Here is a 49849-nt window from a genome sequence, read left to right as displayed (position 1 = left end):
CTGCCGACGGTCGTGGTCTCCTCCGACCACGGGATCCGCAAACCCGATCCCGCCCTCTTCCACGCCGCCCTCGCCCAGCTCGGCGCCCCCACGGGCTCCTCCAGAACCGCGGCTCCATGACGGCGGCCGAACTCGCCGCCGAGCTGGAGGTGTCGGAGCGGACCGTCACCCGTGATGCCCTCGCCCTCTCGGAGGCGGGGGTTCCGGTGTTTTCGGAGCGGGGCAGGACCGGCGGGTACCGGCTGGTCGGCGGGTACCGCACGCGGCTGACCGGGCTCGCGAAGGACGAGGCGGAGGCGCTGTTCCTCTCCGGACTGCCGGGCGCGCTGCGGGACATGGGGCTCCAGGACGCGGCCTCGGCGGCGCGCCTGAAGGTGTCGGCGGCGCTGCTGCCCTCGCTGGCGGACGCGCCGGGTTCGGCGGCCCGCCGCTTCCACCTGGACGCGCCGGGCTGGTACCAGGAGCCGGAGACGCCGGAGCTGCTGCCGGCGGTGGCGGAGGCGGTCTGGGACGATCGCCGGCTGTCGGCGCGCTACCGGCGGCGGGACGGCACGGAGGTCGAGCGGGAGCTGGAGCCGTACGGGCTCGTGCTGAAGGCGGGCGTCTGGTACGTGTGCGCCCGCGCGGCGGGCTCGTACCGCACCTACCGGGTGGACCGGTTCACGGCGGTGGCGGTCGGCGAGGAGCGGTTCGACCGCGATCCGGGGTTCGCGCTGGACGCCTTCTGGGCGGAGCGGTCGGCGGAGTTCGCGCGCTCGCTGCTGCGGGCCGAGGTCGGACTGCGGCTGACGGAGGCGGGGGCGCGCCGGCTGCCGCACGTGACGGACCGGGCGGCGGCCCAGGAGGCGCTGGCGGGCGCGGTGCCGGACGGGGAGGGCCGGGTGGCGGTGACGCTCCGGGTGGAGAACGAGGAGGTCGCCTTCGGCCAGTTGTTCGGGCTCGGCCCGGAGGCGGAGGTGGTGGCCCCCGCCTCCCTGCGCGAGCGGTTCGCCGAGGCGGCCCGCGCGACGGCCGAGCGGTACCGGTGAGGACGACCGGTGAAAGGTGACCGGTGCGGGCTGCCTACCGGTAGTCCTCGACCTTGGTGTCGGGGTCGGTCTCCTTGGCGAGGATGAAGCCCCAGGAGTCGGGCCGGGAGCCGTCGGCGTCGGTGAAGCCGTACTCCCTGGCGAGCAGGCCGCTGTCGAGCGACCGTCCGTTCCAGCGGGCGCGGTCGGGGTCGGCGGCGAGGGCGGCGACGCCCCGCCCGACGTAGACCGGGGACTCGGAGACGGCGAAGTCGGCGAGCTGCTCCGTCGCGTCCCGCCAGTTCTCCTCGGTGACGCCGAAGTGGGCGAGCATCTGCTCGGAGCGGAGCCAGCCGGGGCTGACGGAGACGGCCGTTCCGCCGGAGCCGGCCAGTTCCTTCGCGAGGCCGAAGGCCATCCGGAGGGGGGCGTTCTTGGCGAGGTCGTAGAAGAGGTTCTCGCGGTAGTGGGTGCCGTTGTAGGCGGTGGTGCCGTCGGTGACCTCGACGACGAGGCCGCCGGGATGCCGGTTGAGCAGCGGCAGCGCGGCGTGCGAGGTGATGAGGTGGGTCCGCACGCCGAGTTCGAGCATCCGCAGGCCGTCGGTGAGGTCGATGTCCCACGTCTTCTTGCCGAAGGTGTCGATGAGGAGGTGCTCGCCGCCCCAGACGTCGTTGACGAGGACGTCGAGCCGGCCGCGCTCGCGGTCGATCCGGTCGACGAGGGCGCGGACCTGCCCGGGCTCCAGGTGGTCGGTGGGGACGGCGATCCCCTCGCCGCCGGCGGCGGTCACCAGCTCGGCGGTCTCCTCGATGGTCTCGGTGGCGCGGCCGACCTCGCTGACCTTGTCGCGGGTGGTGCGGCCGGTGACGTAGACGGTGGCGCCGGCGGCGCCGAGCTGGACGGCGATGGCCCGCCCGGCGCCCCGGGTGGCTCCGGCCACCAGGCAGATCCGTCCGTGCAGCGGCTTGGTGTCGGTGGTGCTGTCGGTCGTCATGTCCCTCAGGCTGGCAGGAATACCCGACATCTTCTGTCCGGATGGAATCCGGGGTTTCCGGGTGCGTCGCCGTCGCGGAGACAGGATGCTGGTGCCGTGATGGACGAGACCGAGTTCTGGGAGATCATCGACGCCACCCGTGAGGAAGCCGGGGGCGACTCCGACGAGCAGGCCGATCTGCTCGTGGAACGGCTGACCCGGCTGGATCCGGAGACGGTCCTCGACTACGCGCGCCACTTCGAGGCCCGCTTCAACCGCGCCTACCACTGGGACGTGTGGGGCGCGGCGGCGGTCCTGCTCGACGGCCGGGGGGAGCGCGAGGAGGGGTTCGACGCCTTCCGCTGCTGGCTGATCGGCCAGGGCCGGGAGGTGTACGAGGGCGGTGTGGCGGATCCGGACGAGCTGGCCGAGCTGCTCGACGACTTCGATCCGGAGCTGGACGGGGACGGCGAGGAGCTGGGCTTCGCGGCGGACGAGTCCTACGAGACGCTGACCGGGACGGAGACCCCGGACCTGGGGCTCGTGATGCCGGCCGGGGAGCCGGAGGGCGTCCCCCTGGACCTGTCCGACGAGGCGGCGCTCGCGGAGCGGCTGCCCCGGCTGTGGGAGCGGTTCGGGCCGTCGTGACGGCGGGCCCCCGCCGGCGAGGAGGCCGGCGGGGGCCCGGTGCGGGCGGCGGCGGACGTCAGAAGTGGGTTCCGCCGTCGATGCGGACCTCGGTGCCGGTGATGAACCGGCCGTCCTCGCTGGCGAGCATCGCGACGACGCCGGCGACGGTCTCGGGCCCGGCGAAGCCCTGGCCGAGGGCGGGGGCGAGCTTCATGAAGAGCGACATGTCGGCGTCGGCCGGGAGGCCGGGGCCCATGGACTGCTTGCTGGCACCGGAGCCGTCGGTCATGCCGGAGGAGATGGAGCCGGGCTGGACGGCGGTGAAGCGGATGCCCCGCTTGGCGTACTCGGCGGCGAGGGCGTGGGTCATGGACTGGATGCCGCCCTTGCTGGCCGCGTAGGCCGCCATGTAGGGGTGGGCGAACATCGCGGAGGTGGAGGAGAAGTTCACGACGGCGGAGTCGTGGCCCTCCAGGAGCGCCGGTATCGCCTCGCGGATCATGAGGAAGGTGCCGGTCAGGTTGATCCGGATCACCTGCTCGAAGGCGTCCAGGCCGGTCTCGTGGGTGTGCGAGGAGCGGAGCACGCCGGCCGCGTTGACCAGCACGTCCAGGCCGCCGAGGGCCTCGACGGCGGCGGCGACGCCGGCCCGGACGGACGCCTCGTCGGCGACGTCCACGACGACCGTGGTGAGGCGGTCCGCGGCCTCCCCCGCCTTGGCGGCGGTGTCCTTGAGGCCGTCCTCGCTGATGTCGGCGGCGACGACCCGGCCGCCCTCGGCGAGCATGCGCAGGACGGTGGCCTGGCCGATGCCGGAGCCGCCGCCGGTGACGAGCGAGCGACGGTTTTCGAAACGGGTGAGCTGGTTCATGGCGGCGACCTCTCGATGTCAAGCTTTTCGACGTGCATGCCACCGTACGCCCAAGTGGCACGTTTTGCCACACCTGCACTTCATGCACTCCCCCTGGGTGCGGGCGTACTCTCGTACGGTGACCGACCGACCCGAACCGACGCCCGCGCCGCCCACCCTGACCCAGCGCCGCAAGGCCGCCACCCAGCTGGACATCGCCCGCGCGGCGGCCGAGCTGTTCAGCGAGCACGGTCCCGACGGCACCACCGCCGAGTCCATCGCCCAGCGGGCCGGGGTCGCCCTGCGCACCTTCTACCGCTACTTCCGCTCCAAGCAGGACGCCGTCGCCCCGCTCCTGGCGGGCGGCGCCGACCGCTGGCGGGACGCGCTCGCCGCCACCGGCCCCGGCACCCCCCTGGCGCAGGCCCTGGAGGGCTCCGTCGCCGACTCCCTCACCCCCGTGGACGAGGCCGGGGTCGAGGGGCTGCGCTGGACCCGCGGGCTGCTGCGCGCCTCGGCGGAGGACCCGGCGCTGCGGGCCGTCTGGTACCGGGTCAACCAGGAGTCGGAGGAGCGGCTGCGCGAGGTCCTGGCCGTCCTCGCCGGACCGGAGGCCGACCCGCTGGAGGTGCGCCTGGCGGCCGCGGCGGCCACCGACGCGATCCGTATCGCCCTGGAGAGCTGGGCCGAGTCCGACGCCCCCGTCGAGGGACCCGGCTCCCCCGCCGCCCTCGCCCTGCGCTGCCTGCGCGAGCTGATGGGCGGGGTGGCCCTCTGGAACGGGGACCGGGCTTAGCTGAGCGACCGGCCCATCAGGACGTCGTCGACGGGGGCGCCGTCGAGGAGGAACTCGCCGGGCAGGACGCCCTCCACCGCGAAGCCCTCGGCCTCGTAGAGCGCGCGGGCCGGGACGTTGTGGCCGAGGACCCGCAGGGTGATCCGGGTGGCGCCGTCGGCGCGGGCCTTCGCCAGGGCGGCGCGCAGCAGGGCGCGGCCCACCCCCTGGCCCCGGACGGCGCCGGCGACGGCGAGGCCCTGGATCTGGCGGACGTGGGCGTTGCAGGCGAGCGGGGTCGGCCGGCCCAGCCGCACGTAGCCGAGGAGGACGCCGCCGCGCTCGGCCACCAGGTGGTCCTCGGGCCGGTGGCGCTCGTCGAAGAAGGGCGGGTACGGCTCCGAGGGCGCGGGCAGCACCGCGTGGAGCGGGGACCAGGTCTCCCGGTCGAGCAGGCCCAGCGGCTCGGCGTCGCCCGGGAGGGCGGCTCGGATCACGACGGTCTCCGGCTCGGTCATACCCGCCACTCTGCCACGTCCGGGCCCCACCCGGCAGGATGGGCGCATGCAGCCTTCCGCCACCCGCAAGCGCGTCGCCGTCACCGGAGCCTCCGGGCTCATCGGCGCCGCCCTCGTCCGCTCCCTCCGCGCCGACGGGCACGACGTCCTCCGGCTGGTGCGCCGGCCCGCCCGGACCGCCGACGAGGTCGAGTGGGACCCGAAGCGGCTGTACGTGGACGGCGCCGGGCTCGTCGGCGTGGACGCGGTCGTGCACCTGGCGGGCGCGGGCGTCGGCGAGCGCCGGTGGAACGAGGCGTACAAGAAGGAGATCCGGGACAGCCGGGTGCTCGGCACCACCGCGATCGCGCGGACCCTCGCCGGGCTCGCCGAGCCGCCGGAGACGCTGGTGTGCGGCACCGCCCTCGGCTTCTACGGCGACACCGGCAGCCGCGCGGTGGACGAGAGCGCCCCGGCCGGCACCGGCTTCCTGCCCTCGGTGTGCGTGGAGTGGGAGGCCGCGGCGGCGCCCGCGGAGGAGGCCGGGATCCGGGTGACGTACGCCCGCACCGGACTGGTGGTGGCCCGTCAGGGCGGCGCCTGGGGGCGGCTCTTCCCCGTCTTCCGGGCCGGGCTCGGCGGGCGGATGGGCGACGGCCGCCAGTACTGGTCCTTCATCTCGCTCCACGACGAGGTCGCCGCGCTGCGGCACCTGATGGACACCCCCTCGCTGTCCGGTCCGGTGAACCTGACGGCGCCCGAACCGGTCACCAACCGCGAGGTGACCGCGGCGATGGGCCGGGTGCTGCGCCGCCCCACCCCCTTCCCGGTCCCCGCGCCCGCCCTGCGGCTGGCCCTCGGGGACTTCGCGGCGGACGTCCTCGGCAGTCAGCGGGTGGTCCCGGGGCGGCTGCTCTCCTCCGGCTTCGCCTTCGCCTTCCCCACCATCGACGCCTCGATCCGGGCCGCCGCGGCCCGTTGAGCCGGTCCCCGCGCTCCCTGCGCTCCCCCGTGCTGCGGCAAGCCCGCCGCGCGCGGGCCCGCCGCCGTGGGAGCGCTGCCTAGCCTCGTTGCCCACCAGTCGACACGGATCGCGAACTCGGGCATTCCGGGGGCCGGTTGGGGGCATAGGCCCCCAACAGGCGGCGCAGACCTGGGGAGGGGCACGTGCTCAGTACCGCACGCAGCGCACAGCAGGCACAGCACGCGGACGACGCCACGGAGGTCGCCTCCGTGCCGGAGGCCACGGACGGCACGGCACCCGCGGCCGTCCCCGGGCCCCGGCGGGCGGCGTACGCCGGGGGCTCCGGCCTCGGGGACGTGGACGTCGTCGTCGTGGGCGCCGGCGTCGCCGGGCTCGCGGCGGCCCGGCGGCTGACCGGGGCGGGGCTCTCGGTCGCCGTCCTGGAGGCCGAGCCGGCCATCGGCGGACGGCACGCCACCGGCACGGCCGACGGCTTCCGGCTCGACCGGGTGGGCCGGCTGCTCACCCTCTCGCCGGAGGAGCTGCGGGCCCTGCCGGGCCTCGACGGGGTGGTGCCGCGCCCCTTCGCGCCCGGCGTGATCGTCCACTCCGACGGGCGGTACGCGCGCTGGGGCGCCCCGCACCCGCGCCGCTCCGGCGCGCACCGGGGCGTGGGGGGAGCGTTCACCATGGCGCGCGCCCTCGCGAGCGCCCCCCGGCATCCGGCTGCCTCGCTGGACCAGGCCCGGCTCGGCGCCTCGCTGGTGCGGCTCGCGGCGACCCCGACGCAGCGGCTGCTCGCCCGGCCGGAGCGGACCGCGCGGGAGGCGCTGTCGGGCCGGCTGCCCGCGCGGACCGTGCAGGGGGTGGTGCGGCCGCTGGTCGCGGCGCTGCTCGCCGATCCGGACCTGGCGGTGTCGAGCCGGCGGGCGGACCTGGCGCTGCGGGCCTTCGCGCGGGGCCGGATCTCGGTGCCGGAGGGCGGGGCGGCGGCGGTCCCGGAGCGGCTGGCGGCGGAGCTGCCGCCGGGCACGGTCCGGACCGGGGTCCGGGTCACGGAGGTGTCGGCGGCGCGGGTGACGACGGCGGAGCACGGCACGGTCGGCTGCCGGGCGGTGGTCCTCGCGACGGGGGCGCGGACGGCGGCGGAGTTGCTGCCGGGCCTGCGGGTCCCGGCGTACCACGCGGTGACGGTGCTGCACCACACGGCGCCGGCGGCGCCGACGGCGGACCCGGCGCTCCTGGTGGAGGCGGACCCGGGCGGGCCGGTGGCGCACACGGCGGTGATGAGCGCGGTGGACCCGACGCGGGCGCCGGCGGGCCGGGCGCTGATCACCTCGACGGTCCTCGGGACGCCGCCCGACGACACCGAGCGGCGGGTCCGCAAGCACCTGGCGGCGCTCTACGGCACGTCGACGGACGAGTGGGAGCTGCTGGCCCTGCACCACACCCGGGACGCGGTCCTGGCCACGCCCCCGGGGCACGACCCGTGCCGCTCGGTGCGGCTCCTCGCGGGGCTGTACGTGTGCGGCGACCACCGGGGCGCGGGGACCCTGCGCTCCACGCTGGCCTCCGCGGAGCGGGCCGCCGGCGCCGTCCTGGCCGACCTGGGCCTGCGCCCGGCGGTGTGGGAGGGGACGGAGGAGGAGGCGGCCTGAGGCCGGGTCCGGCTCAGCCGAGGGCGGCCACCCGGTCGCGGTAGGTGCGGACGGGCGGGGCGTCCCGGTAGGGCTCCAGGCGGCGCTCGAAGTCGCGGACGTACTCGATCGCGCGGGCGGAGCGCATCTCGGCGGCCTGCTGGGCGGCCTCGGCGCCGAGCGCGCACGCCTGGTCCAGCTCGCCGAGGGCGAGCCGGGCGGTGGCGAGGACGACCCGGCAGAAGAGGCGGCTGCGGGCGTAGCCGGGGGCGCGGAGCTGGAGGGCCCGCTCGGCGTGCTGGGCGGCGGGGCGGTACTGCTGGAGGTCGCGGTGGCAGTGGCCCAGCTCGTCGGCGAGCTGGGCCTCGTCGAAGGGGCGGGCCCAGTGCGGGACCTCGTCGCCGGGCCGGGCGGCCTCCAGGGCCCGCTCGGCACGGACGAGGGAGGCGCTGCACGCCCGGGCCTCGCCGAGGACGGCGTGGCCGCGGGCCTCGACGGCGTGCAGCATCGCCTGGACGACGGGCGGCGCGGCGGGCCCGACGCCCTGCTGGGCGACCCGGGCGAGCTGCACGGCCTCGCGCCCGTGGCCGAGGTAGACGGCCTGACAGCTCATGGTGAGGAGCACGTACGAGCCGTAGGCCCGGTCCCCGGCGGCCTGGGCGAGGCGCAGCGCCTGGACGAAGTAGCGCTGGGCGAGGCCGTGGGCGGCGATGTCGTACGAGGTCCAGCCGGCGAGCCGGGTGAGGTCGGCGGCGGCGGCGAAGAGGCGCCGGCCGGTGGCCTCGCCGTAGGTGCCGCGGAGCATGGGCTCGGCCTCGTGCTCCAGGTAGCGGACGAGGGCCTGGCGGGCGTGGCCGCCGCCGTAGGCGTGGTCGAGGGTGCGGAAGAGGTCGCCGACGGAGCGGAGGGCGGCGATGTCGCCGGCGGTGACGCGCTGGCCGGGGCCGCGTTCGGTGCCGCGCTGGCGGGGGACGGAGTACCGGCCCTGGAGCGGGACGCGGGGGTCGGGGCGGGCCGGGGCGCCGGGGCGGACCACCGGCACGGGGGCGGGTTCGCCGCGGGCGACCCGGTCGTCGGCGCGGCCGATGAGCCAGTCCCGGCTGGGCACGACGAGGCCGGCCGGGGTGAAGGCGATCTTGCGGAGTTCGGCGTGGCTGCCGGAGTCCTTGCGCCAGAGCCCGCTGACGATGTCCACGGCCTCCTCCGGGGTGGCGGCGAACTCCAGGCCCGCGTAGACGGGCGCGCAGGCGTCGAGGCCGAGGTCCTGGGCGGAGAGCCGGCGGCCGAGCCGGCGGGTGAAGACCTCGGCGATGAGGGCGGGGGTGGTGCCGCGCGGCTGCTGGCCGCGGAGCCAGCGGGTCACGGACGTCTTGTCGTACCGCAGGTCGAGTCCGTGTTCCAGGCCGAGCTGGTCCACCCTTCTGGCGAGTCCCGCGTTGGAGAACCCGGCTTCGGCGATGAGCGCGGCGAGCTGGCGGTTCGGGACGCGCTGCGGTGGTCGTTCCGTCATCGGCTGTGCGGTCTCCTGCCTTCCGGGCGCAGGTGGCAGCCCGTTTCGACCCTCATGGAACGGCGTGAATGTAGCGGTCATCCCGGCCCGTACCAGCAGCTACGCCCCACATTCATCCGATCGTGTGAGGAACCGGAACCCTCGTTGTCGTCCCGCGGTGACAAAGCCCCGCTCCACCTGCCCGAAGGGTTCGCACCGTGTCGCCGTACAGTGGCATGGGCGCGTAAAACGCAGGGTGCCGGGCCGGCTCCCGCCCCGGGACGATCCCCGGAAGCCGGCCGCGGACACCCAGGAGGAGGCATGGCCGTGAGTGAGCTGCAATTCGTCCGCCTGGGCTTCGGCGAGAACGCCGTCGAGTACCAGGCGGCCTGGGACAAGCAGCGCGAGGTGCACGCCGCGCGGTTCGCCGACGAGACCGGCGACACCTGTCTGCTCCTGGAGCACCCGCCGGTCTACACGGCCGGCCGGCGCACGGCCGAGAACGAGCGGCCGCTCGACGGGACACCGGTCGTCGACGTCGACCGCGGCGGCAAGATCACCTGGCACGGCCCCGGCCAGCTCGTCGGCTACCCGATCCTCAAGCTGCCCCGCCCGGTGGACGTGGTCGCGCACGTGCGCCGCCTGGAGGAGGCGCTGATCCGCACCGCCGCCGAGTTCGGCGTGGCGACCACCCGGGTCGAGGGGCGCAGCGGCGTCTGGGTCCTCGGCGACCCGGTCGAGCGGCGGCCGGCCCTCGGCGGGCTCTCGCTGGACTTCGACCCGCGGCTGACCGACGAGGAGTTCGACCCGCGCCTGAACGGCCCCGAGTACGCCCCGTCCAACGCCGGCCAGCGCCGCGAGGACCGCAAGCTCGCCGCCATCGGCATCCGGGTCGCCAAGGGCGTCACCATGCACGGCTTCTCCTTCAACGTGAACCCGGACAACGCCTGGTTCGACCGGATCATCCCCTGCGGCATCCGCGACGCGGGCGTCACCTCGCTCGCCAACGAGCTGGGCCGTGACGTCACCGTCGAGGAGGTCCTCCCGGTGGTGGAGCGGCACCTGCGGGACGTGCTGGAGAACGCGGAACCCAAGCCGCGGGAGATCGCGCGCGAGACGGAACGGGCCCCGGCCTAGGAATGCCGAGCTCTGGCCACGGGTTGGCCAGACGTAGCAAGGCATGGAAGCAACGGGCGTACCCTGGTGGGCGCCGAAGAATCGAAGCTACAGGAGCCGATGTGTCCGCAGTCGCCCCCGACGGACGCAAGATGCTGCGCCTGGAGGTCCGGAACGCCCAGACCCCCATCGAGCGCAAGCCCGAGTGGATCAAGACCCGCGCGAAGATGGGTCCGGAGTACACCAAGATGCAGAGCCTCGTGAAGAGCGAGGGCCTGCACACGGTCTGCCAGGAGGCGGGCTGTCCCAACATCTTCGAGTGCTGGGAGGACCGCGAGGCGACCTTCCTCATCGGCGGTGACCAGTGCACCCGGCGCTGCGACTTCTGCCAGATCGACACCGGCAAGCCGGAGGCCCTCGACCGGGACGAGCCGCGCCGCGTGGGCGAGTCCGTCGTCACGATGGACCTGAACTACGCCACCATCACCGGCGTCGCCCGCGACGACCTGGAGGACGGCGGCGCCTGGCTGTACGCCGAGACCGTGCGCCAGATCCACCAGCAGACCGCGGAGCGCGCCGCCGGCCGCACCAAGGTCGAGCTGCTCGCCCCCGACTTCAACGCGGTGCCGGAGCTCCTGGCGGAGGTCTTCGCCTCCCGCCCCGAGGTCTTCGCGCACAACGTGGAGACGGTGCCGCGGATCTTCAAGCGGATCCGCCCCGGCTTCCGCTACGAGCGCTCGCTGGACGTCATCCGGCAGGCCCGTGACTACGGCCTGGTCACGAAGTCGAACCTGATCCTCGGCATGGGCGAGACCCGCGAGGAGGTCAGCGAGGCGCTGCGGCAGCTGCACGACGCCGGTTGCGAACTCATCACGATCACGCAGTACCTGCGCCCCTCCGTCCGGCACCACCCCGTGGAGCGCTGGGTGAAGCCGCAGGAGTTCGTGGAGCTGAAGGAGGAGGCCGACGAGATCGGCTTCTCCGGCGTGATGTCGGGCCCGCTGGTCCGGTCGTCGTACCGCGCGGGCCGTCTGTACCAGCAGGCGATGGAGCTGCGCAGCCGAGCCGGAGCGTAGGTCGTGGGTCCGCCCGAGGAACGAGGGCGGACACGCGGCCGGAGCGGTGGCGAGGCGGAGCGCGACCGAGGGCTCCGAGAAGCGCGGCACGGCGGTGGAGGCCGCGCAGGCGGTGTGACGCCGGTGTGAATCCCCGCACAGGTCGTTACCTGTCGGTAGTGCGTATCGGAGAGCGGCCCGTACGGCCCCGCAGTTCAGCGGGCCGTGCGGGCCGCTCCGCCGTCCGGGGGGACCGCATCGGCGTTTCATCAGTGTTTGACCGTCGGGTCATGCCCTGGTAACACCGTTCTGTGAGCATGGTTCCACGCACCGCCACCATCCGCTCGCTCCCCCACCTCGTCTCATCCGCGATCGAGAGAGGACCCCTCATGCCGGCCGCAGCGTCGTCGCATGTCCGCCTCCGTGCCCTCCCGTCCGTCACCGGCACCCTCCGGGCCGTCGAGGCGCTGCTCCTCGGCGGCGGGCAGCGCACCGCCCGCCGCAACGCCTGGACCTCCGTCCTGGAGGACCGCCGCCGCGCCAAGGACCGCATGGAGGCCCAGCATGTCCTGGAGGCCGCGTCGGGCCGGACGTCCCGGGCCACGTAGACTTCAAGGCATGGCGAGGAAGGCAAACACGGGCGGCGCTGACGCCGCGAACCCCGGGCGACTGAAGCAGATCGCCCTCACGTACAAGATGACCCGGAAGGCCGATCCCAAGGTCGGGCTCGTCGTCGCCGGCGTGGGCATCGTCGTACTCGGCGTCCTCCTCGGTATCGGCTTCCTGATCGGCCACCCGGTCTACCTGGGCATCCTGGGCTTCGTCCTGGCGCTCCTGGCGATGGCGATCGTCTTCGGGCGGCGCGCCGAGCGGGCGGCCTTCGGGCAGATGGAGGGCCAGCCGGGCGCCGCCGCGGCGGTGCTGCAGAACATCGGGCGCGGCTGGACCGTGACCCCGGCGGTCGCGATGAACCGCAACCAGGACGTCGTGCACCGCGCGGTCGGCCGCCAGGGCATCGTCCTGGTCGGCGAGGGCAACCCGAACCGGCTGAAGCCCCTCCTCGCGGCCGAGAAGAAGAAGATGGCCCGCATCCTGGTCGACGTGCCGGTGACGGACATCGTCGTCGGCAACGACGAGGAGCAGGGCCAGGTCCCGCTCAAGAAGGTCCGCACCAAGATGCTGAAGCTGCCCCGGCTGCTCAGCGGCCCCCAGGTGACGGCCGCCAACGACCGGCTGCGGGCGATGGGCGACCTCATGAGCAACATGCCGCTGCCGAAGGGCCCGATGCCCAAGGGCATGAAGATGCCGCGCGGCGGAAAGATGCGCTGACGCGCACGCGCGCGTCCACGGACGAGAAGGGCGGTGCCCCGGACCTCGCGGGTCCGGGGCACCGCCCTTCGGCGTACCGGGTCGGCGGGCCGGGTCAGACCCGGATCTGGACGGCGCCGGAGAAGCGGTCGTGGAGGCCGCGGCCGTCCCGGTCCCAGACGAGCGCGGGGATCGCCAGGCAGGTGAGGGCCGCGCGGAGCACGGCCCGGGGCAGCGAGAGCCGGCCGCCGTGGACCGAGACGACCCGCAGCCGGAAGAGGAGCTTGCCCGGGGTGGCGCCGACGGTGCCGACGGTCAGGGCGTTCAGGACGAACAGGATGAGCAGGGCCCAGTTGCTGGTCGTCTGGCCGTAGCCGTCGGTGAGGAGACCGTATGCGATCAGCAGGCACAGGCCCCAGTCCACGGCGAGCGCGCCGAGCCGCGCCCCGGGACGGGCGATGGAGCCGGGTCCCTCCTCGGGGAGGCCCAGCTGCTGCCCCCGGTAGCCGAAGTCCACGCCTGCTTGCTCCGCCGCGGCACGGGGGCCGGAGAGCCACGATCCGAGTGCTTGCCTGTTGTCCACCCGACCACCGTACTGCGCCCGTTTTCGATCACTTCGGTCCGGGTGCGGATGGGGCGCGGCCCGCGCCGGCTGCCGCCGGGTCGGTTAACTTCGACGAAACAAATGGGTCATGCTTGAGAAATCCCGCCTGCCTATGGTCGGGTCCGAGCGTGCGCCACCGCACTGGTGCATCACCGAGCTGCAACCCCGCCCCTCCCCGGGCCGGGAGTAGGAGGAGTTGGATGTCCAAGCACGGGTTCCAGAACGCCGACGAGGTCGCGAAGTTCATCAAGGACGAGGACGTCAAGATGGTCGACGTCCGCTTCTGCGACCTTCCCGGCGTGATGCAGCACTTCTCGATCCCGGCGACGGCCTTCGACCCGTCCGAGGAGCTGGCCTTCGACGGCTCGTCGATCCGCGGCTTCCAGGCCATCCACGAGTCCGACATGGCGCTGCGCGCGGACCTCTCCACGGCCCGCCTGGACCCGTTCCGCCGCGACAAGACGCTCAACATCAACTTCTTCATCCACGACCCGATCACGGGCGAGGCCTACAGCCGCGACCCGCGGAACATCGCGAAGAAGGCGGAGGCGTACCTGGCCTCCACCGGCATCGCCGACACCGCGTACTTCGGCCCGGAGGCGGAGTTCTACGTCTTCGACTCGGTCCGCTTCGAGACCTCCGCGAACCAGGGCTTCTACCACATCGACTCCGAGGCCGGCGCCTGGAACACCGGCAAGGAGGAGGACAACCGGGGCTACAAGGTCCGCTACAAGGGCGGCTACTTCCCGGCCCCGCCGGTCGACCACTTCGCCGACCTGCGCGCCGAGATGTCCCTGGAGCTGGAGAAGGTCGGCCTCCAGGTCGAGCGCCAGCACCACGAGGTCGGCACCGCCGGTCAGGCCGAGATCAACTACAAGTTCAACACGCTGCTCGCCTCGGCCGACGACCTGATGCTGTTCAAGTACATCATCAAGAACGTCGCCTGGCGGAACGGCAAGACCGCGACCTTCATGCCGAAGCCGATCTTCGGCGACAACGGCTCGGGCATGCACGTCCACCAGTCGCTGTGGTCGAACGGCGCCCCGCTCTTCTACGACGAGGCCGGCTACGCGGGCCTGTCGGACACCGCCCGCTACTACATCGGCGGCATCCTCAAGCACGCCCCGTCGCTGCTCGCCTTCACCAACCCGACGGTGAACTCCTACCACCGCCTGGTCCCGGGCTTCGAGGCGCCGGTCAACCTGGTCTACTCGCAGCGCAACCGCTCCGCCGCCATGCGCATCCCGATCACGGGCTCGAACCCGAAGGCCAAGCGCGTCGAGTTCCGCGCGCCGGACCCGTCCTCGAACCCGTACCTCGCCTTCTCCGCGCTGCTCCTCGCGGGCCTCGACGGCGTCAAGAACAAGATCGAGCCCATGGAGCCGATCGACAAGGACCTCTACGAGCTCGCCCCCGAGGAGCACGCGAGCGTCCCGCAGGTCCCGACCAACCTGGAGGCCGTCCTCAAGGCCCTGGAGGAGGACAACGAGTACCTCCAGGCCGGCGGCGTCTTCACCTCCGACCTGATCGAGACCTGGATCGACTACAAGCGCACCCACGAGATCGCCCCGATCCAGCTCCGCCCGCACCCGCACGAGTTCGAGCTCTACTTCGACCTCTAAGCCGCGAGGCGCGCCGAAGCACCGCTGAGGGCCGCCGCTCCCGGGACTCCCGGGGGCGGCGGCCCTCGCCGTGTCCGGTGGGGTCAGCGGCTGTAGCGGATGAGGGCGCGGACCATGCGGCAGGTGGTGTCCGAGGGCGGGTGGATGCCTATGCGCTCGGCCATGGTGCGGATCACGGCGTTGGTGGCCTTCGACGGGACGTAGACGCCGGCGTCGAGCAGGGCGATCGTGAGGCGCATGGCCTTGAGGCGGCGGTTGTGGGTGACGTACCACTCACGCGGGCGGCCCGCCGGGAGGGGCTTCTTCTGGAGCGGGGTGAAGGGTTCGATGGACGGCCTGCGGATCACGGCTGCTGCCATGGGCTACCTCCTGGCGAACGGTGGCGGGGGCCCTCCCCGGGGCCCTTGCCTTCAGCTCCTATTTTAGGCGCCGGCACTGACAATCGAGCCTGGTCGGGCGGGGTCCGGGGGTACTTTGGGGCCATGGAGATCTGGATCAATCCCGCCTGTTCCAAGTGCCGGAGCGCACTCACCCTGCTCGACGCCGAGGGGGCCGACTACACCGTCCGGAAGTACCTGGAGGACGTGCCCTCCGCGGAGGAGATCCGGGCCGTGCTCGACCGGCTGGGGCTCGAACCGTGGGACATCACGCGCACCGGGGAGGCCGTCGCCAAGGAGCTGGGCGTGAAGGAGTGGGGGCGGGAGCCGGGTGACCGGAAGCGGTGGATCGAGGCGCTGTCCGCCCACCCGAAGCTGATCCAGCGGCCCATCATCACCGCCGACGACGGGACGGCCGTGGTGGCGCGGTCCGAGGAGGCCGTGCGGGACGCCCTCGGACGCGGCTAGCCGGGGCCCCTGCGCCGCGCCCGAGGACGGGCCCGGGGCCGGGGCGTCGTGGCCCGGCCCCGCTCCGGTGCCGGGTCCGTCAGGCCGTCGTCGCGCGGGCTTCCGCCTCCGTGAGGAGTTCGGTGAGGCGGAGGGCGAAGGAGGCGTCGCAGGGGTGGGGGTCCCCGGTGCGGGCGGCCGTGAGGAGGGCGTCGACGGCGCAGGCGTACGCCTCCACCGCGCCGTTCCAGGACGGGAGGCCGGCGCGGCCCGCCGTGCCGTGCAGGGTGATCGACGCGCCCGCCGCCGCGGGCGGGGCGCTCAGGGACAGGGTCGCGGTGCTGCTCGCGCCCGAGGCGTGGCGGAGGACCAGGTGGTGGGTGTCCTCCGGGCCCCGCGCCGCCGTCATCGACGTCACGTCGCCGAGGACCGGCAGGAGGACCGAGAGGACGTGCGGGCCCACGTCCCACAGGCCGCCCTTCTCGCGCCGCCACGGGGAGGCCGCGTAGGGGCTGTCGGAGCCGGCGGCGTAGAGGGAGCCGAGCCAGCGGGCCTCGGCCACGTACCAGCCGCCCGCCGCCCGCTGCTCCTCGATCCAGCGGGCCGTCTCCGGGGCGAAGCGCAGGGTGCAGAAGACGACCGAGGCCACGCCCGCCTTCTCCGCCGCCGCCACGACCTCGCGGGCCGCCGTGACCGTCGTGGCCAGCGGCTTGTCGAGGAGCAGGTGGCAGCCGGCCCGGGCCGCGCGGGCGGCGACGGTGGCCTGGACGTCCGGCGGGAGCGCCACCGCCACGGCGTCGCACTCCGCCAGGAGGACGTCCAGGTCCTCGTACGCGCGCGTGCCGGAGGCCGCGGCCAGTTCAGCGGCGGCCTCCGGGCGCCGGCCCCACACCCCGGCGAACTCGACCCCCTCGTGGGCGGCGAGCGCCGGGGCGTGGGTGCGGGCGGCCCAGGGGCCGGTGCCGACGAGTCCGATGCGGGGACGCGGGTGCGCGGGGAGGATCGCCATGGCCCCAGTCTGCCCGGCCGGGCCCGGTGCCTTCACCCGATATCCGGTGGCACCGCTCCCCCGGGCCGGTGTTAACGTGCCCCGGTGCCGGCCGCGGGACTTCGGCGCGACTTCCGGAACCTGCCTGAAGCAACGTATTCGCTGTTCGCGCCCCCTCTCCCCGGCCGGCACGCCGACGCGCGAGAAGGGGGACGCCGTGTCCGAGCTGGTCGCCGCCGAGGACGTGCTGCTCTTCGTCAACGCGGCCGTGACCGCCACCGGGCAGCGGGAGTTCCGTTCCTCGGCCGAGGAGCAGCGGCTGTCGCTCGCCTTCCTCCACGAGTACGTCCGGGTCAACTACCGTCCCCTGTACGCGGCCTGCCTCGCGCTCGACATCAACGACCACAACGCCGCCCTCGTCGCCGAGCAGCTGCTGCGGACCCCGGGCGAGGCCGGGGAGGGGGAGGGGCGGCTGATCGCGGCCCGGCTGGCGCGGATGGCGCCGCAGCGGGTCTACCGGCTCTTCCGCGCACTGCGCGCCGCCGGCGTGAACAACCGGCGCACCCGCGCGATCGTGCGCGAGTGGCTGGCCGCCCGGCCCGACCCGGCCCTGGACGCCGTGAAGTACCGGGCCGGGGTGAAGTCCGCGCTGCGGCACGCGCACGTGCCGGCCGCCGACGCCGAGACCGGCGACTTCCTCTTCGCGCCGGGGCGCCGGGTCCGGTACGCGCACCCGCTGCTGGAGGCGTACCGGCGGGCCGGGTACGAGGAGGAGGCGCTCTACCGGCTGCCGTTCAGCGTCGCCGAGGGGTTCGCGGCGCGGCACGGCGTGGACCGGGAGGTGTTCCTGGAGCGGATCGCGCCCCGGATGACCCGGCTGGAGCGGCTGCGGACCCGGCGGGCCTCCGGCCGGGCCGTCGACCTGACCGTGATGCCGCTGACGAGGACGGCGCTCTACGTGCTCTCCCTGCCGCTCGCGGAGCGGGCGGAGCGGCGGGAGGAGCTCACCGGGGCGCTGCGGGCGGCGGCCCGGCGCGCGGCCGGGCCGTACGCGGGGAGCTGGGGGCGGGTCGCGGCCGTCCTCGACGACAGCTTCTCCTCGTCGGGGTCCGCGGTGAAGCGGCGTCGGCCGCTGGCGGTGGCGCTCGGCGGCCACTTCCTCCTGGAGGCGCTGGCGGCCCCGGGGGCGTACACCGGGCTGTGGACCTCGGGCGGTACGGATCCGCTGCTCGTCCGGCCGTACGGGCCCACCCCGCTGGGGCTGCGGATCCTCGACGCGCTCGACGGCGGGCCGGAGCGGCTCGTGGTCGTCTCGGACGGCTGGGACAACGCCCCGCCGGGGCTGGCGGGCGAGGTGCTGCGGGTGTGGCGCTCGCGGCTCGACCCGGAGCGGCGGACGGCCGCGGTCCACGTCAACCCCGTATACGACGCCGGGGGGTTCGACGTGCGCCGGCTGGGCCCCTCGGTACCGACGGTCGGCATCCGGGACGCGGAGGACCTGCCGGCCCTGGTGGAGATCGCGCGGTTCGCCGAGGGCCGGACCGGGCTGACCGAGCTGCGCGCCTATCTGGACCGGCGGGTGGCGGACTTCCTCGCGGAGCACGAGAAGGGGGCGGGCGCGTGACGCGGATCGATCCGACCGGGCTCGACACCCGGCCCGCGCAGGTGTGGGGCGGGATCCGGCTCGTCCCGCTGGTGCGGGCCGAGCCGGTCGAGGGGCTGCGGCTGCACCGGGAGGTGTACGACCGGTCCGACGGCCGGGTCGACGTCGGCGACGGCACCGTCTACACCTCGTACGTGCCGCACGGCTTCGTCGCGGACTGGTCGGGGACGGACCGGGAGGAGGCGGCGTACGGGACGCGGCTCGGCGACGGACCGCCGGCCGCCGTGCCCGTCCGCGCCCCGCACCACCGGCTCGCCAAGCGGCGGCGCGGCGAGCGGCGGCTGCGGTTCCTCCCGCTCCACCTCGCCCTGGACGGATATCTGGCGCTGCACTTCGGCGGGCCGTCCGTGCTGTGGGAGGAGTGGTCGCGGCAGGCGCTGCGGCGCGGGCTGTCGCCGCGCGCGGAGGCGGCGTACGACGGGTGGGACGTGCCGGGGCTCGCGGAGGCGCTGCGGGTCTTCGAGCTGCACCCGGGCCAGTGCGGGGTGATGGTGTACGCGGCGGACGCGCTGGCCGGGGCCTTCGTGGTGCCGCACCCGGAGGACTACCGGCTGCTGCACCCGACGCTGGTGGAGGACCTGTACGGGGAGCTGGTCCACCAGTACGCGCACTACGGCGGCCCGGTGCCCGAGTTCACGGCCCGGATCCGGGACGGCGCCGGCGGGATCCGGGGCCTCGCGGACCTGCGGGCGGCGGCGCGGGAGCAGGAGCGGCGCTGGGCCCGGGCGCACGACGGGCTGATGGCGCGGGACCTCCTGGAGACGCCGTACGCCTTCGAGCGGGTCCACCGGATGGGGTCGTTCGCGCTGTACCGGTTCCTGCCGCCGTTCGCGCGGGACGGCCGGGAGCAGCACATCGGCGAGCTGATCGCCGACCACAAGGGGCGGACGGCCTACCTGAAGACCTTCCGGCTCTCGGACGCGCAGGTCAGGCGGGGGTACCTGCTGCGCAGGCTCGCCGCCCACGACTGGCACCTCGGGCGGACGGCCGAGGAGCTGGGGGTCTCCCCCGAGGAGCTGGTCCGGCGGATCACGGCGGCGGGTTTCGGCCCGCTGCTCGACGCGAACGGGCTCGCACGGGCGGCGCGGGCCGCCGGGGAAGGCTGAGTAACACGGGGTTCACAAACGGGCAACCGAAGGGAAATCCCGTGTTGCGAAGCTGCGGTCACACGAAAGGCGCTCACGACGGCGGGCCGGGACACCGGTCGGGCGTCCGACGCCGCCCCGCAGCTTCTCGCAGCGCCGCGAGCCGCCGCGGATCCCCGCAGCAGCACGCCACGCCCTAAGGATGACCCCCGTGACCTTCAAGGCTGAGTACATCTGGATCGACGGCACCGAGCCGACCGCGAAGCTTCGCTCGAAGACGAAGATCATCGCGGGCGAGGGGCTGCCGCTGGCGGAGCTGCCGATCTGGGGCTTCGACGGCTCCAGCACCAACCAGGCCGAGGGCCACGCCTCGGACCGCGTCCTCAAGCCGGTCTTCTCCTGCCCGGACCCGATCCGCGGCGGCAACGACGTCCTGGTGCTGTGCGAGGTCCTCAACACGGACATGACGCCGCACGCGTCCAACACCCGCGCCGCGCTGGCCGAGGTCGCCGCCAAGTACGCCTCCCAGGAGCCGATCTTCGGCATCGAGCAGGAGTACACCTTCTTCGAGGGCACCCGTCCGCTGGGCTTCCCGGTCAACGGCTTCCCGGCCCCGCAGGGCGGTTACTACTGCGGCGTCGGCGTGGACGAGATCCACGGCCGTCCGATCGTCGAGGCGCACCTGGAGAACTGCCTCAAGGCGGGTCTGGGGATCTCCGGCATCAACGCCGAGGTCATGCCCGGCCAGTGGGAGTTCCAGGTCGGCCCGCTGGCCCCGCTGGAGGTCTCCGACCAGCTGTGGATCGCCCGCTGGCTGCTCTACCGCACGGCCGAGGACTTCAACGTCGCCGCGACGCTGGACCCGAAGCCGGTGAAGGGCGACTGGAACGGCGCCGGCGCGCACACCAACTTCTCCACCAAGGCGATGCGCGAGGGCTACGACGCCATCATCACCGCCTGCGAGTCGCTGGGCGAGGGCTCGAAGCCGCTCGACCACGTCAAGAACTACGGCGCCGGCATCGACGAGCGCCTGACCGGTCTGCACGAGACCGCCCCGTGGGACCGGTACTCCTACGGCGTCTCCGACCGCGGCGCCTCGGTCCGCATCCCGTGGCAGGTCGAGCAGGACCAGAAGGGCTACATCGAGGACCGGCGTCCGAACGCGAACGTCGACCCGTACGTGGTGACCCGCCTCCTGGTGGACACCTGCTGCGAGGCCCTGGAGAAGGCCGGCCAGGTCTGATCCCCCCGGCTCCCGTGAGAGGGGCGCCCGCCGTTCCGTACGGTGGGCGCCCCTTTTCGCCATGGGGCCCTTTTCGCCATGGGGCCGGACGGCGGGCGAATCGACGCCCCGGGGCTGCTCGGAGCCATTCCCTTCTGCTTCAATAGGGATATGGCCGCCATGACGAAGGACACCGCGACGGGTCGCCCCGTCCTGGAGCCCTTCTGGCCTTCCCGCCAGCACCACGACTTCGACCGGTGCTGTCGGCGCGTGAGGAACGCGTCGGCCCTCTAAAGCCCCGACCGGAGACGTGTCCGGTCCCCCGGCCTCCGGCCGACGCGCATGACGTTCGACGCCCGTCCGTCCCTTCGCGCGAAAGAGCCGATGCCCCATGGCCCCCACCCAGGCCGCCACCCCGTTCGTCCCCGCCGCCCGTCCCCGTCTGCGCGCCGTCGCGCCCGACGAGGCGACCGGGCTCGCCCAGGTCGCCGACCTCCTGCCGCCGGGCGCCACGCTGCTGCCGGCTCCCCCGCACGCCCTGCCCGCGCTGCCGGGCCGGCCGCCGATGGTCGGCTACCTGGTGCTGCTCCCCGCCGACCGGCAGCCGCCGGTCCCCGCGGCGGCCGAGCCCGGGCCCGGGGCCGCCGCGGGGCCGGTCGGCATCGACGGCGAGCGGCGGATCGCCACCGTCGACGGGCGGGAACTCGACCTGACGTACCTGGAGTTCGAGCTGCTGGCCCACCTCGTGGCCCATCCGTACCGGGTCCACACCCGCGACCAGCTGGTGCGGACGGTGTGGGGGTACGGGCACGTGGGCGACGGGCGCACCGTGGACGTCCACGTGGCCCGGCTGCGCCGCAAGCTGGGCGCCGAGCACCGCCACACGATCCGGACCGTGCGGCGGGTCGGCTACAAGTACCTGCCCTGACCGGCGTCTAGGAGGCGGCGGTCCGCTTCCTCCTCGCCCTGGAGGCCAGGGCGAGGAGGGCCTCGGCGGCGAGCAGCACCAGCAGGCCGATGCCGAGCAGCGGGACGAACCAGCCGACGAGCGCGGCCGCCGCGGCGAGCGGCAGCAGCAGCGTGACCGGCACCTTCCGCCAGGCGCCCCGGCCCACCGGGCGGCGCGGGCGGCGCAGCCACCACATGCGGTAGCCCCAGAGGATCATCAGGATCAGGGCGAGGGCGAGGGCCGCGAGCGCCAGCTGGTTGAACAGGCCCAGGAAGACGCCGGTGTGGGCGTCGATGCCGATCCGGGTCAGCTTCGCGAGGAGCGGGTACGCGGCGAAGTCGAGCCGGTCGAGGACGGTGCCGTCGGCCGGGTCCAGGGCGACCGAGTCCAGCTCGACCGGGAACTGCTTGTCGGTCTCCTTCACCACGTAACCGCTGCCCTCGGCGGGCAGCGTGACGGCTATCGAGGGGCTGTCGATCCCGGCGGCGCGGGCGGCGGCGACGGCCCGGTCGAGACCGATGTCGGCGGTGGGCGCCGGGGCGGGGTCGGCCGGCTGGTGGCCGGGGCCGTGGCCCGCGTGCTCGCCGCCCGCGCCGCCGGTGCCGCCCTCGATGCCGGCCGACAGGGTGGGGGTGGCGCCGCCGAGGCCGTCCTGGAGGGCGCCGATGTTCTCGCCGGCGTACCGCGACCAGGTCAGGCCGGTGGCGGAGAGCAGCAGCAGGCCGAGGGCCGCCCAGAGGCCGACCGAGCCGTGCCAGGAGAGGGTGCGGCGGCGGGACTTCGGGCCGCCCTCGGGGAGCAGGAGCGCCCGCCGCTTCGTACGGCGCCGGGCGAACCAGAGGACCAGGCCGCCGAGGACCAGCACCCACAGCCAGCTCGCGGCGAGCTCGCTGTAGACCCGGCCCGGTTCGCCGAGGTGGAGGTCGCGGTGGAGGCCGTCGATCCAGGTGCGCAGCGGCAGGGCGCCGCTGCTGCCGTAGCTGGGCAGCTGCCCGCGGACGTCACCGGTGTACGGGTCGACGAAGACGGCGAGCGAGGTGCCCTCGGGGGCGTCGGGGTCGGCCATCAGGACGCGGGTGGTCGTGCCCGGTGCGGCGGCGGGCCAGACGGCGGTGACGGTGCCGTCCGGGTTCGCCCGGCGGGCGGCGTCGGTCTGGCGGTCCAGCGGGAGGACGGCGTCGCCGGCCGGGACCTCCAGCTCGTGCGCGTACACCACCTTCTCGGCCTGGAAGGAGAGGGCGTAGAGCAGGCCGCTGAGGGCGGCGACGAGCAGGAAGGGGGCGACGAGGAGGCCGGCGGTGAAGTGGAGCCGCAGGAGGAGGGGGCGCAGGGCGCTCCGGGCGCCGGGGCGGTGCGGGGCGGTGGCCGGTGGCGCGGTGGCCGGTGCGGGTGCCTCGGCGGTGCCGGGGCGTGCGGGATCGTCGATGGTCATGACTGTCCTCGGAGTCTCGTGAGGGTCTGCCGTCGGGCAGGGGGAAGCGGCCCCCGGCGTCAGACGAGCGGACCGAGGACCGTGGCGCGGGGGACGGGCGGCCGGGGCGGGCCGCGCCGGGAGAGGACGTGCGCGAGGACGACGACGTGCGGGCGCCGGGCGTTCCGGCGGGGCCGCCGGACCGGGCGGCGCGGGTCGGCGGGGACGGCGGCGGGGCCGAGCGGGACGGCGAGGAGGTGCCGGAGCGGGGTGAGCGCGGCCTCGGCCAGCGCGAAGAAGGCGGCCTCGCCGCGCGCCAGCCACACCCCGCAGACCAGCGCGGCCAGGAGGTGGACGGCGAGCATCCCGGGACCGCCGTCGGCGACGGGGGTGAGGAGGGCGGCGAGGCCGTCGGGGGCGGCGTCGGCGGGGGCGTGGGTGACGGCACCGCCGTGGGCCGTGTGGGCCGTGTGGGAAGCGTGGACCGGGGCGGCCGGGGCGTGGGCGCCGGTCAGGGAGAAGGCCAGGTGGAGGACGCCCTGGGCGGCGAGGGTGCCGCCCGCGCAGGCGACGGGGCCGCGTCGGCGGCCGGCCGCGCACCAGGCGACGCCGGCCGTGGCGGCGAGGGCGACGAGGAGGGTGAGCGGGTCGAGGGAGTGCGCAGACATGGACGAATGCCCCACCGCCGCCAGTACGACGCACACGACCGCGAACAGGGCGGCTCGCAGGGCGCGCAGCGGCGACCGGGGACTCGTCATCGGGGCCATGCTGTCACCCGCCGGCGGAGCGGGACAGACCGCCTCCCGGTGGTACGGAACGGACTACTTTCGGCCCGCGCCACCGGCCCGCGCTCCTCGGCCCGCACCCCGATCCGCTTCCCCGTTGCGCGGTTCTCCTCCGGTCCGCGCCCCCGGTCCGCACCCCGGGGCGGCCCCCGCCCCTCTCCCCCGGCCCGTGGGCGTCGCCCCGGGCTCGTGGTGCCGAGCGGGGCGGGGGCGCATACGGTCGGGGGAGAACCGCGCAACGGGAGGAGCCGACCCCATGCCCGCGATCCCCGCCACCTCCGTCGCCAACCTCCGGGACCTCGGCGGCCTCCCGCTGGGCGACGGCCGTTCCGTGCGGGCCGGGCTGGTGCTGCGGTCGGCGCAGCTCGACCGGCTGGACCCGGAGGAGGCCGCGGTGTCCGGGCTGAAGATCCGTACCGTCGTCGACCTGCGGACCGCCGCCGAGCGGGCCGACCGGCCCGACCTGCTCCCGGACGGTGCACGGGCGCTCGTCGCGGACGTGCTCGCCGACCACCTGGCGACGAGCGGGCTGCCGCCGGCCGCCCGGCTGAAGACCCTCCTCACCGACCCGGCCCTCGCCGAGCGGCACCTGGGCGGCGGCCGGATCCTGGAGGCGATGCGCCGCACCTACCGCGCCTTCGTCGGCAGCGACTCCGCCCGCGCCTCCTACCGCGCCCTCCTCACCGAGCTGGGCACGCCCGGCGCGGGGCCGCTGCTCTTCCACTGCACGGCCGGGAAGGACCGCACCGGCTGGGCGGCGACGGTGGTGCTCTCGCTGCTCGGCGCGGACGAGGCGACCGTCCGGGAGGAGTACCTGTCGGTCAACCCGGCGGTCCGGCAGGCGTTCGCGCCGATGATCGAGGGGTTCGTCACCCAGGGCGGCGACCCCGACCTCGTGCTCGCGATGATCGGGGTGCTCCCCGAGTACCTGGACGCGGCGCTGGAGGAGGTGGCGGAGCGGCACGGCTCGATGGAGGCGTACGTACGGGACGGGCTCGGCGTCCCCGACGAGCTGGCCGACCTGGTCCGGGAGCGGTTGACGGTGTACGCGGCCTGAGAGCGGCTCCGGGGGGCGCTCCGCACGGATCTCCCCCACGGATCCCCCACGGGTCCCCCGGGGGCCCCGCCGGGTCCCCGTCGCGGTCCCCTCCGGGGTGACCATCGGAAGAATCGCTCGTTCTGCTGAACGTGAGCACCCAGGATCTCGTCCCGTCGCCCGTGGGCCCCGTCGACGTCGAGCAGGCCGAGGCCGCGCTCGTCGAGCGCTATCCGCGCCTCGTGCGCATCGCCTATCTGGTCCTGCCGCCGACGATGGGCCGCAACCGGCGGGTGCTGACCGCCCACGCGCTCGTGCAGCGGGCGCTGCCCCGCAAGCGGGTGCCGGGGCCGGCCGTGCCGGAGCCCCGCCGGCCCGAGGACGCGGTGGACCCGGGGTACGCCTACGTACGGGGCGAGGTGCTGCGGCAGGCCCTGGTGGCCGGGCTGCCGCTGCGGCGGCTCGCGGTGCCGCGCCGCGCCCAACTGCCGCCGCTGCTGCCGCAGGTGTGGGGGCTGCGGCTGTTCCCCCGGGCCGGCGGGGCGGACGAACTCGCCCTGGACCAGCTCCTCTCCCGGCTCTCCGGCCCGGCACGGGCGGCGTACGTGCTGCGCGGCCTGGAGCGCCAGGGCGACGCGGAGGTCCTCCGGGTCCTCGCCTCCGCGGGCGCCGGGGACCCGGAGGCCGCCCTCGCCGAACTGGCCGCCCTGGAGGACGGGGCGGAGAGCGCTCCGGAGGACGGGGCCCCGGCCCCCGCCGGGCCGCCCCGGCCCCCGCGCGCCGGCGAGCGCCCCGAGCGGGTGACGGAACAGGCCGGGCCCGGCCGGAGCCGGAGCACCGGCGGGGCCGGTACGCCGGAGGCACGCACCGAGGCGCCGGCCGGCGGCGCGCCCGATGACGGCGCGGACGACCGCGGACCCCACGGCGACGCGGCGCGCGGCGGAAGCGGCGGCGGTCCCGCCGGTCCCCGGCTCAGCGGGGCCTCGCTGCTCGAATCCGCGGAGTTCGACCCCTGCACCCTGCAGGCGCGGCCGGGGGACCTGCTGCGGCGGCGGCAGCACGGGCGGGCCGCGCTCGTCGGGCTGGCCGCGCTGCTGGTGTGCGGGGCGCTGCTCGGCCTGCCCGGGGACGGCTGGGGCAGAAACGGTGCTGCTGCGCCCAGTTACGCCCGCAACCCCGCCGCCGAGGCCGCGCTCGACCCGGCGAAGGTGAAGCGGGTGACCCCGGCCGTGTGGCCCGGGGCCGTGCGCCGGGACTTCTCGGTGTGGCCCGCGCGCGGGGAGCTCGCCGGGGACCGGGCGCTGCTGCGGCGGGCGCTCGCCGTGTGGGCGCGGCCCGGTGGCGCGGTGGAGTCCTCGGCGACGCCGGGCACCCCGGTCGGGCCGCCGATGGGGCCGCCCCAACTGCTCTTCGCGGGGCGGGTGGACGCGGCCCGGGTGGTGCTCTTCCACGACGGGCTGCGGATCGTGCGGTACGCCGAGCCGGTGGAGGGCACCGCGGGCGCGGCCCTCGACTTCGCCCGCACCGACGCCGCCGAGGGCCCCGGCGCCGCCGCCGTCGTCGTGACCCGGTCGGACGGCAACGTGCGCTATCTGACCGCCCCGTGGGTGGCCGGCGCCTCCGTGCGGGACCTGCTGATGCCCGGCAAGGAGCCGTGGGCGCTCGGGCGGGACGCGCGCGGGGTGACCGACGCCGTGCCCAGTCCGGCGCGCGCGAAGGGGTGCGAGCGGTGGAACGCCCTCCAGCTGGAGGACGGCTCCGGCAGCCGGCTGCTCGGCGACCTCGGGGAGCTGGCGCCCGCCCTGCTGCTGTGGGGTCCCCCCGACGCGCCCGTGGACGCGACCGGCCGCGAGGCGCGGGCGGTCTGGGCGCGGACGGCGTGCCGGCTGACGGCGTCCCTCGGGCAGGGCGTGCGGTCGGTGCGGGCCTGGCGGTTCGCCCGGCAGACGCTGCCGGAGGGCGCGGGGCGGGCGGCCTGGGTGTGCACCCGGACGGAGACCTGGCGGGGCACCGGCACCCGGGTCCTCGCGCAGTTCCTGCCGCCGGACCGGAAGGCGCCGGCCGCGCTCGCGGCCCGCGCGGAGAACTCCCCGGCCTGCGGGGCGCGGGAGCCGAGGGTGCTGGCCGGGGCGCTGTGGCAGGCGCCGGGCGGCGGCTGGTACGTGCTGGCGGCGGGCGGCCCGGACGTGGCCTCCGTGGAGGTGCGGGGCGGGGTGGCCGCCCGCGCGGAGGGCCCGGTCCTCGCCGCGGCGGCGGAGGCGGGCGCCCGCGCCGAACTGAGCGCCACCCTGGAGGACGGCCGCCGCATGCCCGCGCTGCGCTGACCCGGCCCGCCGGGGGCCGGGTGGGGCGAGGGCGCCGGCGGCCCGGCCCGGAGCGCGGCCGTCCGGCCGGGCCGAAAAAGGCCGTGCACGGCTCTGTCCACCGTGCTTACTCCTCAGTACATTGACGGCATGTCTAATACGCAGCCTGCACCGGTGGCGTCGGAACACGTCGAGCTCAAGGCCCGCAAGGTCGCCTTCGACTGGCAGGAGACCCCGCTCCACTGGGTTCCCGGCGACCCCTTCACCACGCACACGATCAACGTGCTGCACCTGCTGCTCCCGGCCGGAGAGCGGTGGTTCGTGCACGTCTACCAGCAGGCGCTGCCGTACATCACCGACGACCGGCTGCGCGAGGACGTCATCGGCTTCATCGGGCAGGAGGCCGTGCACTCGCAGGCGCACGACGACGTGCTGCCGCACCTGCGCCGGCAGGGGCTCGACCCGACCCCGTACACCGCGCAGGTCGACTGGTTCTTCGAGAAGCTGCTCGGCGACCGGACGCTGCCGCCGGGCCGGCCCCGCCGCTGGTGGCTCATGGAGCGGGTCGCGCTGATCGCCGCGATCGAGCACTACACCGCCTTCCTCGGCGACTGGGTGCTGAACGCCGAGGAGCTGGACCGGCGGGGCGCCGACCCGATGATGATGGACCTGCTGCGCTGGCACGGCGCCGAGGAGGTCGAGCACCGGGCGGTCGCCTTCGAGCTCTTCATGCACCTCGACGGCGGCTACCGGCGCCGCGCCCGCACCTGGGCGCTCGCCTTCGCCGCGCTGGTCTTCCTCTGGCAGCGCGGGGTCCGCTTCTTCCTGGAGAACGACCCGAGCCTGCTCGACCCCAAGGCGTCCTGGGCGGACTTCTACCGCAGGGGCCGCGAGGGCGTGCTGCCGGCCACCCCGGACGTGCTGCGCTCCATACCCCGCTATCTGAGCCGCTCCTACCACCCCTCCCAGGAGGGCGACACCGCACAGGCCGTGGCCTACCTCGCCTCCTCCCCCGGCGCCAACGGAGGCCGCTGATGCCCCGCCTCACCACCGTCGCCCTGGTCGCGGGCGCCGCGCTGCTCGTCCGCCGCGCGGTCCGCGCCCGGATGACAAGTGCACCGCTCTGGCCGATGCCCTCCCTGGAGACCCCGGTCTCCGGGTACGGGCGCGGGGCCACCGTCCCGCGCCGGGTGCTCGTCACCGGCCGGTCCGTCCCCGCCGAGGGCGTGGTCGAACTGCGCCTGGAGGGCGAGCGGCTGCCCGCCTGGGAGCCCGGCGCCCACCTCGACCTCGTGCTGCCCTCGGGCCAGGTCCGGCAGTACTCGCTCTGCGGCGACCCGGCGCAGGCGGACGTCTACCGGATCGCGACCCGGCTCATCGGGGAGGAGCAGGGCGGCCGGGGCGGCTCCCGCGAGGTGCACGAACAGCTCCACGAGGGCGTCGAGATCGAGATCCGGGGCCCCCGCAACCGCTTCCCGCTCGTCGCCGCCCCCGCGTACGTCTTCGTCGCCGGCGGCATCGGCGTCACCCCGGTCCTGCCGATGGTGCGGGCCGCGGAGGCGGCGGGCGCGGACTGGCGGCTGGTCTACTGCGGCCGGTCCCGCGCCACCATGCCGTACCTGGCGGAGCTCGTACGGCTCGGCGGGGACCGCGTGACGGTGGTCGCGGAGGACGAGGCCGGGTACCCGGACCTGTCGTTCCTCTCCTCCGTACCGGCCGAGACGCAGGTCTACTGCTGCGGGCCCGACGGGCTGATGGACGCCGTGACCGCCGCGATGCCGGAGGGCCGGGCGCCGCGCCTGGAGCGCTTCTCGGCGCTCGCCCCGGCCGAGGGCACCCCCTTCGAGGTCGAACTCCGGCGCTCGGGGCGGACGGTGGCCGTCGCCGCCGGCCAGTCGGTGCTGGCGGCGGTGCGGGAGGAGGTGCCCGGCCTCATGTACTCCTGCACGCAGGGCTTCTGCGGCACCTGCGTGCAGACGGTCCTGGAGGGCGAGGTCGACCACCGGGACGAGCTCCTCACCGAGGCCGAGCGGGCCGGCTCGATGCTGATCTGCGTCTCCCGCTGCGCCGGGAAGAAGCTCGTCCTGGACCTGTAGCCGCTACGGCAGGACCAGCCAGTCGAGGGCGAGGGCGGCCGCGAGGCCGCCCACCAGGAGCCAGGTGCCGAGCCGGGTGCGGCCGTTGCGGGCCAGTTCGATGACGATCCCGCAGAGGATCATCGCGAGGCCGTAGACGCCGACGACGAGCACGGAGGTGCGGCTCGCCAGGCGGACCACCAGGACCACGCCCATCACCACCAGCAGGACCGAGGCGGCCGCCACGCGCAGCCGCCTCGCCTGCCGGGGGGTCATGCCGTCGCCGGGCTCCCGGTCCTCCTCCGCGTCCTCCGTGTCCTCCACCTCCGCCGCCTCTTCCTCCGCCGCCTCGGAGGGCTCGGCGGAGGGTTCGGCGGACTCGTCGGTCACGGGGCCCTCGGCGGCCGGGGTGTCCTGGTCGGAAGCGCTCATGGACGAGGAGCGTAACGGACCCCGTTAGGCTGTTCGTATGACCACCGGTGTGCGGCGCAGGATGGGCGTCGAGGAGCGCAAGCAGCAGCTGATCGGGGTGGCCCTCGAACTCTTCAGCAGCCGCTCCCCCGACGAGGTGTCCATCGACGAGATCGCCGCCGCCGCGGGCATCTCCCGGCCGCTGGTCTACCACTACTTCCCCGGCAAGCAGAGCCTGTACGAGGCGGCGCTGCGGCGGGCGGCCGACGAGCTGGCGGCCCGCTTCCTGGAGCCGCCGCAGGGGCCGCTGGGGGCGCGGCTGCTGCGGGTGATGGGCCGGTTCTTCGACTTCGTCGACGACCACGGGCCGGGTTTCGCGGCGCTGATGCGGGGCGGCCCCGCGGTGGGATCGTCGACGACGAACGCGATGATCGACGAGGTGCGGCAGGCCGCGTACGAGCAGATCCTGGCCCACCTCGGGGTGACGGAACCCTCGCCGCGGCTCGAACTGGTCGTGCGGTCCTGGGTGTCGCTGGCGGAGTCGACGGCGCTGCTGTGGCTGGACGGGCGGCGGGTGCCGCGCGCGGAGCTGGAGCGGAAGCTGGTGCACGACTTCGCGGCGCTGACGGCGGTGAGCGCCGTCTACGACGAGCAGGCGGCGAAGGTCCTGGCCGCGATCCTGGCCGAGGAGCCGGTGGACGGGCCGTTCGCGGAGCTGGTGGGCCGGCTGCTCGAACTGGCCCCGGCCCCGGCCGTGCCGGCTCAGCCCGCCCGGTAGGACGCGTCGAGGTCGCGGATCTCGACCGAGAGGCGCACCCGGTCGGTCGTCTTGAGGTGGCGGGAGAGCAGGGGCAGCGCGGCCTTCGAGAGGCGGCTCTTGGTCTCGTCGTACTGTCCCCAGGGCAGGGCGATGTGGGCGTGCACCACGGCCCGGTCGACGGATCCGTCGCCGGTGACGGTCTCCTCGACCTCCCGGAAGCGGGTCGCGCAGGCGGCGAGCGGGGCGCCGGTGACCTCCGCGACGAGCGCGTGCAGGGCGAGCGCGAGACCGCGCCGGTCCAGGGGCGCGGAGTAGTCGACGGTGATCTGCGGCATGACGGTCTCTCCTGCTGGTACGGGATGTCGGGCCACAGCTTCACGGCACGGGCCCCGGCCGCACAAGGGGCGACCGGGGCCCGCGTCCCGGGCAGGTCCGTCAGCCGGTGGCCTTGAAGACCGCGACCGTGCGGGCCGGGACCGTGAAGGTGCCCGAACCGGCCTCGTAGGAGGCGGACTTGACGGTGGTGTCGGAGCCGTTCGCCTGGACGGGGTGGAGGGCGTAGCCCTTCCCGGCCAGCGCGGCGACCTTCTGCGTCCGGCCCTGCGGGGTGGCGTTGAAGACGACCACGAGGTCGCCGAGGCGCATGGTGATCACGCCCGGGGTCTCGTCCGTCCCGGAGAGCGGGAAGGAGAGCCGCTCCTGCACCTGGCCGGCCGTGGCGAGCGAGAAGACCGGTTCGGTGGTGCGGATCCTCTGGAGGTCCCGGTAGGCGGCGGAGGTGCCGTCGATCTCGGCGCAGCCGACCGTCAGGTCCGGGTTGGTGAGGAGCGGCTTGCCGAAGCCCCACTTGGCCTTGTTGTCGGCGGCGGGGGGCAGGCCCCGGCCGAAGCCGTTGCCGTCGCGGCAGTCCCACTGGATGGAGTTGTACCAGTCGCCGCTGTCGTACGAGTTGCGGTCGAGGGACTTGGAGCGGAGCAGGTCCGAGCCGGCCTGGGAGAGCGCCGGGCCCTGCGAGAGGGTGGCGGTCGCCATGGCGAGGACCTGCATGCGGGCCCGGTCCGCCGGGGACGTGCCGGCGGGCAGCTTGAAGGCGAGGGCGTCGTACAGGGTCTCGTTGTCGTGGGCGTCCGCGTAGGCGAGGGCGTCGCCGGGGGCGGCGGCGTAGCCGGCCGGGGCGCCGTTGTAGTCGACCTCGGAGCCCTTGACGGTGCGGCCCGAGGTGTCGGTGAAGGTGTAGCCGGCGAGGTTGCCGGTGAGGCCGACCTTGATGAGGTCCTGGTAGTGCAGGAGGCGGGCCTTCTGCTGCTCCGGGGTTCCGTTGGCGGCCGACGCGTTGGGGTCGGTGTAGAGGCCGGAGGCGAAGCCCTGGACGCCGGGGTCCTCGTCGAAGGGGCCGCCGCCGCGGACGGCGTCGCGGGCCCGGTCGGAGAAGGTGGCGATCCCGGTGCCGGCCATGTTCTTCTGGGTGGCCTGGACGAAGCGGGCGTCGTCGGCGATCTCGCCGAAGTTCCAGCCCTCGCCGTAGAGGACGATGGCCTTGCCGTCGACGCCGTCCTTCTCGACGGTGAGCGCGTCCAGGGCGGCCCGGACGGCCAGCATGTTCTCCTTCGGGTGGTGGCCCATGAGGTCGAAGCGGAAGCCGTCGACCTTGTACTGCTTGGCCCAGGTGACGACCGAGTCGACGACGAGCTTGCCCATCATGGCGTTCTCGGGCGCGGTGTTGGCGCAGCAGGTGGAGGTGGCGACGGAGCCGTCGGCCTGGAGCCGCTGGTAGTAGCCGGGGACGATCCTGTCGAGGACGGACTTGTCGGACTGTCCGGCGGCGACGGTGTGGTTGTAGACGACGTCCATGACGGTGCGCAGGCCCTGCCCGTTGAGGGCCTGGACCATCTGCCGGAACTCGACGGTGCGGCGGGTGCCGTCCGGGTCGGTGGAGTAGGAGCCCTCGGGGACCGTGTAGTGCAGCGGGTCGTAGCCCCAGTTGTAGGCGTCCTTCGCGGCGGCCTCGGCCACGCACGCCTGCTGCTCCTCGGAGTCGGGGGCGTAGACCTTCAGGTCGCAGGCGGGTTCCTTCTGGTCGGACTTCTTCTCGGGGATGGTGCCGATGTCGAAGGCCGGGAGGAGGTGGACGTAGCCGGTGCCGGAGTCGGCGAGGGCCTTGAGGTGCTGCGAGCCCTTGCTGTTCCTGTCGGTGAAGGCGAGGTAGGTGCCCTTGTGGTCCGCCTTCGCCGTCGGGTCGGCGATCGAGAAGTCGCGGACGTGGAGTTCCTGGATCTGGGCGTCGCGCAGCGGCACGGCGGCCGGCTTCTTCAGGGTCTTCCAGCCGGCGGGGGCGAGCTTCGGGTCGGCGAGGTCGACGACGAGGCTGCGGGCGGAGTCGGCGGTGAGGGCGGTCGCGTACGGGTCGGTGACGCGGTTCTCGACGAGCTTGCCGACGCTGGGCGCCCAGACCGTGACGACGTACCGGTAGGGCTTGCCGTTCCAGCTCTTCGGGCCGGTGGCCCGCCAGACGCCGGAGGCGTCGTCGCGGCGCATGGGCACGGTCCGGCCGTCGATCTCCAGGGCGACGGTCCGCGCGGTCGGCGCCCAGAGGGAGAGGGTGGGGCGGCCGTGGCGGAAGACGGGGCCGAGGTCGGCCTGCACGGCCTTCGCGGCGTACAGGTCGTCGAGGACGCCGGCGGTCTGGACGCCGGTGGCAGCGAGCAGGGCGCCGTTGGCGGCGCGCTGGGTGGCGATGAGCTGGCCGCGCAGGGAGGCGCGGACCCGGTCGGCGTCGCGCGGGTCGACGGTGAAGGCCGGGTAGTCCTTGAGGTGCGGGAACTTCGCCTTCTGCGCGTCGGTGAGGCCGCCCGCGTTCAGCCGGAGCCACTGCCCCTCGCTGCTGAGGGCGCCGTCGGTGACGGTGATGCCGCCCTCGGGGGCGTAGACGAGCTGCTGGCTGGTGGAGTCGTTCGCCTTCACCTTCCAGACGACGGTGTTCCGGTCGATCCACTGGGCCTCGGCCTTGCCGAGGTCGAGGGCGGGCGCGCCGCCGGAGGCCGGCAGCAGGTGCTTGGGCTGTCCGGCGAGGAGCCAGACCTCGTGGCCGGTGCCGGCGAGGTCGAGGGACTGGTCGGTGGGCAGGTCCTTCTCGTCGCCCTTGTGGAGGATGTACGAGAGCGAGGTGGCGCCCTCGGCCAGCGGCACCTCGTAGACGGCGCCGTAGGCGTCGACGCGGGTGGGCAGCAGGGGCTTGGACCAGTCGGTGGGCTGGGCGGCGCCGGTCCACAGGTGGAGGCCCCAGCCGTCGTAGTTCCCGTCCGGGCGCTGGTAGTGGATGACGGCCTTGGTCTTGTCCGGGGCGGTGGGTGCCGGGTTCGTGTCGGACTGGCCGTCCTGGCCCTGGGTGATCCAGACCTCGCCGGTGCGGCCGAGCGCGATGGTGCGCTGCGGGCCGTCGGCGGCGCCGGCCTTCTCGACGGTGTACGCGAGCGAGGAGGTGCCCTCGGGGACCTTCACCCAGGCGAAGGCGCCGTGGGCGTCGCGGCCGGTGAAGGCGGCTTCCTGGCCGGCGGCTTTGAGGGTCCAGCCGTCGTAGTCCCCGTCCTCGCGCTTGTAGTGGACGATCGCGTACGGGCGCTCGACGGCGACCGGCTTCTCGGGCGCCGGGGGCGCGCCGGCGGTGGTGGCGGCGGTGGCGCTCGCGGTGCGTCCGGCGGTGTCGACGACGACGGCTTTGTAGCGGATCGGGGTGCCGGCGGGCGCGGTGACGTGCTGGGTGACCTTGTAGGGGGCGTGGTCGGCGGTGCCGAGGGTCTGCCAGCGTCCGTTGCCGACCTGGGCGGCGAAGACGACGCGGCTGAGGGCGTCGCCGGTGACGCCGGCGCTGAGCTCGACGGTGCCGGTGGCGCCGGCGGCCGGGGCCTTGAGGGTGACGGACGGCTTCGCGGTGACGGCCGGGAGCGGCGCGTCGGCCTTGAGGACCAGGGTGGAGAGGGCCGGGACGGTGACGGTGACCTTGCCGTCCTCCGCCGTGACGGCGCTCTGACCCCCGTACAGGACGTGGAAGGCGGCGGAGTCGACCGGGACGCTCACGGTCTTCGGCTCGGTGGCGCTGTTGGCGGCGACCAGGTACTCGACGCGCTGCTTCGCGTCGGTGCGGGAGGCGGCGTAGACGGAGCCCTCGGTGAGGCGGGTGCGCTGGACGCCGTCACGGAGGGCGGGGTGCGCCTTGGTCAGCCGGGACAGGGCGGCGATCGACCGGTAGACGGGGTGCGCGGTGTCGTACGCGTCGGAGGCGTGGGTGCGGTCGGTGCCGAGCTGGTCGTCGTCGAGGTAGTCGGCGACGCCGGTGCCGAAGAGGGGCTGGCGGGCGTCCTTGTCGCCGCCGGCGCCGGTGAAGCCCTGCTCGTCGCCGGAGTAGATCACCGGGTTGCCCCGGGAGAGGAACATCAGCTCGTTGGCGAGGGTGGCACGGCGGAGGAGTTCGGCGTCGGAGGCGTGCGGGTTGTCCTGCTTGAGGAAGGTCCCGAAGCGGCCCATGTCGTGGTTGCCGAGGAAGGTGACCTGCTCGTAGGCGTTGGCGTGCCGGGCAGTGTACTTGTGGTCGTCGCCGAAGACCCTGGCGAGGCGGTCGGCGCCGGCGCCCTGGGAGGCGAAGGCGCGGGCGGCGTCCTGGAAGGGGAAGTCGAGGGTGGCGTCGAGCCGGCCGCGGGTGACGTAGGGGCTGGTGACGGCGGTGTCGGCGGAGTAGACCTCGCCGAACATGAAGAAGTCCTCGCGGCCCCGCTTCTTCGCGTAGGCGTCCAGGGCGGTGGCCCACTGGGTCCAGAAGTCCAGGTCGACGTGTTTGACGGTGTCGATGCGGAAGCCGTCGATGTCGAAGTCGCGGACCCACGTCTCGTAGATCCGCTTCATGCCCTCGACGACCTCGGGGCGCTCGGTCCACAGGTCGTCGAGGCCGACGAAGTCGCCGTACTCGGCGGACTCGCCCTGCCAGGTGGAGTCGCCGCGGTTGTGATACATCGTGGGGTCGTTGAGCCAGGCCGGGACCTTGTCGCCGGTCCGCTCGACGGGGGTGTACGGGAAGGAGTCGGCGTCCACCTTCCCGATCGCGATGCGGTCGTCGAAGGGGCGGCCGTCCTTGTCGAGGTACGGGTAGGCGCCCTTGGGGCGGTAGCCGTACTTCTTCTCGGCGTAGTCGACGGTGTCGGCGGTGTGGTTGGTGATGACGTCGAAGAAGACCTTCATGCCCTTGGCGTGGGCGGCGGCGATCAGCTTCTTCAGGTCGTCGTTGGTGCCGAAGTGCGGGTCGACCTGGGTGAAGTCGGTGATCCAGTAGCCGTGGTAGCCGGCCGAGGCGTCCTTGCCCTCGCCCTGCACGGGCCGGTTCTTGAAGATGGGCGCCATCCAGATGGCGGTGGTGCCGAGGCCCTTGATGTAGTCCAGGCGCTGGGTGAGGCCCTTGAGGTCGCCGCCCTGGTAGAAGCCCTTGTCGGTGGGGTCGAAGCCGGTGGCGGTGCGGCTGCCGGTGAGGCCGCCCCGGTCGTTGGAGGCGTCGCCGTTGGCGAACCGGTCGGGCAGCACGAAGTAGAACTGCTCGCGGGTGAGGTCCTGGCGGGCCGGTTCGGCGGCGAGCACCCGGTCGGAGGGCGGGGCCGGCGGGCGGGGCGCGGCGGTCGCGGGCAGGGCCGGGACGAGGGCGGCGACGAGGGCCGCGGCGAGCGCCACGGCCGTTCTCTTGGGTATCACGGGGGCTCCCTGGAGGTACGGGAAGAGGGGGCCGCCCCGGTCGGGGCGGCCCTGCGGAGGGAGGGGGCTCAGCTGCGGAAGGTGTCGTTCAGGACGACCTGGCCGGAGGCGGGGACGGTCGCGGTGCGGTTGGCGCCGGACTCCCAGGTGACGTTGCCGGCGGCGTCCTTGCGGACGTACTTGTACTCGAAGGTGGTGCCGGCGGGCAGGTTCACGGCCAGCTTCCACACGGGGTAGGCGGCCGGGTCGAGCTTGGGGGCGGCGGCGGGGGCCCAGTTGCCGAGCTCGGCGCGGTTGCCGACGACGTGGATGTTCTGGCCCGGCACCGTGGTGGCGGTGACGTTGAAGGAGGCGCCGGTGGTGGTGGCGGGCGGCGGGGTGGTGCCGGAGCCGCAGTTCTTGGCCCCGGTGTGGAGGGCGAGGGCGGTGTTCGCGCCGAGGGTGGCGGTGAACTGTCCGGAGGCGTTGACCGTGACCGGGTTGTTCGACTGCACGTCGCAGTAGGTGCCGGCCGGGAGGGAGGTCTGGAAGGTGCGGGTGAGGGCGGAGGACTCGTGGTTGATCGCCACGTACGCCTTGGAGCCGCGGCCGAACGCGATCGCGTTGTTGCCGTTGTCCCACCAGTTCGAGACGGCCTCGCCGCGGGCGGTGTTGCGGAAGGCGACCATGGAGGAGATCTCGCGCCAGGCGTGCTGGCACTTCCAGCCGTCCGCGTAACAGGCGTTCACCCGGCCGCCGTTGGGCGGTCCCGCGTCCTTGTCGGTCCACTCGTAGCCGGAGTGGACGTCCGGGGAGCCGTAGGGCCAGGCCAGCATGAAGACGGAGGCGAGGGTGTAGTTCGCGCCGTCCTTGTAGGTCAGGGTGTCGCCCTGGCGCTCGGTGTCGTGGTTGTCGACGAAGACGCCGGACTGGCCCGACGGCATGTGGCCCCAGGACTCGCCGAAGTTCTTCAGGTAGGCGAGCTTCTCGTTCTGGAGGACCCGCTTGAGGTCGCGGGCGTAGCGGAACTCCTGGACGTCGCCGCTGCCGAGGTACTCGCTCGGGGAGACGGCCTCGCCGGCGCCGTGGATGGCCTCCAGCTTCCAGTAGGCGTTCGGGTTCGTCAGCTTGGCCTTGATGGCGGCGAGGTCGGCGGCCGGCATGTGCTTGGCGGCGTCGACGCGGAAGCCGTCGACGCCGAGCGACAGGAGGTCGTTGAGGTAGCCGGCTATCTTCCCGCGGACGTACTCCTCGCCGGTGTCGAGGTCGGGCAGGCCGACGAGTTCGCAGTTCTGGACGTTGCCCCGGTCCTGGTAGTTCGAGATGGTGGCGCGGCAGTCGTCCATGTCGGCGCCGGAGTAGAGCCCGGGGTAGTCGTACTTGGAGAACGCGGTCCCGGCCGTTCCCGTGCCGGAGCTGTTCGCCATGTGGTTGATGACCGAGTCCGCGACCACCTTCACGCCGGCGGCGTGACAGGTGTCGATCATGTTCTTGAAGGCGGCGCGGTCCCCGAGCCGGCCGCCGATCTTGTAGCTGACGGGCTGGTACGAGGTCCACCACTGGGCGCCCTGGATGTGCTCCTGGGGCGGGGAGACCTGCACGTAGCCGTAGCCGGCGGGGCCGAGGCGGTCGGTGCACTCCCGGGCCACCGAGGCGAAGTTCCACTCGAACATCACGGCGGTGACGTCCTTGGTCCCCGGCGGCGCGGCCTGCGCCGGGGCGTTCGCCGTGACGGCCGCAGCGGCTCCCGCCACGAGGGCGAGTGCAGCGGCCACGGTCCTTCTTGCCATGCTTCCTCCTGTACGACGTCCCTGTCGTGTGAGAGCTGTTCGCAAGAAGTTGCCGAAATTCTCAGCAACTGTTTTCAGCCGCGACCGTAGGGGCGTACAGGCGTGCGGTCAATACTTCCGGCACGCCCTCCGCAAGGGATTGCGCAAGGAGTTACGGCGCCGCGCACGGCGGCTGCGCGGTGGAGCCGCGGACGACCAGCTCGGGCTGGAAGACGAACTCGGTGCGCTGCACCGGACTGCCCTCGATCTCCTCCAGGAGCGCGCCGACGGCCGCCGTCGCCATGGCCTGCACGGGCTGGCGCACGGTGGTCAGCGGCGGGTCGGTGAAGGCGATCAGCGGGGAGTCGTCGAAGCCGACGACGGAGACGTCCCGGGGCACGTCGAGGCCCCGGGCGCGGGCCGCCCGGACGACGCCGAGCGCCATCAGGTCGGAGCCGCAGACGATCCCGGTGCAGCCCTCGTCGAGCAGGATCTCGGCGGCCGCGTGACCGCCCTCGACGCCGAACAGGGTGGGCCGCACGAAACGTTCGGCCTCCGCCCGCTCCACGCCGAGCACCTCGTACAGCTCGGCGGCGAAGCCCTCCGCCTTGCGGCGCGAGGGCACGTAGCGGGTGGGTCCGGTGGCGAGGCCGATCCGCTCGTGGCCGAGCTCGGCGAGGTGCCGCACGGCCATCCGGGCGGCGGCCCGGTCGTCCGGGGAGACGAAGGTGGCGTCGATCCGCTCGTGGTAGCCGTTGATGAGGACGTACGGCACGCCCCGCTCGGTCAGCCGGGCGTACCGGGCCGGGTCGGCGGAGGCGTCCGCGTGCAGCCCGGAGAGGAAGACGATGCCGGCCACCCCGCGCTCCACGAGCTGGTCGACCAGCTCGTCCTCGGTGGCGCCGCCGGGCATCTGGGTGCAGAGCACCGGCGTGTAGCCGTGCCCGGCCAGCACCTGCTCGACGACCTGCGCGAAGGCCGGGAAGATCGGGTTGGTCAGCTCGGGCACCACGAGCCCGACGAGGCCCGCGCTGCGGCGTTTGAGCCGGACCGGACGCTCGTAGCCGAGCACGTCGAGCGCCGCGAGCACCTTGTGCCGGGTCGCGCCGGCCACCCCCGCCTTGCCGTTGAGGACCCGGCTGACGGTGGCCTCGCTGACGCCGGACTGGGCCGCGATGTCCGCGAGCCGCGGGGCGCCGTTGCCGGTGCCCCGCGGCGGGGGGATCGTCACACCGCCCACCAGACGGTGGTGTCGGCCGGCACCTCTGCGGCGTCGTCCACGATCCTGACGTCCTCGTTGGAGAGGAGATACCGGCCGGGCAGCGGGACGGAGATGGCCCGGCCGGTGGTGTTGGCGGTGCAGACGAAGCCGCCGCGGCGGAAGGAGAGCACACCCTCGGGTGCCTCCAGCCACTCGACGGAGTCGCCCGCACCGAGTTCGGGGCGCTCGCGGCGGACGGCGAGCGCGCTGCGGTACAGCTCCAGGGTGGAGCCGGGGTCGCCGGCCTGCGCCTCGACGCTCAGGGCGCCCCAGGTCGCGGGCTGCGGCAGCCAGGAGCCGCCGTCGCCGAAGCCGTACGAGGAGCCCTCGACGGTCCACGGGATCGGCACCCGGCAGCCGTCGCGGAAGCCGTCCTGGCCGGTGGCGCGGAAGAAGGACGGGTCCTGGCGCACCTCGTCGGGCAGGTCGGTGACGTCCGGCAGGCCCAGCTCCTCGCCCTGGTACACGTACGCGGAACCGGGCAGCGCCAGCATCAGCAGGGTCGCGGCGCGGGCCCGGCGCAGGCCCAGCTCGCGGTCGCCGGGGGTGCGCAGCTGGGTGCCGAGGCCCGCCGGGTTGGCGAAGCGGGTGGCGTGCCGGGTGACGTCGTGGTTGGAGAGCACCCAGGTGGTGGGGGCGCCGACCGGGCGCATCGCCTCCAGCGAGGCATCGATGACGGTGCGCAGCTCGGCCGCGTCCCAGTGGGTGCCCAGGTACTGGAAGTTGAACGCCTGGTGCATCTCGTCGGGGCGCACGTAGTTGGCGGTGCGCTCGACGGTCGGGGTCCACGCCTCGGCGACGAGGATCCGCTCCCCGTCGTACTCGGCGAGGATCTGCCGCCAGGAGCGGTAGACCTCGTGGACGCCGTCCTGGTCGAAGAAGGGCATGACGTCGTTGCCGAGCAGCTTCAGCTGGTCGTGGGCGCCGATGTCGGGCAGGCCGGCGGCCTTGACCAGGCCGTGGGCGACGTCGACGCGGAAGCCGTCGACGCCCATGTCGAGCCAGAAGCGCAGGATGGAGCGGAACTCGTCGCGGACCGCGGGGTGTTCCCAGTTGAAGTCGGGCTGCTCGGGCGCGAAGAGGTGCAGGTACCACTCGCCGTCCTCGACCCGGGTCCAGGCGGGGCCGCCGAAGATGGACTCCCAGTCGTTGGGCGGGAGCTCGCCGTTCTCGCCCTTGCCGGGGCGGAAGTGGTAGCGCTCGCGCAGCGGGGAGCCGGGGCCCTCCCGGAGGGCGCGCTGGAACCACTCGTGCTGGTCCGAGGAGTGGTTGGGGACCAGGTCCACGATGATGCGCAGGCCCAGCTCGTGGGCCTCGCGGATCAGGGCGTCGGCGTCGAGCAGCGTGCCGAACATGGGGTCGATGGCCCGGTAGTCGGCGACGTCGTACCCGGCGTCGGCCTGCGGGGAGGCGTAGAAGGGGGAGAGCCAGACGGCGTCGACGCCGAGCTCCTTGAGGTACGGCAGCCGGCTGCGGATGCCCACCAGGTCGCCCATGCCGTCGCCGTTGCCGTCGGCGAAGCTGCGCGGGTAGACCTGGTAGATCACCGCGTCTCTCCACCAGCCCGTGTCGGTGCCGGTGGTGGGGGCGGCGGCGGGGGCGGCGAGGTGCTGGGTCATGTCTTCCCTGGGAGGTAAGGAGGGGCGTACGGGTTCGGCGCTCAGGGCCGTCAGCCCTTCACCGCGCCGGCGGACATGCCGGTGACGAGGTGGCGCTGGGCGAAGAGGAACACCAGGGCGGCGGGGATGGCGATGAGGACGGAGGCCGCCGTCATCGGGCCCCACTGGGCCCCGTACTGGTTGACGAACTTCTGCAGGCCGCCGGCGAGCGTCAGGTTCTCGTCGCCGACCATGAAGGCGGAGGCGTAGGCGACCTCGCCCCAGGCGGTGATGAAGGAGTAGAAGGCGGTCACCGCGATGCCCGGCTTGGCGAGCGGCAGGATCAGCCGCCAGAAGGTGCCGAAGGGGGTGAGCCCGTCGACGTACCCCGACTCGTCGATCTCGCGCGGGATGCCGTCGAAGAAGCCCTTCATCATCCAGGCGCAGAACGGGACGGCGATGGTCAGGTAGGTGATGACCAGGCCGGCCGCCTGGTTGAGCAGGCCGAGCGACGCCATGATGTTGTAGATCGGCACGATGAGGACGGCGACCGGGAACATCTGGGTGACGAGCAGGGTCCACATCAGGCCGCGCTTGCCGGGGAAGCGGAAGCGGCTGACCGCGTAGCCGGTGGTGGCGGAGATGAAGACGCCGATGAGCGTGGTGAGCGCGGCGACGAGGAGCGAGTTCCCGAACCAGGTGAGGAACGGGGTGTCCCTCAGCAGGTTCGTGTAGTTCTCGAACGTCGTCTCCTTGAAGAAGTCCGTGGTGGTCGCGTACTTCGCGGGCTTGAGCGAGGTCAGCAGGACCCACAGCACCGGGAAGACGGCGATCACGGAGGCGACGATCAGGGTGAGGTGCAGCGCCACCGAGGCGAGCGGCGAGCGGCGGCCCCGGATCGGGGTGTTCATGACCTGGGGGGCGGGGCGCTGGGCCGTGGGGGTCGTGGTGGTCACCAGACTTCTCCCTGCTTGCGGAGGACGCGCTGGTAGATCGCGGCGAAGATCATCAGGAGCACCAGGATGAGGACGCCCCACGTGGACGACTGGGCGAAGTCGCGCGGGCTGATCTCGAAGGAGAACTTGTACGCCTGGGTGACGAGGATCTGGGTGGCCTCGCCGGGTCCGCCCCGGGTGAGCAGGAAGATCACCGGGAACATGTTGAAGGTCCAGATGGTGGAGAGCAGCAGGACCGTGGTGGAGACGGAGCGCAGGCCGGGCATGGTGATGTTCCGGAAGCGCTGCCAGGCGTTGGCGCCGTCCATCTCGGCGGCCTCGTAGAGCTCGCCGGGGATGGACTGGAGGCCGCCGAGGAGGGCGACCATCATGAAGGGGACGCCGAGCCAGACGTTGACGGCGATGACGGCGAACTTGGCCATCAGCGGGTCGTTGAGCCACGGGACGGCGTCGAGGCCGACCCCGGAGAGGATCTGGTTGAGCAGGCCGCGGCGCTCGTCGTAGAGGAAGCGCCAGGCGAAGACCGAGACGAAGCCGGGGACCGCCCAGGGCAGGATCAGCATCATCCGGTAGACGGAGCGGCCGGCGATCTTGCGGTTGAGGACGTTGGCGAGGGCCAGGCCGAGGGCGAAGGTGACCGCCACGCAGGAGACGGTCCAGACGATCGTCCACCCGAGGGTGCCGAGGAACTGGCTGCCCGTGATCGCGTCGGTGTAGTTGTCCAGGCCGATGAACTCGTAGGTGGCCGGGATCTCGTTGACGCCGATCGTCCGCGCGACGTTGCGCTCGTTGGCGTCGGTGAACGACAGGTAGATGCCGCGGACCAGCGGATAACCGATGATCACGCCGATCACGATCACCACCGGGGCGACCATCGCCCAGGCGTACCAGTGGGTGGAGAGGGAGCGCTTCGCCGCCCGTCGCGGGGAACCAGTTCCGCGGCTCCGGCCGCGGGCGACGTGCTCGCCCGCGGCCTTCGCCACCGACTGGCTGGGGGTGTCCACAGCCATCAGCCGGCCTGCCTTCCTTCTTACTTCCAGTCCTTCAGGAGCTTGCGGTAGGCGTCGCCGACGGCCTTGGCGCCGGCCTCCGGCGTGGTCTGACCGGTGAGGACCTTGGTGTACTCGACCTTGACCGGCTCGAAGAGGCTGCCGCCCTCGGGGATCCACGGGCGCTCGACGGCCTTCTCGACGATCGGCTTGAAGAACGCGATCATCTCGTTCCCGGCGACGCCCTGCTGGAGGTACGTGGACTGCCGGGTCGGGAGGAGGCTGAGCTCCTGGGCGATCTTGGCCTGGCTCTCGGCCGAGGTCATGTACTCGGCGAAGGCGTAGGAGGCGTCCAGGTTCTTGGAGCCGGCGTAGACGGCGAGGTTGTGGCCGCCCTGCGGGGCGCCCTGGCCGGCGGAGCCCGCCGGGACGGGGGCGATGCCGAGGTTGGCCTTGTCGGCGAACTCCTTGCCGGCGTAGGTGTCGGCCACGGCCCACGGGCCGTTGATCATCATGGCGACCTTGCCGTCCTTGAAGGCGGCCTGCATGTTGTCCCAGCCGTTGGTCGCGTCGGTGATCGCGGCCTTGGAGTCGACGAGGTCCTTGACGGTCTTGAAGGCCTTGACGCCGGACTCGTCGTCGATCGTGATCTTCTTGTCGGCGGCGTCGACCATGTCGCCGCCCTCGCCGTACAGGAAGGAGAGGAACCAGTACGGGTCGTCGCCGCGGAGGTACAGGCCGGTCTTGCCGGTCTTCTCCTTGATCTTGGCGGAGACGGTCTTCAGCTCGTCGATGGTCTTCGGGACCTGGACGCCGGCGTCCTTGAAGATCTTCTTGTTGTAGAAGATGCCCATGGAGTCGATGACCTGCGGCACGGCGTAGGTCTTGCCGTTGTACTTGGTGGAGGCGGCGGCCTGCTCCAGGAAGTCGCCCTGGTCCTTCAGCGCGGCGGTGCCGTCCAGCGGGGCGAGGTAGCCGAGGTCGGCGAACTCGGGGGTCCAGGCGACCTCGGAGCGGATCACGTCGGGAGCGCCGGAGCCGGACTGGGCGGCGTTCTTGAACTTGTTCTGCGCCTCGCCGAAGGGCACGTTCACGTACTTGACGGTGACCTTCGGGTGCTTCTTGGTGAAGTCCTCGGCGAGCTTCTTGAAGACCTTGTCCTCGGAGCCGACCGTGGAGGTGTCCCACCAGGTCACGGTGCCGGAGAGCTCGCCCGAGCCCTTCGAGGCGCCGTTGGAACCGCTGTCGCTACCGCCGCACGCCGCCAGGGTGACGCCCAGGGCCGCGACCAGCGCGGTGGCCGCTATGCCACGCCGCATGTGAACTCCTTCAACATGATCCCGGGGTGACGAGGGGCTGGAACCTTCCTCATTGCGACCGCTCCCTCGCGGCGCTCCGGGTTGCCAGGAACGTAACAGGGATGAAAACGCGCCGAAAGAGCTTGCGTGAAATTTCTGCAAGGACCGGCGATCGTTACATCCGCGTGTCCTGAAGGTTGCCGTCGGGGCGCTTGACAGCGGCGCGGAGGGGCCACTTCCGCCCTTTCGCCCGGATCATCCGGGCCGGCGCGGCTCCGGAGGTGCCCTCTCCGGACTGCGGAATCGTTTCCTCCGCTCGACTCGGCCCCCGCGCCCCACCGCAAGACCTGCAAGACCTTGCGAACCGCCTTGCGGTGAGCGGAGGCCGCCCGGCCGGTGGGCAATACGCGCTGTGACCGGTACAGTCCACTCTCATGACCGCGCGGCTTGCCGACATCGCAGCCCAGGCGGGGGTCAGTGAAGCCACAGTCAGCCGCGTGCTCAACGGCAAGCCCGGTGTGGCCACGGCCACCCGCGAATCCGTGCTTGCCGCGCTCGACGTGCTCGGTTACGAGCGCCCGGTACGGCTGCGCCAGCGCAGCGCCGGCCTGGTCGGGCTGATCACCCCCGAACTGGACAACCCCATCTTCCCGGCCCTCGCGCAGGTCATCGGGCAGGCCCTGACCCGCCAGGGCTACACCCCGGTGCTCGCCACCCAGACCCCCGGCGGGTCCACCGAGGACGAGCTCACCGACATGCTGGTGGAGCGCGGGGTGGCCGGCATCATCTTCGTCTCCGGTCTGCACGCGGACACCACGGCGGACACCTCCCGCTACGACCAGCTCCGCGGCAAGGGCGTCCCGTACGTCCTCATCAACGGCTTCTCCCCCAAGGTGCAGGCGCCCTTCGTCTCCCCCGACGACCGGGCCGCGATGCAGCTGGCGGTCACCCACCTCGCCGCCCTCGGCCACACCCGGATCGGGCTCGCCGTCGGACCCAAGCGGTTCGTGCCGGTGCTCCGCAAGATCGAGGGGTTCCAGAAGGGGATGCGGGACCGGCTCGGCCTCACCGCCGAGGAGTCCGAGGAGCTGATCCAGCACTCCCTGTACACCCTGGAGGGCGGCCAGGCCGCGGCGGCGGCCCTGATCTCCAAGGGCTGCACGGCGGTGGTCTGCGCCTCCGACATGATGGCGCTCGGCGCGATCCGCGCGGCCCGGTAGCAGGGGCTGAGCGTGCCGCGGGACGTCTCCGTCGTCGGCTTCGACGACTCCCCGCTCATAGCCTTCACCGACCCGCCGCTGACCACCATCCGGCAGCCCGTGCAGGCGATGGGGCAGGCGGCGGTCCGGGCCCTCCTGGAGGAGGTCGGCGGCACTCCGGCCCCGCACTCCGAGTTCGTCTTCATGCCGGAGCTGGTGGTCCGCGGCTCCACGGCCTCGGCGCCTCCCGCCCCGTAGTACCTGAGAGGGAGAGGGTGCGCCGCACACCCGTCGGAGGGATGATCGGTCGGGGGGCGTGGATCTGGCAAACTCTCTGCCTATGGGTGAAACGACCGTGAAGAGTTTGGACGACCGGACGACCCCGTCGTCACCCATCGTGGCCGACGGCCGGTGGGCGTGGCTGCGCACGCGCAGCCCCCGGCGCCCCCGGATCTGGTTCGAACTGCTGCTGATCGCGGTCAGTTACTGGGTGTACTCGCTGATCCGCAACGCGGTGCCCGAGCAGAAGGCCGAGGCGCTGCGGAACGCGGACTGGATCTGGCGGACCGAGGAGTCCCTCGGCCTCGCCTTCGAGCACGCGGTCAACCACGCCGTGAACTCGGTGACGTGGCTCATCGTGGGGATGAACTACTACTACGCGACGCTGCACTTCGTCGTCACCATCGGTGTGCTCGTGTGGCTGTACCGAGGGCAGCCGGGCCGTTACGCCGCGTTCCGCACGGTCCTCTTCGCCACCACCGCCGTGGCCCTGGTCGGCTACTACCTGTACCCGCTCGCGCCGCCGCGGCTGATGGAGAACAAGGACTTCATCGACACCGTCCTGGTGCACCACACCTGGGGCTCGATGGCCTCGGGCGACCTGAAGCACATGTCGAACCAGTACGCGGCGATGCCGTCGATGCACATCGGCTGGTCGCTGTGGTGCGGGCTGACGATCTTCTTCCTGGCGAAGGCCCCGTGGGCCCGGATCCTGGGCCTGCTCTACCCGGCGGCGACCCTGGTCGTGATCGTGGCGACCGCCAACCACTTCTGGCTGGACGCGGTGGGCGGCATGATCTGCCTCGCCTTCGGCTTCGCCGTCGCCTACTTCTGGTACGGCACCTGGCCGCACCGCCTGTCGAAGCGGGTGGAGCCGCTGACGGCCGTGGAGCCGGCCGCGTCCGCCCCGAGGGGGACGGACGCGGACAGGGCCGAGGAGCGCGAGGAGCGTGAGGAGCGGGTCAGCTCCGGTAGGTGATCCGGCCGCCGCTGACCGTGAGCAGGACCGGGGCCTCCGCCGTTTCGTCGGCGGGGGCCTCCGTCGGATCCAGGGCCAGGACGGTCAGGTCGGCGCGCAGCCCCGGGGCGACGCGGCCGGTCAGCGCCTCCTCCCCCGCCGCGTGGGCCGCGTGGCTCGTCATGCCCTCCAGGGCCATCAGGCCGGTCAGCCCCTGGCGGGCCGAGGCGGCGCCGCGCGGGGCGCGGGCGGTGGCGAGGACCTCGCGGGCGTCGTAGTGCGCGATGGGCCAGTCCGAGCCGAGCGCCAGGCGGGCGCCGGCCTCGCGGAGGTCCCGGCAGCGCCAGGCCCGCGCGGCCCGCTCCCCGCCGAGCCGCACGGACCACTGGTCGGTGTGGTCGGCGCGGGTGTACGCGGTGTGCGGGGGCTGCATCGAGGCGGTGACGCCGAGGGCGGCGAAGCGGCCGAGCTGGTCGTCGGGGACGGTCTCGATGTGCTCGATCCGGTGCCGGGGCCCGCCCGCGCCGAGGGTCTCGACGGTGTCCAGGACGTGGCGGACGGCGGCGTCGCCGATGGCGTGGGTGGCGGTGGGGACGCCGGCCCGGTGGAGGCGGCGGACGGCGGCGGAGTACGCCTCGGGGTCGGGCCAGAAGGCGTCGGTGCCCTGGCCGTGGCAGTCGGCGTGTTCCAGCCAGGCGGTGCCGCCCTCGACGGTGCCGTCCATGAAGAACTTCACGCCGCCGATCCGCCAGTTCCGGCCGGCCCGCCCCTGGAGCCGTACGAGGGCGTCCAGCTCCTCCTCCGTCGCGCCGGGCATGCACCAGGGCGCGAGGCGGAGGCGGACCGGCAGGTCGCCGTCCTCCTCGACCGCGGCGAGCAGGCCGGGGACGTCGTGGCCGCCGAGGTCCATGACGTGGGCGGCGGTGAGGCCGGTGGCGGCCATGGCGGAGAGCAGGGCGACGAGCCGGTCGCGGCGCTCGGCGTAGGGGGTGACGGGCAGGACCGGGGTCATCAGGTCCATGGCGGCGTGCTCGTTGAGGTGTCCGGTGGGGTGCCCGTCGGCGTCGCAGACGATCTCGGAGCGCTGGGTGAAGGCGCGGGGCCCGTCGATGCCGGCGGCCTTCAGGGCGGCGCCGCTCGCGAGCGCGGAGTGGCCGTCGTAGAGCCGGAGGAAGGCGGGGGCGCCGTCCAGGGCGTCCTCGATCAGGTCGCGGTGGATCGGGCGGCCGCCGAAGACGTTGTGGTCGAGGCCGAAGCCGAGGACCCAGCCCTCGCGGCGCTCGGCGCCCCTCAGCGCCGCGCGGAGCCCGTCGAGGCCGGTGACGGCGGAGAGGTCGGTGCCGGTGGACATCTCCAGGCCCCAGACGGGGTGGCTGTGGGCGTCGGTGAGGCCGGGGACGAGGGTGGCGCCGGCCAGGTCGACGGTCTCGGTGCCCGGTCCGGTCCAGTCGCGGGCGTCGGCGGTGGAGCCGACGGCGGCGATCAGTCCGTCGCGGACGGCGACAGCGGTGTGGCCGGTGGGCCCGGGGTCGCGGACGCGGGCGTTGACGAGGACGAGGTCTGCGGCTGCGGACACGGGGACTCTTCTCCTTGCGGGTCGGGTTCGGCGGCGAAGCGGGCGTACACCTCGGGGCGGGTGCGGCGCAGGCGGCGCGCGAGCAGCAGGCCGAGGACGAGGACGGCGGGGGCGAGGGCGACGAGGACGGTGTTGACGGCGGTGGAGGCCGCCGTGAAGAGCTCGATGTTGGCGGTGACCAGGACGATCGCGCCGGCGAGCAGGACGAAGGCGGCGACGGGGGCGACCAGGGTGCGCCAGACGCCCTCGCGGTGCGGGATCCGGCGGAAGAAGCAGGGGACGGCGAGGGCGGCGAGCAGCTGGAGGAGCATCAGGCCGAGCATGCCGGGGGTGTTCACCCAGAGCAGCAGCTGCTGGTACGGGTCGGCGCCGGCGAGCGCGAAGGCGAGGACGACGACGGCGCCGAGCGCGGTCTGCGCGGCCCCGGCGACGTACGGGGAGCGGTGGCGGGGGTGGATCCGGCCGAGGGCCTTCGGGAGGACGCCCTCCTCGGCGAGGGCGAGGGCGTAGCGGTTGATGGCGTTGTGGAAGGCGAGGAGGGAGGCGAGGACGCTGGTGACGATGAGGACGTGCATCAGGTCGGCGGCCCAGGCTCCGACGTAGGTGGTGACGGCGGCGAAGAAGAGGCCGCCGGGGTCCTCGGCGGCGGCCCGGACGACCTCGTCGTCGCCGAAGGCCTGGACGACGGTCCAGACGACGAAGGCGTAGAAGACGCCGAGGAAGGCGACCGCGAGGTAGGTGGCGCGGGGGACGGTCCGGTCGGGGTCGCGGGCCTCGCGGCGGTAGATGACGGTGGACTCGAAGCCGGTGAAGGCGGCGAAGGCGAAGGCCAGGACGGCGGCCATGCCGCCGGTGAGGACGTGCCCGGGGGCGAATCCGGCGAGCGAGAGGCCGTCGGCGCCGCCGTCGAGGAGGACGCCGCCGGCGAGCAGGACGAGGATGCCGGTCTCGGCGACCAGGAGGACGCCGAGGACCTTGGCGCCGAAGTCGATGGAGCGGTAGCCGCCGTACCAGATCACCAGCAGGCCGGCGAGGGAGACGGGGAGCCAGGGGACGTTGAGGCCGAAGGCGGCGGCGGTGTCGGAGGTGGCCGAGCCGAGGAGGCCGTAGACGCCGATCTCCATGCCGTTGTAGCCGAGCATGGCGACGAGGGCGGCGGCGATGCCGAGGGGGACGCCGAGGCCGCGGGTGATGTACGCGTAGAAGGCGCCGCCGGAGCGGACGTGCCGGCTCATGGTGGTGAAGCCGACGGCGAAGACGGTGAGGGTGAGGCCGGCCAGGAGGTAGCCGGCGGGGGCGCCGATGCCGCCGAGCAGGAGGGCGACGGGGGCGACGCCGGCCATCACCGTGAGCGGGGCGGCGGCGGAGACGACGAAGAAGGTGATGTCGCTGGTGGTGAGGGTGCCGGTGCGGAGTCCCGGCGGCTGTTCGGGGGTGGTTCCGGGCATGCGGGGGGAAGCCCTTCCGTGGCAGGGGGGTTCCGCGGGGAGACGGAAACCTAAAGGCTTTCGGTTGCCGCAATGTAACCTCGCCTCGGACCGCGGGGGAAGACCCGACGGGAACATGGACAGGGAGTGACCTCGCATGGGCCGGCCGCGCAGACCCCTCCTCGACCGGGAGCGGATCACCACCACGGCGCTCGCGGTCGTCGACGAGCTGGGCGATCTCAGCGTGCCGCAGATCGCGAAGCGGCTCGGGGTGCAGACGGCCTCCGTCTACCACCACGTGGACGGGCGGGACGGGATCATCGAGCTGCTGCGCGAGCGGGTGGTCTCCGGCATCGACCCGCAGACGCTGGCCGGCGCCCCCTGGGACGCCGCCATGGCCGCCTGGGCCCGCTCCTACCGGGCCGCCTTCGCCGCCCACCCCCGGACGATCCCGCTGCTCATGGCCTCACCGGTGCGGGCGCCCGAGGTGCTCGACCACTACGAGCGGGCGGTGACGCTGCTCCTCGACGCGGGGTTCGCGCTGCCGGACGTCATGCCGGTGATCATCGGCCTGGAGAACCTGGTGCTCGGTTCGGCGCTGGACCTCGCCGCGCCGGAGGCGATGTGGGAGGTGGCCGACGAGACGGCCACCCCGCGCCTGGCCGCCGCCCTCGGCGCGGCCCCGGAGGGCCGCGCCGACCACGCCTTCGAACTCGCCCTCGCGGGCTATCTGGCGCACGCGCGGAGCCTGCTGACGGTCCCTCAGGCGGACGGGTAGGCGGCGGCCG

At 73.8% G+C, this 49849-nt stretch carries 41 protein-coding genes and 2 pseudogenes; 23 read left to right on the top strand and 20 right to left on the bottom strand.

Translation table 11 applies throughout. The annotated features are described in order from the left end of the window. Positions 1–95 precede the first annotated feature (95 nt). Positions 96–1028, top strand: a pseudogene (locus tag AB0E83_RS22130) (WYL domain-containing protein); the annotation flags it as partial. A 34-nt stretch (positions 1029–1062) separates the two neighbouring features. On the opposite strand, the gene AB0E83_RS22125 reads toward AB0E83_RS22130, so the two are convergent. After that, positions 1063–2004: an SDR family oxidoreductase gene (locus AB0E83_RS22125; RefSeq protein WP_362114367.1), complete on the bottom strand. Its 942-nt coding sequence runs from the start codon at positions 2002–2004 to the stop codon at positions 1063–1065. Positions 2005–2103: 99 nt separating this feature from the next. On the opposite strand from AB0E83_RS22125, the gene AB0E83_RS22120 reads away from it, so the two are divergent. After that, on the top strand, positions 2104–2631 hold the full coding sequence (locus tag AB0E83_RS22120) for a DUF4240 domain-containing protein (protein WP_362114376.1): 528 nt from the start codon (positions 2104–2106) through the stop codon (positions 2629–2631). 58 nt (positions 2632–2689) lie between these two features. Here the strand turns inward: AB0E83_RS22120 and AB0E83_RS22115 are convergent, their stop codons facing one another. Then, positions 2690–3484, bottom strand: coding sequence for an SDR family oxidoreductase (locus tag AB0E83_RS22115; protein ID WP_362114364.1), 795 nt, complete (start codon positions 3482–3484; stop codon positions 2690–2692). A 118-nt stretch (positions 3485–3602) separates the two neighbouring features. Here AB0E83_RS22115 and AB0E83_RS22110 point away from each other — a divergent pair, with 118 nt between their 5' ends. Beyond that, positions 3603–4259 carry a TetR family transcriptional regulator gene (locus tag AB0E83_RS22110; RefSeq protein WP_362114361.1) on the top strand — a complete coding sequence of 219 codons (657 nt, stop codon included), beginning with the start codon at positions 3603–3605 and terminating at the stop codon, positions 4257–4259. Here the strand turns inward: AB0E83_RS22110 and AB0E83_RS22105 are convergent. Continuing rightward, positions 4256–4756 (bottom strand): GNAT family N-acetyltransferase, encoded by a 501-nt coding sequence (locus AB0E83_RS22105; RefSeq protein WP_362114358.1) that lies wholly within the window; start codon positions 4754–4756, stop codon positions 4256–4258. The genes AB0E83_RS22110 and AB0E83_RS22105 overlap by 4 nt on opposite strands. Positions 4757–4802: 46 nt before the next feature. Between AB0E83_RS22105 and AB0E83_RS22100 the strand changes: the two genes are divergently transcribed. Further along, the gene (locus tag AB0E83_RS22100) at positions 4803–5717 is read left to right on the top strand and encodes a TIGR01777 family oxidoreductase (protein WP_362114355.1); all 915 of its coding nucleotides are present in this window, start codon (positions 4803–4805) and stop codon (positions 5715–5717) included. 338 nt (positions 5718–6055) lie between these two features. Then, entirely contained in the window at positions 6056–7357 is a 1302-nt protein-coding gene (locus tag AB0E83_RS22095; RefSeq protein WP_362114373.1) for an NAD(P)/FAD-dependent oxidoreductase, read from the top strand. A 13-nt stretch (positions 7358–7370) separates the two neighbouring features. On the opposite strand, the gene AB0E83_RS22090 is transcribed toward AB0E83_RS22095, so the two are convergent. Beyond that, positions 7371–8846 carry a regulator gene (locus AB0E83_RS22090; protein ID WP_362114352.1) on the bottom strand — a complete coding sequence of 492 codons (1476 nt, stop codon included), beginning with the start codon at positions 8844–8846 and terminating at the stop codon, positions 7371–7373. 306 nt (positions 8847–9152) lie between these two features. Between AB0E83_RS22090 and lipB the strand changes: the two genes are divergently transcribed. The 4 genes from lipB (at position 9153) to AB0E83_RS22070 (ending at position 12325) form a co-directional block, all read left to right on the top strand. Next, positions 9153–9962, top strand: coding sequence for a lipoyl(octanoyl) transferase LipB (gene lipB / locus AB0E83_RS22085; RefSeq protein ID WP_362114349.1), 810 nt, complete (start codon positions 9153–9155; stop codon positions 9960–9962). A gap of 101 nt (positions 9963–10063) precedes the next feature. Further along, positions 10064–11017, top strand: a complete 954-nt coding sequence (gene lipA / locus AB0E83_RS22080) for a lipoyl synthase (RefSeq protein ID WP_362114346.1) — start codon at positions 10064–10066, stop codon at positions 11015–11017. 368 nt (positions 11018–11385) lie between these two features. After that, positions 11386–11604 carry a hypothetical protein gene (locus AB0E83_RS22075; RefSeq protein ID WP_362114343.1) on the top strand — a complete coding sequence of 73 codons (219 nt, stop codon included), beginning with the start codon at positions 11386–11388 and terminating at the stop codon, positions 11602–11604. A 10-nt stretch (positions 11605–11614) separates the two neighbouring features. After that, a complete protein-coding gene (locus tag AB0E83_RS22070) occupies positions 11615–12325 on the top strand; it encodes a DUF4191 domain-containing protein (protein ID WP_362114340.1) in 711 nt (236 codons plus the stop codon). 94 nt (positions 12326–12419) lie between these two features. Here the strand turns inward: AB0E83_RS22070 and AB0E83_RS22065 are convergent, their stop codons facing one another. Beyond that, complete coding sequence (locus AB0E83_RS22065; RefSeq protein WP_362114337.1) at positions 12420–12887, bottom strand: RDD family protein; 468 nt, start codon at positions 12885–12887, stop codon at positions 12420–12422. A gap of 221 nt (positions 12888–13108) precedes the next feature. Here AB0E83_RS22065 and glnA point away from each other — a divergent pair, with 221 nt between their 5' ends. After that, on the top strand, positions 13109–14530 hold the full coding sequence (gene glnA / locus AB0E83_RS22060) for a type I glutamate--ammonia ligase (RefSeq protein ID WP_362114334.1): 1422 nt from the start codon (positions 13109–13111) through the stop codon (positions 14528–14530). Between the two features lie 83 nt (positions 14531–14613). On the opposite strand, the gene AB0E83_RS22055 is transcribed toward glnA, so the two are convergent. Beyond that, the gene (locus tag AB0E83_RS22055) at positions 14614–14889 is read right to left on the bottom strand and encodes a hypothetical protein (RefSeq protein ID WP_362114331.1); all 276 of its coding nucleotides are present in this window, start codon (positions 14887–14889) and stop codon (positions 14614–14616) included. A gap of 123 nt (positions 14890–15012) precedes the next feature. Here AB0E83_RS22055 and AB0E83_RS22050 point away from each other — a divergent pair, with 123 nt between their 5' ends. Continuing rightward, positions 15013–15375 carry an arsenate reductase family protein gene (locus AB0E83_RS22050; RefSeq protein ID WP_362114329.1) on the top strand — a complete coding sequence of 121 codons (363 nt, stop codon included), beginning with the start codon at positions 15013–15015 and terminating at the stop codon, positions 15373–15375. Positions 15376–15454: 79 nt separating this feature from the next. On the opposite strand, the gene AB0E83_RS22045 is transcribed toward AB0E83_RS22050, so the two are convergent. Then, complete coding sequence (locus AB0E83_RS22045; protein WP_362114326.1) at positions 15455–16363, bottom strand: Gfo/Idh/MocA family oxidoreductase; 909 nt, start codon at positions 16361–16363, stop codon at positions 15455–15457. Between the two features lie 196 nt (positions 16364–16559). On the opposite strand from AB0E83_RS22045, the gene AB0E83_RS22040 reads away from it, so the two are divergent. From AB0E83_RS22040 to AB0E83_RS22025, 4 genes are all read left to right on the top strand, one after another. Beyond that, positions 16560–17966, top strand: coding sequence for a hypothetical protein (locus AB0E83_RS22040; protein ID WP_362114323.1), 1407 nt, complete (start codon positions 16560–16562; stop codon positions 17964–17966). Beyond that, positions 17963–19111, top strand: a complete 1149-nt coding sequence (locus AB0E83_RS22035; RefSeq protein ID WP_362114320.1) for a hypothetical protein — start codon at positions 17963–17965, stop codon at positions 19109–19111. Before AB0E83_RS22040 ends, AB0E83_RS22035 begins: the two co-directional genes overlap by 4 nt. 190 nt (positions 19112–19301) lie before the next feature. Beyond that, entirely contained in the window at positions 19302–20333 is a 1032-nt protein-coding gene (gene glnII, locus AB0E83_RS22030) for a glutamine synthetase (RefSeq protein WP_362114317.1), read from the top strand. Positions 20334–20703: 370 nt separating this feature from the next. Beyond that, the gene (locus AB0E83_RS22025) at positions 20704–21240 is read left to right on the top strand and encodes a winged helix-turn-helix domain-containing protein (RefSeq protein ID WP_362114314.1); all 537 of its coding nucleotides are present in this window, start codon (positions 20704–20706) and stop codon (positions 21238–21240) included. Positions 21241–21247: 7 nt separating this feature from the next. Here AB0E83_RS22025 and AB0E83_RS22020 read toward each other — a convergent pair whose 3' ends face one another. Together AB0E83_RS22020 and AB0E83_RS22015 are read right to left on the bottom strand one after the other, a co-directional pair. Then, positions 21248–22693, bottom strand: coding sequence for a PepSY domain-containing protein (locus AB0E83_RS22020; RefSeq protein WP_362114311.1), 1446 nt, complete (start codon positions 22691–22693; stop codon positions 21248–21250). Positions 22694–22752: 59 nt separating this feature from the next. Then, positions 22753–23430 (bottom strand): hypothetical protein, encoded by a 678-nt coding sequence (locus AB0E83_RS22015; protein WP_362114308.1) that lies wholly within the window; start codon positions 23428–23430, stop codon positions 22753–22755. A gap of 283 nt (positions 23431–23713) precedes the next feature. Here AB0E83_RS22015 and AB0E83_RS22010 point away from each other — a divergent pair, with 283 nt between their 5' ends. From AB0E83_RS22010 to AB0E83_RS21995, 4 genes are all read left to right on the top strand, one after another. Next, complete coding sequence (locus tag AB0E83_RS22010) at positions 23714–24514, top strand: tyrosine-protein phosphatase (RefSeq protein ID WP_362114305.1); 801 nt, start codon at positions 23714–23716, stop codon at positions 24512–24514. Positions 24515–24645: 131 nt separating this feature from the next. After that, positions 24646–26817 carry a hypothetical protein gene (locus AB0E83_RS22005; protein ID WP_362114302.1) on the top strand — a complete coding sequence of 724 codons (2172 nt, stop codon included), beginning with the start codon at positions 24646–24648 and terminating at the stop codon, positions 26815–26817. A 129-nt stretch (positions 26818–26946) separates the two neighbouring features. Continuing rightward, positions 26947–27831, top strand: a complete 885-nt coding sequence (locus AB0E83_RS22000) for a metal-dependent hydrolase (RefSeq protein WP_362114299.1) — start codon at positions 26947–26949, stop codon at positions 27829–27831. Then, the gene (locus tag AB0E83_RS21995) at positions 27831–28892 is read left to right on the top strand and encodes a PDR/VanB family oxidoreductase (RefSeq protein WP_362114296.1); all 1062 of its coding nucleotides are present in this window, start codon (positions 27831–27833) and stop codon (positions 28890–28892) included. The genes AB0E83_RS22000 and AB0E83_RS21995 overlap by 1 nt, the downstream gene beginning before the upstream one ends. A gap of 3 nt (positions 28893–28895) precedes the next feature. On the opposite strand, the gene AB0E83_RS21990 is transcribed toward AB0E83_RS21995, so the two are convergent. After that, complete coding sequence (locus tag AB0E83_RS21990) at positions 28896–29303, bottom strand: hypothetical protein (RefSeq protein WP_362114293.1); 408 nt, start codon at positions 29301–29303, stop codon at positions 28896–28898. Positions 29304–29340: 37 nt separating this feature from the next. Here AB0E83_RS21990 and AB0E83_RS21985 point away from each other — a divergent pair, with 37 nt between their 5' ends. Then, positions 29341–30060, top strand: coding sequence for a TetR/AcrR family transcriptional regulator (locus tag AB0E83_RS21985; RefSeq protein WP_362114290.1), 720 nt, complete (start codon positions 29341–29343; stop codon positions 30058–30060). Here AB0E83_RS21985 and AB0E83_RS21980 read toward each other — a convergent pair. The 8 genes from AB0E83_RS21980 to AB0E83_RS21945 form a co-directional block, all read right to left on the bottom strand. Beyond that, positions 30045–30377: an isomerase gene (locus tag AB0E83_RS21980; RefSeq protein ID WP_362114287.1), complete on the bottom strand. Its 333-nt coding sequence runs from the start codon at positions 30375–30377 to the stop codon at positions 30045–30047. The two genes, AB0E83_RS21985 and AB0E83_RS21980, sit on opposite strands and share 16 nt — an antisense overlap. 100 nt (positions 30378–30477) lie before the next feature. Next, entirely contained in the window at positions 30478–35772 is a 5295-nt protein-coding gene (gene pulA, locus AB0E83_RS21975; protein ID WP_362114284.1) for a pullulanase-type alpha-1,6-glucosidase, read from the bottom strand. A 68-nt stretch (positions 35773–35840) separates the two neighbouring features. Beyond that, positions 35841–37541 (bottom strand): carbohydrate-binding module family 20 domain-containing protein, encoded by a 1701-nt coding sequence (locus tag AB0E83_RS21970; RefSeq protein ID WP_362114281.1) that lies wholly within the window; start codon positions 37539–37541, stop codon positions 35841–35843. Between the two features lie 151 nt (positions 37542–37692). Continuing rightward, positions 37693–38760 carry a LacI family DNA-binding transcriptional regulator gene (locus AB0E83_RS21965; protein WP_362114278.1) on the bottom strand — a complete coding sequence of 356 codons (1068 nt, stop codon included), beginning with the start codon at positions 38758–38760 and terminating at the stop codon, positions 37693–37695. Beyond that, entirely contained in the window at positions 38748–40400 is a 1653-nt protein-coding gene (locus AB0E83_RS21960; RefSeq protein ID WP_362114275.1) for a glycoside hydrolase family 13 protein, read from the bottom strand. Before AB0E83_RS21960 ends, AB0E83_RS21965 begins: the two co-directional genes overlap by 13 nt. A gap of 50 nt (positions 40401–40450) precedes the next feature. Next, entirely contained in the window at positions 40451–41290 is an 840-nt protein-coding gene (locus AB0E83_RS21955; RefSeq protein WP_362114370.1) for a carbohydrate ABC transporter permease, read from the bottom strand. Between the two features lie 41 nt (positions 41291–41331). Then, a complete protein-coding gene (locus AB0E83_RS21950; RefSeq protein ID WP_362114272.1) occupies positions 41332–42345 on the bottom strand; it encodes a sugar ABC transporter permease in 1014 nt (337 codons plus the stop codon). 20 nt (positions 42346–42365) lie between these two features. Continuing rightward, positions 42366–43643: an extracellular solute-binding protein gene (locus tag AB0E83_RS21945; protein WP_362114269.1), complete on the bottom strand. Its 1278-nt coding sequence runs from the start codon at positions 43641–43643 to the stop codon at positions 42366–42368. Positions 43644–44056: 413 nt separating this feature from the next. Between AB0E83_RS21945 and AB0E83_RS21940 the strand changes: the two are divergent. Together AB0E83_RS21940 and AB0E83_RS21935 are read left to right on the top strand one after the other, a co-directional pair. Next, a pseudogene (locus AB0E83_RS21940) lies at positions 44057–45079 on the top strand (LacI family DNA-binding transcriptional regulator). Between the two features lie 82 nt (positions 45080–45161). Beyond that, positions 45162–46079, top strand: coding sequence for a phosphatase PAP2 family protein (locus AB0E83_RS21935; protein WP_362114266.1), 918 nt, complete (start codon positions 45162–45164; stop codon positions 46077–46079). On the opposite strand, the gene AB0E83_RS21930 is transcribed toward AB0E83_RS21935, so the two are convergent. Further along, positions 46063–47634, bottom strand: a complete 1572-nt coding sequence (locus AB0E83_RS21930; RefSeq protein WP_362114263.1) for an amidohydrolase — start codon at positions 47632–47634, stop codon at positions 46063–46065. The genes AB0E83_RS21935 and AB0E83_RS21930 overlap by 17 nt on opposite strands. Then, complete coding sequence (locus tag AB0E83_RS21925; protein ID WP_362114260.1) at positions 47541–49082, bottom strand: APC family permease; 1542 nt, start codon at positions 49080–49082, stop codon at positions 47541–47543. The genes AB0E83_RS21930 and AB0E83_RS21925 overlap by 94 nt, the downstream gene beginning before the upstream one ends. A 136-nt stretch (positions 49083–49218) precedes the next feature. Here AB0E83_RS21925 and AB0E83_RS21920 point away from each other — a divergent pair, with 136 nt between their 5' ends. Then, complete coding sequence (locus tag AB0E83_RS21920) at positions 49219–49839, top strand: TetR/AcrR family transcriptional regulator C-terminal domain-containing protein (RefSeq protein WP_362114257.1); 621 nt, start codon at positions 49219–49221, stop codon at positions 49837–49839. The last annotated feature ends 10 nt before the right edge of the window (positions 49840–49849 follow it).

Source organism: Streptomyces sp. NPDC035033 (assembly GCF_040636735.1).
In the GTDB taxonomy this organism is placed as follows: Bacteria; Actinomycetota; Actinomycetes; order Streptomycetales; family Streptomycetaceae; genus Streptomyces.
This window is presented reverse-complemented; position numbering and strand designations above follow the sequence as displayed.

Excerpts from the sequence above, each read along its gene's own strand:
- AB0E83_RS22125 (WP_362114367.1), bottom strand. The coding sequence starts at position 2,004 with ATGACGACCGACAGCACCACCGACACCAAGCCGCTGCACGGACGGATC.
- AB0E83_RS22120 (WP_362114376.1), top strand. The coding sequence starts at position 2,104 with ATGGACGAGACCGAGTTCTGGGAGATCATCGACGCCACCCGTGAGGAA.
- AB0E83_RS22115 (WP_362114364.1), bottom strand. The coding sequence starts at position 3,484 with ATGAACCAGCTCACCCGTTTCGAAAACCGTCGCTCGCTCGTCACCGGC.
- AB0E83_RS22105 (WP_362114358.1), bottom strand. The coding sequence starts at position 4,756 with ATGACCGAGCCGGAGACCGTCGTGATCCGAGCCGCCCTCCCGGGCGAC.
- AB0E83_RS22100 (WP_362114355.1), top strand. The coding sequence starts at position 4,803 with ATGCAGCCTTCCGCCACCCGCAAGCGCGTCGCCGTCACCGGAGCCTCC.
- AB0E83_RS22090 (WP_362114352.1), bottom strand. The coding sequence starts at position 8,846 with ATGACGGAACGACCACCGCAGCGCGTCCCGAACCGCCAGCTCGCCGCG.
- AB0E83_RS22075 (WP_362114343.1), top strand. The coding sequence starts at position 11,386 with ATGCCGGCCGCAGCGTCGTCGCATGTCCGCCTCCGTGCCCTCCCGTCC.
- AB0E83_RS22070 (WP_362114340.1), top strand. The coding sequence starts at position 11,615 with ATGGCGAGGAAGGCAAACACGGGCGGCGCTGACGCCGCGAACCCCGGG.
- glnA (WP_362114334.1), top strand. The coding sequence starts at position 13,109 with ATGTCCAAGCACGGGTTCCAGAACGCCGACGAGGTCGCGAAGTTCATC.
- AB0E83_RS22055 (WP_362114331.1), bottom strand. The coding sequence starts at position 14,889 with ATGGCAGCAGCCGTGATCCGCAGGCCGTCCATCGAACCCTTCACCCCG.
- AB0E83_RS22050 (WP_362114329.1), top strand. The coding sequence starts at position 15,013 with ATGGAGATCTGGATCAATCCCGCCTGTTCCAAGTGCCGGAGCGCACTC.
- AB0E83_RS22045 (WP_362114326.1), bottom strand. The coding sequence starts at position 16,363 with ATGGCGATCCTCCCCGCGCACCCGCGTCCCCGCATCGGACTCGTCGGC.
- AB0E83_RS22025 (WP_362114314.1), top strand. The coding sequence starts at position 20,704 with ATGGCCCCCACCCAGGCCGCCACCCCGTTCGTCCCCGCCGCCCGTCCC.
- AB0E83_RS22020 (WP_362114311.1), bottom strand. The coding sequence starts at position 22,693 with ATGACCATCGACGATCCCGCACGCCCCGGCACCGCCGAGGCACCCGCA.
- AB0E83_RS22015 (WP_362114308.1), bottom strand. The coding sequence starts at position 23,430 with ATGACGAGTCCCCGGTCGCCGCTGCGCGCCCTGCGAGCCGCCCTGTTC.
- AB0E83_RS22010 (WP_362114305.1), top strand. The coding sequence starts at position 23,714 with ATGCCCGCGATCCCCGCCACCTCCGTCGCCAACCTCCGGGACCTCGGC.
- AB0E83_RS22000 (WP_362114299.1), top strand. The coding sequence starts at position 26,947 with ATGTCTAATACGCAGCCTGCACCGGTGGCGTCGGAACACGTCGAGCTC.
- AB0E83_RS21995 (WP_362114296.1), top strand. The coding sequence starts at position 27,831 with ATGCCCCGCCTCACCACCGTCGCCCTGGTCGCGGGCGCCGCGCTGCTC.
- AB0E83_RS21990 (WP_362114293.1), bottom strand. The coding sequence starts at position 29,303 with ATGAGCGCTTCCGACCAGGACACCCCGGCCGCCGAGGGCCCCGTGACC.
- AB0E83_RS21985 (WP_362114290.1), top strand. The coding sequence starts at position 29,341 with ATGACCACCGGTGTGCGGCGCAGGATGGGCGTCGAGGAGCGCAAGCAG.
- AB0E83_RS21980 (WP_362114287.1), bottom strand. The coding sequence starts at position 30,377 with ATGCCGCAGATCACCGTCGACTACTCCGCGCCCCTGGACCGGCGCGGT.
- AB0E83_RS21970 (WP_362114281.1), bottom strand. The coding sequence starts at position 37,541 with ATGGCAAGAAGGACCGTGGCCGCTGCACTCGCCCTCGTGGCGGGAGCC.
- AB0E83_RS21960 (WP_362114275.1), bottom strand. The coding sequence starts at position 40,400 with ATGACCCAGCACCTCGCCGCCCCCGCCGCCGCCCCCACCACCGGCACC.
- AB0E83_RS21955 (WP_362114370.1), bottom strand. The coding sequence starts at position 41,290 with ATGAACACCCCGATCCGGGGCCGCCGCTCGCCGCTCGCCTCGGTGGCG.
- AB0E83_RS21950 (WP_362114272.1), bottom strand. The coding sequence starts at position 42,345 with ATGGCTGTGGACACCCCCAGCCAGTCGGTGGCGAAGGCCGCGGGCGAG.
- AB0E83_RS21945 (WP_362114269.1), bottom strand. The coding sequence starts at position 43,643 with ATGCGGCGTGGCATAGCGGCCACCGCGCTGGTCGCGGCCCTGGGCGTC.
- AB0E83_RS21935 (WP_362114266.1), top strand. The coding sequence starts at position 45,162 with ATGGGTGAAACGACCGTGAAGAGTTTGGACGACCGGACGACCCCGTCG.
- AB0E83_RS21925 (WP_362114260.1), bottom strand. The coding sequence starts at position 49,082 with ATGCCCGGAACCACCCCCGAACAGCCGCCGGGACTCCGCACCGGCACC.
- AB0E83_RS21920 (WP_362114257.1), top strand. The coding sequence starts at position 49,219 with ATGGGCCGGCCGCGCAGACCCCTCCTCGACCGGGAGCGGATCACCACC.